The organism is Streptomyces sp. NPDC051907, assembly GCF_040681075.1.
GTDB lineage: Bacteria > Actinomycetota > Actinomycetes > Streptomycetales > Streptomycetaceae > Streptomyces.
In genome coordinates, this window is the sequence record NZ_JBFAYB010000058.1 from 1 (window position 1) to 56419 (window position 56419).

Below are 56419 nucleotides of genomic sequence, written 5' to 3' on the forward strand. Positions count from 1 at the left end.
GCGCCCGCCCCGATGTCCGGCGCGGGCCCGTGACCCGTGCGATGGTGGGGCTGGCGCCGCGGGGGCCGCCCGTCGCGGGGGGCGACGACGGGCCCCGCCGCACGCGGCGACTGGGTGGGCTACCACATGACCGGCAGCCGCTCGGGCAGGCGCTTCATGAACCGGGTCCGCCACACGAGCTGTTCGACGGGGACGGCGAGCCGAAGATCCGGCACGCGGTCGAGCAGTGTCTCCACCGCGATCTCCGCGTGCTTCTTGCCCAGCGCGGTCGCGGGGCAGTAGTGCTGGCCGCCACCGAAGGACAGATGGGCCGTGCTGTTCTCGCGGTCGAGGTCCATCCGGTGCGGATCGGCGAACACGTCGGGGTCGAAGTTCGCGCCTTCGACGAGAACCAGGACCAACTCGCCCTTCTTCACCAGGGTGTCCCCCAGGGCGACGTCTTCGAGGGCCAGCCGCGGCAGACCGTCGCCGATCGACAGGTTGATCCGCAGCAGCTCGTCGACGGCCGCCGGGATCTTGCTCCGGTCCGCGAGCAGTTCCTCCCGTGCCTCGGGGCGCTGGACGAGGGCGAGGACGGCCATGGTGAGGAAGGCCGACGTGGAGATCACCCCCGCGCCGAACATCGTCACACCGACCGTGGCGAGCATCTCGTCCGTGAGGTGGGCGTACTGCGGATCCTCGCGCAGCGCGGCCAGTTCGGCCATCAGCCCTGTGGTGGCGGGGTCGTCCAGGCGCTCCACCATGTAGGCCATGTCGCGGTCCCAGTTGAGCTTCGCCCCGGTGACCGGGCAGGCGGAGTTCATGAACGCGATGTCCAGACTCTGGGCCAGGCGGGGGGCGTCCTCGAAGGGGATGCCGAGGAGGCGGCAGTGCAGAGCCTCGGAGTACGGATTGGCGAACTGCGTCCGCAGGTCCGCCGGCGCGCCCTTGGCCGTCAGCGCGTCGACCAGCTCGGCGGCTGACGACCGCATCCACTCCACCCGGCCGTCGGTCTTCGGATTGAGGGCCTTGAGCACGGCCTTGCGCAGCCCGGCGCCGGTGATGTTGCCCATGTTGTTGACGACCTCGGGCGGGATCGTCAGCGCGTACTGCCTCGGCGCGCCGGGAGCGGAGGTCTCCTTCAGGCTGAACCTCTCGTCTTCCAGGACCTGCTTGCACAGGGCGTAGGAGGACACCAGCCATGCCTCGTCGCCGGCGATCGTGCGGACCCGCTTGACGGCCTCCGCGCGCAGCTCGTCGATCTCGTTCGGCAGTCGGTCGCCGCGCCAGGAGAACGGGAAGTCGACCAGCGGCTTGGCGGGCGAGTCGAGCAGCGTCTCAACGGACATCGGCTTCTCCTTGTGCGGGGGTGACGATGGCATGCCCCTGGTTCCGGGAGGCGCGCAGTCCCGCGCCTCGCGAGTAGAGGAGCTCGGCCATCGGCAGGAGCTGGTGGTAGCAGTTGAGCGAGGAGGGGACCCCCACGATGGCGGGGGTGTCCAGGAACAGCGGGGCCTCGGCGCGGATGTACTTCAGGCACACCTCGCGCTGCCGCGCTGTACTGGCCTTCCCGTCCAGGACCTTGGAGGAGAGGAAGGAGTCCACGAGCGCGTCGCAGGTCGCCCGGAACTCCGCGTCCGCCTCCAGGAGCGACCCGATGTGCTCATGGATCCGCTGGTACGCGGGGTTGTCCAGGAAGTGGGACATGGGGTGGGCTCGGAGCCTTCCGCCCGTGGGCCCGAACGCCTCGACGGCGTTGGTCACTTTGGCCCGTACGCCGCGCAGATTCTTCACGGCCTTGCGTCGGGCGTCGTCTTCGGCGTATCCGAACGCCTCGTACATCTCGGCCACATGGAGATCGGTGTACACGATGTCCACTCGGTCGAAGCGCTCGATTCCCCAATGGGCGAGATCGTTGATGCGCTGCGCAGAGAAGTAGCTGTTTCCGGGAGAGACCCCGATCACGGCATGGTCGCCCTCGTCGGAGATCACCTGGCAGTGCGGGGTGTAGGGCTGAACGGTGAATATCTGGGCCGCTGTGGTAAGCGGAGTGAAAGGCCGGCTTTCGAAGACGGTCTCAGTCGTCAACGTGAGTTCGTCCTTCGCGTCGCTAGTCCCAGAGGAGCCTTGTGCTCCTGGTGTGGCGACGACGCCGTGAAGTTAGCGTTCGACCACGGAGAGTGTCAACGTCGGTCCACGATGAGTCGATCATATGGAATACGAAGCTCCTGTTTCCACGCCGTCACGCCGTCACCAACCGTTCACGGACGCGATGTTCACCTTTCACGCGGCAGTCTGACGCACCACTGGCGGCCAGCGGGCAGCGAAGCAGCCGACGAGCGTCGCCGGGACCGGGCCGGAGCCGTACGGTCTCGACTGACCAGCTTCCTTCTACACATGCGTAGACGCCGGTCTGCTCACGCCCGCCTCCTGGAGACCGAGGGGATCAGGACAGCGCACGGAGTCGGCGCGGCAGTGTGGGATCGCAACGACAGATTCGCGATGCCGTCGAGGCGCCCGCCCGAATCCGGGGAGAACGACGGCGAGAGCTGCGGCGCCGCGCGGACACCCGACGGCTCGGACGCGTTCGACGCCTGATCGGGCAGCGGCCGGACAGCGGCGAGCGCCCCGCGGCGCGCCGGGGCCTTTCGTCGCGCGAATAGGGACTGCATGAGCGACACAATCAATGCGTCGCGATTCATGGGAACGCCGAGAGGAGAGGTCAGCATGGGAAGAATCGTCGTCACCGAATTCGTCTCGCTCGACGGAGTCATGGAGGCGCCGGGCGGAGGAGAGGACTTCAGACACGGCGGCTGGAGTTTCGAGATCGACAGAGGAGAGGAGGGAAATCAGTTCAAGCTCGACGAGACGACGGCCTCGGACGCGCTGCTGCTCGGGCGGAGCACGTACGACGGATTCGCCGCCGCCTGGCCCTCGCGTGAGGGCGATTTCGCCGACAGGCTCAACAGCATTCCGAAATACGTTTTCTCCTCCACGCTCGAGGATCCCGAGTGGAACAACTCCACCGTGATCAGCGGCGATGTGGAGGAGGAGGTCGCGAGCCTCAAGAGGGCGCAGGACGGGAACATCGTCGTGCACGGCAGCGCCCAGCTGGTCCAGGCGCTCCTGGAGCACGATCTGGTCGACGAGCTGCGGCTGATGGTCTTCCCCGTCGTCCTCGGGGCCGGAAAGCGCCTCTTCGGCGCCACGACCGACAAGAAGCGGCTGCGGCTGACGGAGTGCCGGACCGTCGGCGACGGTGTGACCATCCTCGTCTTCGAGCGGGCGGCCGCCGACGCCTCGAAGCCGGTCTGAGCCCGTGGACCTGGAGACCGTCGCCGATGAGCTGTACGCACTGGCCCCGGGCGACTTCACAGCGGCGAGATCCGAGCACGCGGCCGCGGCCCGCGAGGCGGGCGAGGGCGAGCTGGCCCGGCAGATCCAGGCGCTGCGCCGCCCGACGCTCGCCGCCTGGGCCAGCAATCTGCTCGTGCGTCAGAAGCCGGATCAGGTCGAGATGCTGATCGGTCTCGGCGAGGGCCTGCGCCAGGCGCACCGCGCACTCGACGGCGAGCAGCTGCGCGAGCTCAGCCGCCAGCAGCACGCCGTGATCGGCGCGCTGGCCCGGCAGACGAGGCAGCTCGCGGCGGACGCCGGCCACCCGGTCAGCGACGCCGTTCTGCACGAGGTCGAGAACACCCTGCACGCGGTGCTGGCCGACCCGGAGGCGGCGCAGGAGTGGGCGGCGGGCCGGCTGGTCAGGCCGCTCAGCCCGCCCGTCGGCTTCACCGCCGCCGCCCCGGACGCCGTCCCGCCCAAGCCTGCGAGCCCCAAGGCCGCCGCCCGTCCGGCCGGCGCCGAGGCGACGAAGAAGGCCGAGAAGACCGCGAAGGCGACGGACGAGGCGACGAGGCAGGCGCGCAAGGAACAGCGCGCACGGCTCGCCGAGGCCAGGAAGGACGCCAAGGCGGCCGAGCGGCGGGCGACGTCCCTGCACAAGGAGCTGACCCAGGCCGAGACCGAGCAGGAGCGAGCCGAGAAGCTGCTCCAGGCGGCCGAGAAGGAGACCGCCGAGCTGGCCGAGCAGCTCATGCGGGCCGAGGCGCGCCAGAGAGCCGCCCGTGACGGCGCGGCGGAGGCGCGCGAGCGCGCGAAGGAGGCCGGCGCCGCGGCCCGTGCGGCGCGCCGCCAGGCGCAGGACGCGACGGCGCGGGCAGAGCGCCTGGCAGCCGACGACGAGTGAGGCGCGCGCCTGTCGGCGCGACGGACGTCGGCCTGCGAAGCGCGCAGGCCGTTGCTCGACGCGGCCGCGCCGTGGCGCGGGCGGCTCGCGAAGGGGGCGTCCGGATCGTCCGCCCAGGTCCAACTTCCGTGCGAGTCGCGGCAGTTGCACACCCTCGTGACCAGGCACGGAGCAGTGTCGCGGCTCACACCCCGCCGGATCGCCGAAACGATTCAGCGCCTCACCTGCAGTAACTTCGAGTAGCACTCACTTTCGGGACATGTCAAGTAGCGCGACGCTCACAAATGTTTAACGAATCACTGACTTTCCGGCCTCCCTGATGCAACAGTGACTGCTGAGGCTGGACTTACTTTCCAGTCAGACGAACGACTGGGCTCTGCAAGCAGGGAGGGACCGTGACACGGCGTACCGCAGCGGCATCTCACCCGCTCGCCTCGCCGTGCACGACGTCGCTCCCGGTCTGCTCGCTTCCCGACGCGGCCCAATCCGCCGCCGGAAGAGCCGAGCCGACCGTCGCCGTATCGTCCTGGGACCACCCCCACTCCCTCGACGAGACGTCCCCTTCCCAGAGAAGAGGCGCGGCGTCCCCCTCCCGAAGAAGAAGCGAGCCGAGCAGTCCGCCGGCCGGACCGTCACACGCTGGTCCCACTGGTCGCGCCGGTCGGCCTCCCGCGGCACGGCCAGCCGTGCCACGGGCGTCCCGCCTCTGAAGGATCCGTCGACTCCGCACGGCTCCCCCACCGTCCAGCACCTGCGATCCGACACATGACGACCACCACCGCGTGCTCAGCGCACGATGGAGGAAACACACCCCCATGCACACGCTCTTGAAGAATGCCCGTGCCTTCAAGCACCGGGCCGCCGCCCGCGCCGACGAATTCGGCCGGCTCTCGGACGGACAGTCCCCTCAAGCGCTGTTCATCACCTGCTCCGACTCCCGGGTGATCCCTTCCCTGATCACCGGAGCCCGCCCCGGCGAGCTCTTCGAGCTCCGCACGGCGGGCAGCATCATCCCCGAGCACTCCCCCGACCGGCATTCCAGCGAGGCGGCCACCGTCGAGTACGCCGTCGAGGTGCTCAACGTCGCCGACATCGTCGTCTGCGGCCACTCCCACTGCGGCGCAGTCGGCGCGATGGTGCGCCGCGAGGACCTCTCCTCCGTCCCCGCGGTCCGGGGCTGGCTGGAGAGCGCGTCGCCCCCGCCGCTCGTCACCAGCCCGTCCTCGCCCGCCATCGCCGAGGCCGTACAGCACCATGTGGTGAGGCAGCTCGAACGGCTGCGGAACTACCCGTGCGTCGCACGCCGAGCCGCCGAGGGACGGCTGAGCCTGCACGGCTGGTTCTACGAGATAGACACCGGCGCCGTGCTCGCCCGTCAGCCGCACGACGACGCGTTCCTTCCGCTGTGAAGCCCGCCGACACCCGCGAGCGCGGGAATCGCGGACGACATAGGACCGGCGCGCAGCGTCCGCAACGGCCCTCGGCCGCGACGCTGAGAGCCGACCTCACCGCGTCCGTCGTCGTCTTCCTCGTCGCCGTGCCCCTGTGCGTCGGCGTGGCCGTCGCCTCGGGCGTCCCGGCGGAGCTCGGACTGGTCACCGGCATCGTCGGCGGGCTGGTCACCGGGCTGCTGCCGGGCAGCAGCCTCCAGGTCAGCGGGCCGGCCGCCGGGCTCACCGTCCTCGTCCTCGAAGCCGTCAACGAATTCGGCCTCCCCGCGCTGGGCGTCTTCGTCCTGATCGCGGGCGTGCTCCAGCTGGCCATGGGCGCGCTGCGGCTGGGCCGCTGGTTCCGGGCGATCTCGATCGCCGTGGTGGAGGGGATGCTGGCCGGCATCGGCCTCGTACTGATCGCCGGTCAGCTCTACGCCATGGCCGACGCGAAGGCGCCCGGCTCCGGCCCCGCCAACTTCGCCGGCCTGCCCGGGATGTTCAGCCGGACGTTCGGCTCCACGGATGCGCTGATCGCCTTCGCGCTCGGCGCGGTCACCGTGGCGATCATGGCGCTGTGGAGGCATCTGCCGGCGAAGGTCCGGGTGGTGCCCGCGCCGCTGGCCGCGGTGGCGCTGACGACCGCCGTCGTGGCGCTGTTCGCCCTGCCCGTCAAGCGGGTCGAGGTGCAGGGGCTGCTGGACTCGATCCGGCTGCCGTCGACGGACGGACTCGTCCAGATCGCCGAGGCCGGGCTGGTCGGGGCGGTCGGCACCGTCGTCGCCATCACTCTCATCGCGTCGGCGGAGAGTCTGTTCAGCGCCGCCGCCGTCGACCGGCTGCACACCGGGCCCGGCACCGACTACGACAAGGAGCTGATGGCCCAGGGCGCGGGCAACACCGTCTGCGGCGTCCTCGGAGCTCTGCCGATGACCGCCGTGATCGTGCGCAGCGCCGCCAACGTCCAGGCCGGCGCCCAGACCAAGGCGTCACGGGTGCTGCACGGCTTCTGGCTGCTGCTGTTCGCGGCGCTCCTGCCGGCCGCTCTCGGCCTCATTCCGGTCGCCTCGCTCGCGGGCATCCTCGTCTTCTCGGGCTGGAAGCTCATTCCGCTCAAGGCGCTCGGGCCGCTGTGGCGGGAGCACCGCGGCGAGGCGGTGATCCTGGTGGCCACGGCCGTCGCGATCGTCGCGACCAATATGTTCGAGGGCGTGGTGGCGGGGCTGCTCCTCGCCGTCGCCAAGACGGCATGGGAGACCTCCCACGTCCAGGTGGACGTCCACGAGGACGCGGACCGGAGCGACGCCCTGCGGGTGGTCGTCTCGGGCAACGCGACCTTCCTGCGGCTCCCCCGGATCCTGGACGCGCTCGAGAAACTGCCGAAGGACCGGCACATCGATCTCGACCTGGCCGGTCTGCGCCATCTCGACCACGCGTGCAGCACCGCGCTGACCAACTGGGCGGACCGGCACAACAACAAGGAGGAGGGAACCACCCGGGTGCTGATGCCCGCCGCCTGACGCGACCCGGATCGGCCCGGTCCGGCCGACGCCCCGACGGGGGGTGTCGTACGGACCGGGCCGCGACGGTCGTGCGCTCGGCGCAGTGGCAGGTGCTCAGCGCACGGACAGATGCTCAGCGCACGGGCAGGTGCTCGGCGAAGAAGGAGAGCACGCGCCTGCGCACCAGGGGCGTCGACTGCGCCGGGGCGATCGGCCCGACGAGCTGGACGCGGCCGTCGGCGGTCATCAGGCCGGCGTCCTGCAACTGGGGCGCGATGGCCGCGTAGTCGGTGAACACGTAGTGCATGGCGTCGTCGATCTGCCGCCACCGGGTGCATCCGCGCGGGTGGGCGAGCATCGCCGACCAGGAGCGGTCGAACCGCTCGTCGCGGAAGCCGTCCGTACCCAGCAGGAGCAGCGGCCGGTCCACACCGTCGCGGGCGACCGGAAACAGCTCGCCCGGCCGACCTGGCGACGGCGCCGGGTAGTCCAGATACCCCTCGAGGTTGACCGCCGCGTCGATCCGGCGGTCTTCGTACATCGCCTGGGCCACGGCCGTGCCGCCGGCCGAGTGGCCGTAGGCGCCCACCCGCCGCAAATCCAGCGCACGTTCCAGGTCCTTGGGCAGCGTGCGTCCACCGGCGTCCGGATTCCCTCCGGCGGCCAGCGTCTTCAGCTGGTCCAGCACGAAGCGCAGGTCCGCGAGCCGAGTGTCGACCATCTTGCGGAACTGCTGTGCCTCCTGGCCCGGCTCCGGGCGCAGCTCGATTGCCCGCACCCTGCCGTCGGGGAACTCGACCTCGGTGGCGTCGCCGGGGTGGTCGACGGCCACCACCGCATAGCCACGGCTCGCGAGCTCCTCGGCGAGCCCCGTGCCGAGGGTGCGCGGCTCGCCGCCGCCCGGGCTGTACAGCAGCACCGGCCGCCGGACGGGCTGCGCGGGAGCGCCGGTGTATGAATGCGTGCTCGTCGCCGCCCAGTTCACACCGCTCTTCGGCAACTCCTGGTGCACATACAGGGGTACGAACTCGCCGAACGCCTTCGCCGCGCCCGCGGTCATCTGCGTAGCCACGGGGTAGCCGCGCACCGCACGGGCCGGATAGAACACCGTGACCATCAACTCCCGTACGGGGATGGCGCTGTCCCACGGGTCGCGCCGCGAGTCGTCGACCAGATGCAGGGTGGTGTGTCCGACCGGGTGCGGGCCGGTCGGCGCGGGCAGCGTCGGTGTGAAGCCGGCCGCTTTCCGTGCAGCCGCCTTCCGTGCGGCCGTTTTCCGTGCGCCCGCGGGCCGGACGTGCGCGGGCTCGGCGTGTGCGGGCCCGGCGTGTGCGACGGCGGCCCCGCCCGCGACCAGCGTCGCGCCGGCCAGCGCTGCCGACCTGGCGAAAGTCCGCCGGCTCACTCCGGCCGCTCCGCCCTCGTGCCCGGAGGGTGTGTCCCGACCCGGCTCGGGCCCATCAGCGCGGCCCGTGCGCCCACCGTCGTCGAGCTGACTGCGATCCATGGCATTCCCCTTTGTGCTGTGTCCCGTGCTCTGCTGTGTCACGTGCTCTGCTGCGAGCTCTGTGACGTCGGCCCTTGCGCCGTCCGGCGGCCCCCTGGATGAATGGCCGGGGGCATGACCTGCATGCTCGTGTGCGGTGGGGAGTACGGGCGATGGTTTAGGCCCTGCCCTAAACGATGGCGCAGCGCCGGCGGGGAGAGCAGTGATCCGGATTCATCTCACGGCCGCCGACTTCGCGGGGGTGCGGTTCGCCGCGCGGCCGGCGCCGTTGCAGGAGCTCAACTCGGCGTTCCTGATGCTGTTCCGCCCCGACGAGGAGCTGCTCTTCGGCAATTGGCGACGGCGGCTGCTCACATCCCTGCCCGCCGCCGTCGAGCCGCTGGGCGATCTGGTCCCCGCGCTGGAGGCCCCCGCCTTCCTCGACGTGTTCAGCGACTCGCTCCACGAGGGACTGGACACCGTCCGGGCGACGCCTGCCGATGTGGTCCGCTCCGAGCTCGAGCGCGTGAACGCCCGGCGGAGGTCCCCCGCGCCGCTGTGGATCCGCGATCTGCACCGGGGCGACGCGAGCGCCTGGCAGGTGCTGCGCCGGGCGCAGCAGGCGGCCTTCGAAGCGGTCCTGCGCCCGGTGTGGCCCGTGGTGCAGGACCTGCACCGGGCCGAGTTCGCCCGCCACGCGCTGACCGTGGCCGAGCACGGCGTCGGCGCCGCGCTCACCGAGCTGGTCCCCGGCAGCCGGCTGCACGAGGGCGTCTGGGAGCTCGACGCGCCCGTGGAGCAGGACGTCAGACTGGGCGGTCGCGGCCTGGTGCTGGTGCCGACCTTCCACTGGACGGGCCATCCCGTCGTCGCGGACGTCCCCGACGGCCCGCTGTTCCTGACCTGCGCGGCCGGTCCCGGCCTGCCGCTCTCGCTCGCCGGGGCAGGGGACGCCGAGAGCGCGCTGGCCGGGGTGCTCGGGCAGACCCGGTTCGACGCCCTGCTGCTCCTCACACAGGAGCACACGACGAGCGATCTCGCCCGGCGGCTGCGCGTCAGCAACGCCACCGCGTCGACGCACGCGGCCGCGCTGCGCGGCGCGGGCCTCGTCAGCACGGTCCGCGCCGGAAAGTCGGTGCTGCACCGGCGGACCGCGCTGGGGAGCCTGCTGGTCCAGGGACGCCGGGCGGGGGTGCGAACCGGGCCCGCCGGTGGCGCCGCGCCGGTCGTGCGTCAGCCGACCGGGGACAGCGGCGGCCGCACGACCAGGGCACTGGGCTGACACACGACCGGAGTGCTCGGCCGGCGCTCGGCCACGGTCCTCGACAGCTCCGGCGGCCCTGCTGCTGGGGCTTGGGCAGTAGCGAGAACGCCGTGGCGCCGCCCGGCGGCCGCCGCCTGGTGTCTGCGTCGCTCGCGTCTGTGTCGCTCGCGTCTGCCTCGCGGAGCCCGTACACCTTGCCGCGACACCCCCCGACAAGGGGCAATCCAGCCTTCTTCGGACCCTCCCCAGGGCTGACACCCAGCCAGATGAACTGCCTTACACGCCAAGGCACTTCCCTTCGCGGGTGATCGTCTGACATCTTGCGTTCACCCCACACACCACGTGGCTCGACTGGTGCTGTCAGCGCCATCGAGCCTTCGGAGGACGCATTGATCTCCTTCATATCGAGCCGGCTCAGACGCTCGGCCGTCACAGCCGCCGCTCTCGGCGCGGCCATCGCGTTCGCAACCCCCTCAGGGATCGCCAACGCCGCCGTGACCTCAGGTTCTTCGGGCTCCGCGAGCACAGCGAGCTCGGCGTCCACGGCCGCCTGGGCCGCCGGCACCCGTTCCTATCTGGTCATCACCGCGCCGGGCGACACCTCGGCCGTACGGACCGCGGTGACGAACAACGGCGGCACGGTGTTCGCGCACTACGACGCGATCGGCGTGGTCGTGGCGCACTCGGCGTCGACGGCCTTCGCCGGCGCCATGCGGGGCGTCAGCGGCGTCCAGCAGGTCGGCGCGACCCGGACGTCGGACGTCCCGGCCGACGCGTACGACCCGGCGCTGCCGGCGAACCCCTCGCAGAGCCCGACCACGCTGACCGAGTCCAACCGCTGGGACATGACCCAGATCAAGGCGGACAAGGCGTGGGCGGTGACCACCGGCTCTGCCGCGGTCAAGGTCGGCGTGCTCGACACCGGCGTGGACGACCAGCACCAAGACCTCGCGCCCAACTTCAACGCGGCCGACTCCGTCTCCTGCGCCTACGGCAAGGCCGACACCCGAGCCGGCGCGTGGCGGGACGTGGGCACGCACGGCACGCATGTCGCGGGCACGATCGCGGCCGCCAAGAACGGCAAGGGCGTCATCGGCGTCGCCCCGAGCGTGAAGATATCGTCCGTCCGCATAGCCGAGCCGGACACCAGCATGTTCTTCGCGGAGAACACGATATGCGGCTTCATGTGGTCCGGTGACCATGGCTTCAAGGTGACCAACAACAGCTACTACACCGACCCGTGGATGTTCAACTGCCCGGACGACGCCGACCAGGCCGCCATCATCGAGGGCGTCAAGCGCGCCCAGGCGTACGCCGAGGGCAAGGGCTCCCTCCAGGTCGCCGCCGCCGGCAACTCCGACTACGACCTGGCGAACAAGACGACCGACTCCTCGAGCCCCAATGACTCGACCCCGGTCACCCGCAGGATCACCAACGCCTGCATCGACATCCCGACCGAGCTGCCGGGCGTGGTGACCGTGGCCGCCATGGGCAACGGCAACGTCAAGGCGTCGTACTCCAACCTCGGCAAGGACGTCATCGACATCGCGGCCCCGGGCGGCGACGGCGCCTTTGGGGTGTACTCGACGCTTCCGGGCGGCAAGTACGGCAACATGAACGGCACGTCGATGGCCTCGCCGCACGTCGCGGGCGTGGCCGCGCTGCTCGCCAGCGTCAACCCGTCGTACACGCCGGCGGACATCCGGGACCGGCTGGGCGTCCAGGCCGCCGACACCGCCTGCCCGTCCGACAGCCGCTGCACCGGCACGACGGCGAAGAACTCCTTCTTCGGCGAAGGCCAGGCAGACGCGCTCAAGGCGGTCGGCGGCAGCACCCCGCCGCCCGGCAAGTACTTCGAGACGCTCGCCGACACGGCCATCGTCGACAACGCCACCGTCGACAGCCCCCTCGCGGTCTCGGGCGTCAGCGGCAACGCGCCCGCCGCGCTCAAGGTCGGTGTGGACGTCAAGCACACCTACCGCGGCGACCTCGTCGTCTCGCTGGTCGCCCCCGACGGCACGGTGTACCTGCTGGAGGACTTCGCGAACGGCGACAGCGCGGACAACGTGAGCAAGACGTACACCGTCGACGCCTCCTCTGAGACCGCGGCAGGCACCTGGAAGCTGCGCGTACGCGACATCGCCACGCAGGACGTCGGCAAGATCGACGCCTGGAACCTCACCTTCTAGCGTCACGCCCTCCGGCGGGCGCCTTCCACAGATTTCCGGGAGCCTTCCGGAGACCTGCTGGGGACCTTCTGGAGGCCCGTCCTCCGGTGCAGAGGCTCGTCCTGTGGTGCGCGACCTTGCAGGCGAATCGTTCAGCCGACCCCGGGAACCACGGCCGCGCGCGGCCGCCGGCGCCCGGGGTCGGCCCGCGTCCGGGCCCGGCCCTCACCGTGCTCAGGGCGCCGCGCGGTCCGCTTCGGCGGGGTTCTCACTGGTCGGGGCGGCCGGGGAGTGGGACTCTGAAGGGGGAAGCGTCTGCCGAGGGAACTCGGGAGGGCCGATGGGACGGGACGTTCCGGCGCTGGTCTTCACCCGTGACGACCGTCGCCGGTACCGGAACAAGATGCAGAAGTGCCTGGACGCGTTCGCGCAGATGCTGCGCGAGGCGCGCTTCGAGTTCGAGCGCCCGCAGGTGGGGCTGGAGATCGAGCTGAATCTGGTCGCCCCGGACGGGTCGCCCTCGATGCGCAACACCGACGTGCTCGCGTCGATCGCGGATCCCGCCTGGGACAGCGAGCTCGGCCGGTTCAATCTGGAGATCAACATCCCGCCGAGGCGGCTGACCGCCGGCGGTCCCGACTCCTGGGAGGGGGAGATACGCGACGCGCTCAACCACGCCGAGGAGCGAGCGGCGGCGGTGGGCGCGCATCTGATCATGGTGGGGATCCTGCCGACGCTGCGGCAGGGGGACGTGGGCGAGGCGGCCCTGTCGGAGGACCCTCGGTACCGGCTGCTCAACGAGCAGGTGTTCGCGGCCCGCGGCGAGGATCTGCGGCTCGCGGTCGACGGGGTGGACCGGCTGCGCACCTACGCGGACACCATCACGCCCGAGGCGGCCTGCACCAGCACGCAGTTCCATCTCCAGGTCTCGCCGGACGAGTTCGCGGACTACTGGAACGCGGCGCAGGCCATCGCGGGCGTGCAGGTGGCCCTGGCGGCGAACTCGCCCTTCCTCTTCGGCAAGGAGCTGTGGGCCGAGACCCGCATCCCGCTGTTCGAGCAGGCGACCGACACCCGCCCCGAGGAGATCAAGGTGCAGGGGGTGCGCCCCCGGGTGTGGTTCGGCGAGCGGTGGATCAACAGCGTCTTCGACCTCTTCGAGGAGAACGTGCGCTACTTCCCCGCGCTGCTGCCGCTGTGCGACGAGGAGGACCCGAGGGAGCGGCTCGACGGCGGCGACACCCCCGAGCTGGGCGAGCTCACCCTGCACAACGGCACGATCTACCGGTGGAACCGCCCCGTCTACGCCGTCACTCACGACAAGCCGCATCTGCGCGTGGAGAACCGGGTGCTGCCAGCCGGCCCCACCGTCGCCGACACCCTCGCCAACGGCGCCTTCTACTACGGCCTGACACGCGCCCTGGTCGACGAGGAGCGGCCGGTCTGGTCGCGCATGTCGTTCTCGGCCGCGGAGGACAACCTGCACAACGGCGCACGGCACGGGATCGAGGCGCGGGTGTACTGGCCCGGGATGGGCGAGGTGCCGGTGACCGAGCTCGTACTGCGTCGCCTGCTGCCCTTGGCCCACCAGGGACTGGAGCGCTCGGGCATGGACGCCGCGTGGCGGGAGCCGCTGCTGGGGGTCATCGAGCAGCGATGCGTGACCGCCCGCAACGGCGCCGTGTGGCAGGCGGAGATGTTCCACCACATCGACGACACCACGCATGTGGACCGCCATGAGGCGCTGCGGCGGATGACGCGACAGTACATCGACTACATGCACCTCAACGCTCCCGTGCACACGTGGCCCGTCGAGTAGTCAGTGCCCCAGCGGCGTGGGGTCGGCGCGGCGGGTCCTCAGGCGTCCGTGCAGCGCTCCGAGGAGGATGGCGACGCCCACGGCGACGAGGTGCTCGCGGCCGGCCAGATTGAACTTCGCGAGGGACTGGAGCACCATCGCGCCGCCCGTGAACAGGAACAGGACGGGCGCTCGCCGGACGACGGCGATGTAGGTGAACAGTCCCACCACCGCGGCGGACGGACCGGTGTCGATCGCCTGTCCCGCCTCCGGCGGCAGGCCAAGACCGCCGGGGCCGAGGGCGATCATCGCGCGTGCGCTGAGGGTGCCGGCCAGGGTCGTGCCGTAGGCGATCAGCAGAGTCCTCGTACGGCCCATCGTCAGCTCGGCCAGCGCGAACGCGAGGAACAGCTTGGGCAGGCCGCCCCAGACGGGCAGGTCGACGGCCGGGACGAACATCGAGACGGGCGTGCGCAGCAGCGCGAGCCACAGCGGCAGGTCGCCGCTCACCTCGCCGAGCAGCCGCACCGCCACCGCGCCGCGCACGGTCAGATGGATCTCATGGAGGACGATCACCGCGAGCACGGCGAACAGGGCCAGGGACACCCCCCGAGGCCCTCGCCGGGAGAGCTCCTTCACAGGAGCGACGACGATGGCCTGCCACTCTCCCCGCAGGACGCGGCCCACTGTCCGCCGCAGCCGGGAGAGCACTCCCCCGCCGCCGGGCGGCTGCTGCGGGCCCTGGACTTCTCGAGCATCCTCACGACGACCGTCGGCAACGTGCGACACCGGCTGATCAACCCCCACGCTCACAGCGCCAGGCGGTCATCTCAATCGGCGCATCGGTATATCCATGCACCTTAATTCGTCCATCAGACCGAAAGCACCTCACACCAGGGATTGTCGTCCCAGAAATCTGCTGGTCCCGTGCGCGCTGAACCGCAGGCGGGAACGCCACGTATGAGAGGAGGGCCCCTGACACCGGGCCCTCCGGCGCGCACGGCGCCGGCTCGATGCGAACCAGGGGGCAGGGATGAAGCACGCACGACGCAGGCTGCAGCGCATCGCGCGGCTGGCGGCGGTCGGCGGACTGCTCTGCGGCGGACTGATGGTCACCAGCGCCGTGGCGAGCGAACCCCCTGGAAGAACGACGGCCGGCGGCGTCCCGGGCGACAACGATCTGGGCTCGCGACTCGTCTCGGATCTCGGCGACACGCGGACCGCCGGCACCTGGATCGCCGCGGACGGGCGGCAGGTCGTCGCCGTGACGGACGACGACGCGGCCACCGAGGTCAAGCGGTCGGGGGCGCGGGCGGCCGTCGTGCAGCACAGCATGAGCGACCTCCGCGCCGCCACCACGACGCTGAGCGAGGCCCCTCGCGTCCCCGGCACGGCCTGGTCGGTGGACTACGCGACCAACAAGGTCGTCGTACAGGCCGACAGCACCGTCTCCAAGAGCGACTGGTCGCAGATGACCGACGTCGCCGAGGGGATCGGCGGATTCGTGGAGATGCAGCGGACGCCCGGCGCGTTCACCACGCGGGTCAACGGCGCTGAGCCGATCCTCGCCGGCAACGGCCGCTGTTCCGCCGGATTCAACGTCACCAACGGCCAGAGCGACTTCATCCTGACGGCCGGGCACTGCGGTCCCGTCGGCACCCCGTGGTTCGGGGAGCAGCAGGGCAGTCAGCAGATCGGCGCGACGACGTCGAGCAGCTTCCCCGGCTCCGACTTCTCCCTCGTCCAGTACGCGGAGGGCCAGACGCCCGGCAACGCCAACGTCGTGAACATCGGCGACGGCAAGGGCGTGCAGATCACCGGGGCCGCGGACCCCTTCGTCGGCCAGCAGGTCTTCCGCAGCGGCAGCACCACCGGGCTGCGCCCGGGCCGGGTGACCGCGGTGAACGCGACCGTGAACTACCCCGAGGGCACGGTCACCGGCCTGACCGCGACCACCGTCTGCGCCGAGCCCGGGGACAGCGGGGGCCCGCTGTTCTCACAGGGTCTGGCGCTGGGCGTGACGTCCGGCGGCAACGGCGACTGCACCAGCGGAGGCGTCACCTACTTCCAGCCGGTGACCCGGGCTCTGTCGAACCTCGGGGTGGCTCTGATCGGCGCCACCGCGCCCGCGAACGGCGCCGGCGGCGCCCAGCCGCCGCTCGACCCCGCCGCGGTGCCGCCGAGCACCGGACGGAACTCGCCCCTCGACCCGGGGCAGACCGCACAGGCGGGCAGCGGCCTGGCCACGTTCAGCGAGTACCTGGGCCCCAAGGGCCTGGCGCCCGGACTGGTCGTCCTCGCAGTGAGCCTCCTCGGTCTGATCCTCACCCGCTCGATCTGGTCGGCTCAAGATCGTCGTCGCTACCGCATGCACTACTCCCAGAGCTGGAACTGACCCACGGGCACGGGGCCGCCGGCCGCGCGTAGGGCGAACGGATGAAACGCGCCGACGTCGGCCTGCGGCACGCCGGAGCAGCCGCCGGCCCTCGGCGAGGATGGCCGGCATGCCGTCAAACGGGACAGCTGGGGAGCGCGGCCCCCTCCTCGACTGCAATGTCCATCTGTGGGACCAATCCGAGAACCCCGTCTTCTGGCTCACGGACCGCACGGTGCTGCGGGACCTGATCGGGAACTACGACGCGCTGCCCGACCGGTACACGCTCGCGGACTACGAGCGCGACACGGCGGGCCGCGGCGTCGGCGGCGTCATCTGGTCGGACGCCGGCGCCGCGGACCCCTTGGCTGCCGCCGCGTGGGCGGCCGGCCAGCAGGGCGAGCACGGGCTCGTCAGAGGGATCGTCACACTCGGCGATCCCGCCTCCCCCGACTTCCCCGCGTTCGTACGCCGTTGCCGCGACGTGCCTCTCATCACCAGCGTGCGCGTACGCCTCGCCGCCTCGCTCAGGGACACGAGCACGCCCGCGACGCCCCGATCGGCGCCCGACGACGAGACGACGCACGCCAACCTGGAACTGCTCGCCGAAAGCGGCCTCGTCGCCACCGTGGAGGCCACCGGCGACCAGCTCGACGCCGTGGCCACGCTGGTCGAACGCCACCCGGAGCTGCTGTTCGTGGTGGACCACTTCGGCTGGCCGACCGACCACAGCGACGCGGGGCGGCGCGAGCACCTCGACCGTCTGAAGCACATCGCCGGCCGCCCCAACACCGCCACCCGGATCGACGCGCTGAGCACCGTCTTCGGGAACTGGACGCTCGAGCAGGCGCGTTCCTGGCTGCTCCCCGTGACCGAGACCTTCGGCCCTGACCGCTGCATGCTCGGCTCCGATCTCCCGATCGACCGGTTCGACGCGGTGTACGAGGCGTACGACGCCGCCTTCGCCGGGTACACGGACGCCGAGCTCCGGATGCTCTTCCACGACACGGCGGAACGCTGGTACACACCCGGCTGACCGGTCGCGCGCCCGGCACAGCCCGTCAGTGCGACCCGCTGCCGAGGGTGAACGCCTGCCAGCGCACCCCGTCGGCCGAGAGCCTGTAGCGCCCGTGGCCATAGCTGTCGCTCCACAGGTATCCCAGAGGCGTCCAGCCGACGGAACCGGCGAGACCCCCGTCTCCCGCCGGGCGGAACGTGCGTCCGCCGTCGGTGCTGCGGTGGACGCCGTGCTCGCCGTGGACGGTCACGCTCCCGTCCTGGGCGGCTATCAGACCGCCGAGGATCGAGCGCGGCTCCCGGCCCTTGCGGAACGTCCACACCTTGGCCCAGGTGGCCCCGTCGTCGGTGCTGCGGTAGACAGCCAGCAGTCCGTTCTTCACACGCTCCGCCGCGGGCAGGCCGCCCGGCTGGGCCGCGTACACCACGCCCTTGCCGGACGCGACCCGCAGGCTCCAGCCGCTGCGCGGGGCGCCGGGCAGGGAGGCCGTCGTCCAGCTGCGCGCCCCGTCTCGGGTGACGGCGAGAGCAGGCGCGCCGGTCTCCGGATCCAGGCCCGAGACCCACCGCGAGCCGTCCGGCAGGTCCCCGGCAGGCTCCATCGGGCCCCTCAACGGAGGCTGGGCGGCCAGCGCACGGAGCTGTCCGGTGTCCGGCATGACGGCGACGATCCGGCTCTTGGCGCAGCTGTTCTCGTCGGCTTCCTCGACGCACTGCGCGCGAAGCGCCGCACTCGGCCCTATCGCCCCGACCACGCCGCTCGGCTTCGTCGTCCCAGGCATCCAGGAACGGCCGCCGTCGCGGGTGAACCATGTGCGGTCCGGATCCCCGGCCCCTTCCGCGACCAGGGCCCGACCGGGACCCAGCACGGTCAGGGCTGCCGTGACTCCGTCGCCCCCGCGTATGTCCGGCAGCGGGGACGTGCGCAGCGTCCAGGCGTCGGCGCCTGCGTCCAGAGCCGCGAGGTGCTGCCGACAGCTGGACTGGTCGGGCTCGGCTGGCTCCCGCGTGCACTGGGCCAGCAGCGCGAAGCCGCTGCCGTCTGCCGAGAAGCCCACGCTGTGCGACCAGCCGGGAAGATCCCCGCCCGACGGGATGCGGAAGCGGGCGGGCGACGGAGGGGCCGGCGCGGCTTTCCCCGCCGCCCGGCCGGGCGCCGTCGGCGGATCGCCGCTGCAGCCGGTCAGGACGGCGGCGACGAGCATGAGTGACAAGGCGGTCGTCCGGATACGCATGCGCTCCCCCAGGTCCGGTGTGACGGCCCCCGGCGGGACCGTCGTCTCTGATACACCGGCCGACGCCTCGGGGTTCCCATCGAGAGCGCCTTTTCCGAGCGGTCTTCCGACCGGCCCCCTCGTCCGCTGGACAACCGGCCGTCTGCCCTCGGGGAGCGCGCAGGACGAGGACGTCGCAGGAGTCGCAGGACGCGCCGCGTCGGGCGACCATGGAACGAGCCCGGCGGGGAGGGAGCGCGGCAGGCCAGGAGCGTCGGAGACAGGGGGCCCTCAACGGGAGACTGCTGTGGCGCACACCGATGTACTGGTCGTGGGAGCAGGCCCGGTCGGGCTGACGGCGGCGGCTGAGCTGCGCCGCCGCGGCGTGGGCTGCCGCATCGTCGACAAGCTCCCCGCCCGCCTGCCCTATGCGAAGGCCGTGGGGATCCAGCCCAGGACCCTGGAGCTCTGGGACCGGATGGGCATGGTCCGGGCGGCGTTGGACTCCGCCGCGCCGATGCGCGGCCAGATCGCCTACGTCAACGGCGTCGAGCAGTTCCGCATCGAGATGCAGCTCCCGCCGGAAGTCCCGTACGGCTTCGCCTGTCTGCCGCAGTACGAGACCGAGCGGCTGCTCGAAGAGCACCTCGCCCGCTGGGACACCAGGATCGAGCGCGGCACCGAGCTGCTCTCGTTCGAGCAGGACGAGGGCGGAGTCTGGAGCCGGCTCGCGACGCCGAACGGCGAGGTCGAGGAGTTCCGGTCCCGGTTCCTCATCGGCTGCGACGGCGCGCACAGCGTTGTGCGCAAGACGCTCGGGCTGTCCTTCGAGGGCGGTGCGTTCCCCGAGGAGTACATGCTGGCGGACGTGGAGGTCGGCTGGAGCCTGCCGGCCGGCTACGGCGTGCGCGCGATGCATATGACCGACGGCTCGACCGACGACCTGATGGTCTGCATCCCGCTGCCCGGCACATCGCGCTACCGCGTGTCCATGCTGGTCCCGCCCGAACTCTCCGTGCAGGAGCAGCAGGCGGCGGGCGGCGAGGACGTCGCGCACGGTCTGGAAGGCGGCCGCGCCCCGGGGCTCGAACACGTCCAGGCGGTCCTCGACCGGCTCGCGCCGGAGCCGGCCACCGCGTCCGCGCTCCGCTGGTCGTCGATCTTCCGTATCAGCCACCGGCTGGTGGACCGATACGGCGACGGCCGGGTCTTCGTCGCCGGGGACGCGGCGCACATCCATCCGCCGACCGGCGCGCAGGGCATGAACACCGGCGTCCAAGACGCGTACAACCTCGCCTGGAAGCTGGCCCTGGCCGTCGCGGGCACTGCCGGACCCGAGCTGCTGAGCAGCTACGACGCCGAACGTCGGCCGATTGGCGAGGAAGTGGTGAGCCGCACCGTGCGGCACGCGAAAGCCGGCGTCACCGCGGACGCCGACGACGCCTCGACCATCCTCCTGCGCGAAGCCCAGCTCCTGCTCGACTACCGCGGCAGCCCGATCGTCGGAGCGAGCACGCCCGGCCACAGCGGGCCCGACGCGGGCGACCGGGCGCCCGACTGCGGCGGTCTCGTGCGGGACATCGCCGCGTTCCCTTTGAGGCTGTTCGACCTGCTGCGCGCCTGCGAGGGCCACCTGCTGCTGCTCTACGCGGACGGCCAGGACACGGCGGCGCAGTCGACGGCGGCGCACCTGGAGGAACTGGCGGCCGCGGCACGGCGGCTGACCCACGGCCAGGTGGACGCGTACGCGATTCTGGCCCAGGACGTGCGGGCGGACGTACGGGAGAAGGTCCTGGCCGGCGGCCTGACGCTGCCCACCGTCCACGACAGCCGCGGGGAGTTCCAGCGCGCCTACGGCGCCGAGAGCGCGACCGGGTTCCTGATCCGTCCGGACGGCTATGTGGGCCTTCGGCTGGCCTCGGGAGACGCCTCGGAGCTGGCGGAGCACCTGAGCCGCGTGTTCCGTACATGACGGAGGGCGCGGACTGCTCCTGCCACAGACCTGAGTGTGTCAGCGCGCCGCCGGCTCCGCGCGGCGGTAGCCTCGCCCCTGAACTCGCGCCCGCAGCCCGGGGGTCCGCACGTGCAGCAGTCGTTCTTCGCTCTCTTCCTCAGCCGTCTGCTGGGCGCCCGTTGGTGGCGGACGTTTCACGCGCAGGCCGCCCTGTGGGTGTCGCTGGGCGCCGTCGTCGTGGTGGTGGCGGGGTCGGCGCTGGTCGTTCCCGCCGAGGAAGGCGCTCCGGGGGCCAACATCACCTCGTTCCCCAAGGCCCTGTGGTGGTCCGTCGAGACCGCGACGACGGTCGGGTACGGAGACCTGTATCCGGTGACCCTCTGGGGCCGGGTCATCGCCTCGGTGATCATGCTGGCCGGGATCACGAGCTTCGGCATGGTCACGGCGGCCATCGCCACCTGGTTCGTCGGCAAGGCGGAGCAGGACGCGCACCGCCTGGGCACGGCGGTCCGGCAGGTCGCCCACGAGGGCGACGAGGCGTTCCACTCCGAGGTGCGGGCGCTGCACGAGCGGTTCGACCGCGTCGAGCGCCTGCTCGCCGACCGCGGGGGACGGTGAGCAGGCGCTCGACGCAGTCGGCAGTGAGAACCGGTCATGGGCGAGGCAGGCCGTCGCCGCCGGCTTACGGCGATGAGTTTCGGCGGAGGCCGCAGTCCTCACTGGTGGACGTAGCCCAATGCCGTATCCGCGCCGGAAGAGGCGCGCCGCAGGAAGGACGGGACGATGGCCGACGACGAAGGACAGATCCGCACCCTGATCGAGCAGTGGGCCGAGGCGGTGCACGCCGCCGACCTGGCAGGCGTCCTGGCGGACCACGCCGACGACATCGTGATGTTCGACGTGCCGCCGCCCCATGACGGCGTGCGCGGCATCGACGCCTACCGCGACACATGGCCGCCGTTCTTCGAGTGGCAGACGCAGGGCGCGTCGTTCGAGATCCTCTCCCTGGACGTGATCGCCGGCGACGACGTCGCCTTCGCATACGCCTTGCTGCGCTGCGGAACGCCGAAGGAGCTCGCCGAGCAGCCCGCCACCCGTCTGCGGCTGACGATCGGACTCCGCAAGGAGCAGGGCCGCTGGGTCTTCGCGCACGAGCACCACTCGTTCGCGGACGCCTCCGTCGCGCCCGCCGGGGACTCCGCGGCCACGGCGTCGGGACGGTAGGCCCGGCGATGCAGGCCGCGCGGGCGTACCTCGCGTCGGCTCATCCCCCGGAGGGGAAGGCCAGTTCCGTCCAGATGGTCTTGCCCGACTTGGTGTAGCGCGTGCCCCACCGCTGAACGAGCTGGGCGACGATGAACAGGCCGCGCCCGCCCTCGTCGTCCTCCGCGCTGTGCCGCAGGTGCGGCGAGGTGTGGCCGGTGTCCGCGACCTCGCACACCAGCGTGCGATCACGGATGAGGCGCAGATGCAGCGGGCCGCCGGCGTGCCGGACGGCGTTGGTGACCAGCTCGCTGACGACGAGCTCGGTCGCGAACGCCAGCTCGGCCAGTCCCCACTTCTCCAGCTGCCCGGTGGCGAGCTCCCGGGCGCGGCCCACCGCGACGGGCTCGGCGGGCAGCTCCCAGTCCGCGACCTGCGCGCTGCCGAGCTGGCGGGTCCGCACGAGCAGCAGCGCCGTGTCGTCGGCCGTCGTGCCGTCCGGCAGGAGCTCGGCCAGCGCCCGGTCGCAGGTCTCCTCCAGACAGTCGCCGCCCTCGCTGAGCACCCGCCCCAGGATCTCCATCCCCAGGTCGATGTCCCGGTCGCGGGCCTCGACGAGGCCGTCGGTGAACAGGGCCATCGACGTGCCCACCGGCAGCTCGATCTCCAGGGACTCGAACGGCAGGCCGCCCAGGCCCAGCGGCGGCCCGGCCGGGAGGTTCGGGAACGCCAGACGGCCTCCCGGGTACACGATGGCCGGCGGCAGATGGCCTGCCCGTGCCATCGTGCACCGCCGCGAGACCGGGTCGTAGACCGCGTAGAGGCAGGTCGCGCCCGTCGCGTCGTCCTCGGGAGGGGCGGCGGACGCGCCGACGGCGTCCCACTGCTCCTCCGCCGCCTGCCCCACCAGCCGGTCGAGCCGGGCCAGCAGCTCGTCGGGGGACAGGTCCAGCTGGGCCAGCGCGCGCACGGTCGTGCGCAGCCGCCCCATGGTGGCCGCGGCCTGCAGGCCGTGGCCGACGACGTCCCCGACGACGAGCCCGACGCGGGTGCCGGAGAGCGGGACGACGTCGAACCAGTCGCCGCCCACTCCGGTCTCGTCGTCCGTGGGCAGGAAGCGGTAGGCCACGTCGACCGCCGACTGCTGCGGCAGGTGCTGGGGCAGCAGCTGGCGCTGGAGGGCGAGCGAGGCGGTGCGCTCACGGGCGAAGCGCCGGGCGTTGTCGATGCACACCGCCGTACGGTTCGCGAGCTCGTCGGCGAGTGCGACCTCGCCGCCGTCGAAGGTCGCCGACGGAGCGCGCCGGAAGGTGATGAGCCCCAGCGCGCCGCCCCCTGCCCGCAGCGGCACGACCAGCGTGTCCTCCGCCCGGACGAGCCCGCCCGAGGAGAGGCTGCGCCGCTGGGGGGAGCCGGGCGGATAGTCGACGGGGAACGGCTGCCGGCTCTGGGGCGGTCCGCCCGGCCCGTGCGCCCCGGCGGAGCGGGAGGCGATGCGCAGGAGCGTCGCGGCGGCGAGACCGCCGGCCCCCAGCGTCTCTCCTTCCAGGACCTCCTGTGCGAGGTCGACCGTGACCGTGTCGGCGAAGTCCCCGACCGCCACCGTGGCGACCTCCTCCGCGGTGACGGTCACGTCCAGGACGGCGCCGATGCGCCGGCCCGCCTCGACGAGCAGTGCGAGCCGCCGCTGCGCCTCGTAGCGGTCGGTGATGTCGAAGGCGTCCTCGCACACCCCGAGCACCTGGCCGTCGGCGTCCTGGAGCCGGTAGTACGAGCACGACCAGAGGTGCTCGGACCCGGGCTCGCTGGGCGGCTGGCCGCGGAAGTGCAGGTCGACGATGGGCTGGCCGGTGTCCAGTACGTGATGGAGCACGGCGTCGAGGGTGTCGGGGAACCCCTCGGTGATGAATCGTCCGCTGGAGTAGAGCTCGTCGGCCCGCATGCCTCGGAAGTCGTCGAAGGGCCGGCCGATCTCGCGCTCGTACGCGGAGTTACACCAGGTCAGACGCAGGTCGTTGCCGTAGATGGCCAGGCCGACGGGCGACTGGGTGGCCAGCCCCTGCATGAGGGCCAGCCGGGACTCCCACAGCCGCAGGCCTTCCAGCTCGGTCGCGACGAGGACGCGGGCGGCCCCGCCGTCGCCGGGCAGCTCGCAGATCACGGTCGCGACCGGCAGCTCGTGGCCGTCGCGGCGGCGCGCGAGGCGGATCTCACGGCCGCTGGGCGTCGGGCCGCCGTCCCAGACCGCTCCCGACGCGGGCGCGGCTGGCGCGGCGGGCGCGGCCTCCTCGGCGGCCGTCGGCGCGGAGTGCTCAGCCGCGGCGGCCCCCTCCCGCACTGGCAGGAAGTCCTCCAGGGGCTTGCCGACGAGCTCGTCCTGCGGGTAGCCCAGAAGGGTCTCCGCCGAGCGGCTCACCCCGATGATCCTGTCCTGGGCGTCGAGGACCACCGTGGCCGCCCGGGTGACGTCGAGGGGACCACGGAAATCGGCCTCGCTGACCGCGTTCCCTGCGCCCATGGCGCCACCGGCCCGATTCATTGCCTCCAGAATCTGCCGGGACCGGTGCGGGCACAACCGCAGCGCGCCTGCGCCGGGCGCGGGCAGAGCCCGGCCCCGAGCGTGGGGCCGGGCTCTGCCGGGACGACGGCCGTCGGGGCGCGTCCCCTATGGCGCTCAGGCGCCTATAGCGGTCAGGCGCCGGGCGGACGGAACTCGACGGTCTTCTTGGCGGCCGCGTCGATGTCGCTGGGGCTGATGAGCGGGATCGCCCTGGACTGCACCGTTCCGGTGGCGCGGACCGCCATGGAGGTGGCGACCATGCAGATGTCGTCGGGCATGTCCACGACGCAGTACAGGTCGTCGTCGCCGAAGGCGAAGTACATCCATTCGAGCCTGCCCCCACAGGACCTGAGCACCTGCTCGACGGCGTCCCTGCGGCCCGTACCGCCTTCGGAAAGCAGGCCATTGGTTCCCTCAGCGGTGTAGCTGGCCTGGACCAGGTACTTGGGCACGCGCCTCTCCCTTCTCCGGATGCACCGCGACTGCGGCCACTCTCACCTTTGGACACCGGGGGCGGTCCGGCCATCCAGAGGCCGCCGAGCGGGGCGCCCGCCCGCCCCCGGACCTCTGGGCGACCGGGTGCGAACGGGCAGTGGATCATGGAGGAACAGGCAGGCTCGTCCGCCCGCGCCGGAGCGCTCGCGCACCATGGCGTCAGGCCGATTGCTCCCCCAGCCATTCGGCCCGCAGCGGTCTCGGAGCCGGCGCGCGGAGGGATCCCGCCGACGGCTCCGAGGCCCTCGCGCGTCCCGCCTCCCCGCGCGCTCCCCATGGTGTGGTCCACACCACTAACCGACTGCTAACCGTCACCGCGATGAACTCCTCCGCGTACCGCAGAACAGGGCCACCGCCCAGGAGGAAACGCCATGACGCTGACCAACCGCCGCTTCCGCGCCACCGCCACGATCGTCGGTCTGGGGCTGGCCGGAACGCTGACGACCGTCGCCGCCGCCTCGTCGCCCGAGGACGGCGAGAGCGGCGGCGCGGCACGCGGCCCCGCCGCCTCCAGCACGCGGATCCACGCGCTGCCCGGCGACCAGGTGTTCCCCGAGAGCGTCGCCGTCGACCCCGCGAGCGGCCGGTTCTTCGTCGGCTCGGTGAAGGACGGCACGATCTTCACCGGCAAGGTGGGCAGCACGAAGCTCTCGGTGTTCTCCCCGGCCGGGGCCGACGGCCGGACCATCGCCACCGGCCTGGCCTTCGCCGGCGACCGGCTCGTCGTCGCCGGCCGGCAGACCGGCCAGATCTTCGTGTACGACACCAGGACGGGCCGTCTGGTGAGCAGGCTCGACACCGGACTGCGCGCCAGCCAGACGTTCCTCAACGACGTCACGATCGCACCGGACGGCAGCGCGTACATCACCGACTCGGTCGCGCCGGTGCTGTGGCGCGCCAAGCCGACGGGCAAGGGCTACCGGCTGGAGCGGTTCATGGACTTCACCGGCACCGCCGTGAAGTACGTGTCCGCCGCGGGCGCGCCGGGCATCAATGTCAACGGCATCGTCGCGAGCCCCGACGGCCGCTACCTGATCATCGGCAAGCGCAACGAGAACGCCCTGTTCCGGGTCGAGCTCGGCGCCAAGACGGTCAGCCGCGTCGCCCTGCCCGAGGGAACCCTCAGCACCCCGGACGGCCTCGTGCTCGACGGCCGCACCCTGCACGTGGTGCAGAACCTGCCGGGCTCGGTGGAGTCGCTGACGCTGGCCAAGGACTTCGGCTCGGCCCGTTCGGCGTCGGAGATCTTCGACGAGTCGTTCGCCTTCCCGACCGGCGCCGCGCTGCACCGCGGACGGCTGCTGGTGGTCAGCTCCCAGTTCAACACCCTGGGCAGCCCGGCCGCCGTCAGCGGCACCACCCCGCCGAAGCTCCCGTTCTGGGTCTCCCAGCTGCGCGTCCCGGCCCCGTCCCACGGCTGAGCCCCGGGCGCGGAGTTGTAAGACGCGGAGCCGCCCCGCCTCCCGGGCTCGCCTCGGCGGGCCCGGGAGGCGAGCGGCCAGGGCCGCCGTCCGAGCGCTGGGCGGCGAGGGAGCACGGAACGAGAGGCGGGCGATACTGCACCATGCGGATCCTCGTAGTGGAAGACGAACGCGACCTCGCGGACGGCATAGCCGACGGCCTGCGGGGCGAGGGCTACGCCGTCGACGTGGCCGACGACGGCCCGGCCGCGCTCGATCTGCTGGCCGTCACCCCGTACGACCTCGTCTGCCTGGACCTCCTGCTGCCCGGCATGTCCGGGGTGGAGGTCTGCACCCGCGTCCGCCGCTTCGGCGGCGCTCCGCCGGACGCCGAGGCGCCGCGGATTCTGATGCTCACCGCGCTGGACGCCGTCTCGGACCGCATCCGGGGGCTCGACGCGGGGGCCGACGACTACCTGGTCAAGCCGTTCGACTTCGACGAGCTCATGGCGCGGGTGCGAGCGCTCCTGCGCCGCGACGCCGGCCGATCGGGGGCGGTGCTGCTCTGCGGCGACCTCGCCCTGGACACCGCCCGCGGCGAGGCGCGCCGAGGGGAGCGGCTGCTGCGGCTCAGCCCCAAGGAGTTCGCGCTGCTGCGCTACTTCATGGCCAACCCCGACCGCGCCATCTCCGCCGAAGAGCTGATCGACCACGTCTGGGACGAGAACCTGGACCCCTTCAGCCAGGTGGTCAAAGTGGCGGTCCTCGGCCTGCGCCGGAAACTCGACCCGCAGGGTCTGCACCAGCCGCTGATCACCGTCCGCGGCCTCGGCTACCGCCTCAGGAGCAGCGCATCATGATCGCGACATGGGTGGACCGGCTGCCCGTCCGGCTGCGCTCGGCCCGCACCCGACTGGCCTTCGTGTACTCGTCCCTGGTCTTCGCGCTCGCCGCGGCCATGGTGACGGTGCTCTACTTCGTCTGCGGCGCCGCGCTCACCAGGCGGTCGCTGGCCGACGAGGTGACGCGCACCGGAGGCGTCGTGACGGACGGCCGGTTCACCGCGGTGGACGCCGACCCGGCCTCGCTGATCCCCTTCGAGGCGGCGGCGAACCGGGCGACCCTCGCCACGCTGCGCGAGCTGCTGGCGTGGAGCCTGCTCGGACTGTTCGTCATCAGCGTCTTCATCGGCCGGCTCGTCGCCGGGCGCGTCCTGGCGCCCGTGGACCGGCTGATCTCCACCGCCCGTCAGATCCAGGCGACGGACCTGACCCGGCGCATTCGCCACCAGGGACCTGACGACGAGCTCAAACGGCTCTCCGACACCTTCGACGACATGCTCGCGCGGCTGGACACGGCGTTCCGCTCCCAGCAGCGCTTCGTCGCGGACGCCAGCCATGAGCTGCGCAACCCGCTCGCGGTCATACGTACCAATCTCGACCTCGCCTTGCGGGGAATCCCGGCCGAGGCGTCCGTGCAGCCGGCTCTCCAGCGGGTCAGCCGCGCCGCCCACCGGATGACGGCCATCGTCAACGACCTGCTCGCGCTGGCTCGCTGGGAGACCCCTCGGCAGTCCTACGACCTCGTCGACGTCGCCGCCCTCAACGCACAGATACGCGACGACTCCCGCACCCTGGCCGCGCTCGCCGACGTCCGCGTGGCGGGGCGGGACGCGGACGATCTCGTCGTCCTCGGCGACGCCGAGGCGCTGCGGCGGGCGATCGGCAACCTCGTGGACAACGCCGTCCGCCATGCCGCACGCGGCTCGACGGTCCAGGTGAGCGGAGCGAGGACCGTCGGCGGGGTGCACATCACCGTGCACAACGACGGCCCGCCCATCGAACCGGCCGACCAGGCACGCCTGTTCGACCGCTTCTGGCGGGGCGGCAGCCGGGCCGACTACCCGGGCACGGGCCTGGGCCTGTCGATCGTGCAGCGCGTGGTCGCCGGCCACAGCGGCGCCGTCGCCGTCCGCTCCGACGCCGCCTCGGGCACCGCGTTCACCATCTCCCTCCCGCCGGCCCGGCTGCCGCGCGCGGGCGCCCCGGCCCCCGCCCCGGGGCCGAGGAAGAGCGGCGCCCCGGGCGCCTCCCCCGCGTGACTGCGGCGGCAGTCACACCGCGCTCAGTCATGTGACGGGTCTCTCGCCCCCGAACGAAGGTGCACACTGCAACAACCGCCCCGCTCAGAGGCCTCGACGACGCGCCTCGGGCGCCCCGCCGGAGGCGCCGCCGGGCGGACCGACCATCCCCCGCACGCCCCCATGTGGAGACCAAGTGGATCCCCTCCGCGTCCCCCTGCTCGACTCCGACGCCCTCCGCGTCGCCGTGCTCGCCGCCGACCCGCTCGTCGCCGCGGGCATCGCCGCCTACCTCGAGGCGAGCGGTCAGGTCACGCTCCTGGCCGCCGACGCACGCGATCAGGCCGACGTCTGCGTCGTGCTTGATAACGATGTCAACGAAGGGACGCTCGCCCGGATGGAGCGCGTCTGCAAGGAGGCGGCCAACCCCCGGCTGCGTATCGTCCTCGTCGCGGACTCGATCCGCGAGCACCATCTGATACGGGCGGTCAACTACGGCCTGTCCAGCGTGGTCCTGCGCCGGGAGGCTGTGCGCGAACGCGTCGTCAGCGCCGTCGTGGGAACCCGCCGGGGCCGGTCGGAGATGCCCTCCGTCGTCCTGGGCTGGCTGATCGAGCACGTCCGGTCGATCCAGCGCGACGTGCTGGCGCCGCACGATCTGACGGTCGCAGGACTGCACACGCGCGAGACCGAGGTGCTCAAGCTCCTCGCGGACGGGATGGACACCGCCGAGATCGCGGAGCGGCTGAACTTCTCCGAACGGACCATCAAGAACATCATCCACGGCATGATGCACCGTCTGAAGCTCCGCAACCGCGCGCACGCCGTCGCCTACGCGCTGCGCAACGGGGTGCTCTGACCCGTCGCCGGCTGCCCGGGCGGCAGGCGGCAGGCGGCAGGCGGCAGGCGGCAGGCGGCAGGCGGCAGGCGGCAGGCGGCAGGCGGCACAGGCTGCCCCGAAGCACGCGGCGAGCGAGGTCCACCCCCACAGCAGACCTTCCTCGCCGGCGGAGACCGCATGCGTGCTCCGGGACCGCCCGGCGGCCGCGCGGGGGGTGCGGCCAGTTCCGAGTATCCGCCGGTCGCAGCGGCGCCGGGCGTCGAGCTGCCCTTTCGTACCGGGCGGCTGCCCCTCCGCCCTCAGCAGGCGTACCGGGCGGCTGCCCCTCCGCCCTCAGCCGGCCGCCTGTCCTGACGCCGCGCGGGCCGACGGCGCCGGGCCCGGCCGGTTCAGGCGATCGGCGGGCGAGCGGAGTCCGCGCCCGACGATGCCGCCGCCAGCGCGTCCCGCAGGGCCGCTCTCGACGTGATCCCGAGCTTGGGGAAGATCTTGTAGAGGTGGCTGCCCACCGTACGGTGAGAGAGGTTCAGACGCTCGCCGATCTGCTTGTTCGTCAGACCCGCGCCGGCCAGCGTGGCGATCTGCGCCTCCTGGGGCGTCAGCAGCGCGCCCTTCTCCCCCGCGTGCGTCACCTGCAGGCCGGTCGCCCGCAGTTCGTTGCGGGCGCGCTCGGCCCACGGCGCCGCGCCGAGCGCTTCCAGCGCGCGCAGGGCGGGCCAGAGCTGATCGCGGGCGCGCATCACGTCACGGGCGCGGCGCAGCCACTCGCCGTACAGCAGCTGAACCCGCGCGTACGCGAACGGCCACCGTGCCGCCCCGTCGGTCGAGAGCGCCTCCTCGAAGCGCGTTGCGCGCTCCTCGTCCGGCGCGCACAGGGCCTCGGCGCCCGCGACGAGGAGGGCGATCCGGCTGGAGACGCGCCACAGCTCCGCGCGCCGGGCCGCGTCGAGATGCGCCTGCACCTGGTCGGCGCGGCCGCAGCGCACGGCCGCCTCGACGACGTCCATCACCATCGCCGGGCCGTGGTGGCTGCGGTACGGCAGCGTTCCGAGCGGGCTCACGCGCCCCGCCCACGCCAACGCCTCCTCGTAGCCGCCGCGGCCGAGGGCGTCCACCACCTGGGCGTGGCGCACCGCCGCGATCGCCATGCCGGCGCTCCGCGGCCCCGCCCACGCCACGACCTCGTCGGCCAGCGCGTGCACCGCGTCGCCGCGCCCGCGCGCCGCGGCGAGCTGGGCGGCCTGGCAGCGGAGCAGGCAGCCGAGGTACTGGTAGCCGCCTGACCGTGCGGCCTCCAGCGCCTCGGCGACCACCTCGTCGGCGCGGTCCCATCGCCCGGCGAGGAAGTCGTCCGCGAAGGCCAGAAGCGCACCGGTGAGCCGGCCCACGTGCGCGCCGCCCTGAGCCCCTTGCGCCCCGCTCAGGGCCGCGCCGCGGACGGACTCCCTGTGCTCGGCGAGCCCGTCGACCAACAGGGCCGCGAGGCCGAGCCGGTTGGCCCGCCGGTGGTCCGGGGCCGTGGACAGCGCGGCGAACTGCGCCGTGAGCCGCGTTCGTACGCTCTCGGCCCGCGCGGCGGTGTCGGTGAGCGCGACGCGGTACAGCCCGGTCAGCCCGGACGGCTGACGGCACGTCTTATCGAGGGCCGCGTCCAGGGCGGCCCACAGATCGGCGCGCGCGGCGGACTGGCAGACGAACAGCAGGAGGTACTCGGCGTCTTCGCCATCGGGGCCTCCCTCATGGTCCCCGCCGTGGTCCCCGTCATGGCCCCCGTCGTGGTCCCCGTCCTGTTCGTCGGCGCAGGCGAGGCGGTCCTCTGGTCGGCGCCTCGCGTCGGCGAGAGCGCGCAGGAGCAGCCGGTGGGCGGCTTCGAGGTCGCCGTCCTGGTGGACGAGGAGATAGGCGCGGGCGACGGCGACGCTCTGAGCGGGAGCGGCGCCGCTCGGCCCGTCGGCGTAGCCGATCCCCTCGGCGTCCTGGAGCAGGCCGGCGGCGTGGCCGAGCTGCCCGGACCTGCTTGCCGCGTATGCGGCGGCGGCCAGCCGTCGCACCTGGTCCGCGGGCCCGGGGCTCAGCTCGGCGGCCCGCGAGAACGCGGTTGCGGCCGTCGACGTCCCGTCGCGCCGGGCGGATCGCCCGGCCGCGGCTTCGAGGGCCCGGGCGATCAGCTCGTCGGGCTCGATGACCGACTCGGCCAGGTGCCAGACGCGGCGGTCGGGGTCGTCGCTCAGCGCGTCGGCCAGGGCGCGGTGAGCGGAGCGGCGTTCGTGGGGCGGGGACGTCTGGCAGACGGCCGAACGGATCAACGGGTGACGGAACTCCAGGCGCCGCCGGTCGACGCGGATCAGCCCCGCGAGTTCGGCGGCCGCCACCGCGTCGGCGTCCCAGCCGTCGCCGGCCGCGGCGCGAATCGTCTGCAGACTGCCCGACCGCTCAAGGGCGACCAGCAGCAACAGGCGGTGCGCGGCGGACGGGAGGAAGCGCACCCGGTCGACGTACAGGCGCTCGAGGCGACCGCTGAGCGGCAGGCTCTCGGGCAGCGCCCCGCGCCCGGCCAGCTGACGCGCGCTCAGCGCGGCGGGCAGCTCGACCAGCGCCAGCGGATTGCCCGCGGCCTCCGCCACGGACGGCCGGCGGCAGAGCGGGGTGCGCCGCGTCCAGCAGCTGCCCGGCCGCCTCGGCGTCCAGCGCGGCGACCACGGCCTCGGGCAGGCCCGCCTGGTCGAGCGGGCTGTCGGTCCCTGGCCGCGCCGCGCCCAGGAAGGCGACTCCCGCTCCGGTCCGCCGGACGACGAAGGCCAGCACCTCGGCGCTGCTGGGGTCGATCCACTGGGCGTCGTCGACGACGATCCGCAGCGCCCCGGCCTGCTCCGCCGCGCACTCCACCAGCGCCAGGGCCGCGACGGAGACGGCGAGCCGGTCCGGCGCGTCTCCCCCGACCACGCCGAACGTGCGGTCGAGCGCGTACCGCTGGCGCTGGGGCAGCGTCCCCGCCCACTCGCGCAAGGGGTGCAGCACCTGGTGGAGTCCCGAGAACGCCAGGCCCGCCTCGCATTCGAGCGCCCCCGCGTGGACGGTACGACCGCCGTGCGCGCGAACGGCCGCGACCGCGGTGTCCAGCAGCGCGCTCTTGCCCGCTCCCGGCTGACCGCGCAGCAGCAGCGCGGGCCCGAGTGCCGCCCGGCCGGCCAGCACGGCGGCGATCTGTCCCAGCAGCGCGTCGCGCCCCACCAGGCCGTGGGCGCCGGTCATCGCCGAGGAGTCCTGCCTCGGCCGGTGCCCGGGCCGGGCCGCACCCGTCCCGAACAGGTCAGCCATAGGTGCGCAGGCCCTTCTGGGTTGTTCGCGTCGCCCTCGAAGCCAAGCGCATCCGCGCGGGCGCGAGCCATAGCCGTTTCTGCGGGCTTGCATCCGAAATCTTCGGCAGTCGGGCGTCGTGCATCGCGGTCGGGGCGGAGGGGGCTTCGGCCGGGTGCCTTCGGGCGAATTCCCCGCCGCCCGCGTGGCATCGCCAGCACCCGGTGGTACGAGCTTGTGGATGTCCTCTCCTTCGGATCCGCAGCCCGCTCCTGACGCCCTCGGCGCGCCGTCCGCCGGGCGGCGGGAACGGATCCGTACGGCGTCGCGGCGGGCGTTGCGCGGCTTCGGCCGCCCCTCGGCCGGCGCGGCGGGCGGCGAGCCGGTCGGTCCGGTGCTTCCCCCGGAGCCGCGGGTGCCCCCCGCGCTGCAGACGGCCGCCGCGTACTCCTGGCGCATCCTCGCGGTGGGCATCCTCGTGTACGCCGTGTTCGCGCTGCTGGGGCGCTTCCACGAGATCGGGGTGGCCGTCTTCCTCGGGCTGGTCATCACCGCGATGCTCCGCCCGGTGGCCGACCTCCTCGGCAGGTTCCTGCCCCGTCCGCTCGCCGTCGCCGTGTCCCTGATCGGCAGCATCCTCGTCGTGCTCGGTGTGCTGGCCCTGATCGGCGAGGTGGTGGCGGATCAGCGCGCCGAGCTCGTGCAGGAGTTCCGCGACGGCGTCGGCAGGATCGAGAGCTGGCTCGAGGAGCCGCCGCTGCGGCTCAACCCCGACGCGCTCAACGACGTCCAGTCCCGGATCGGGTCGTTCCTGTCCAGTCACCGGTCGACGCTCATCAGCACGGCGATCAGCGGCGCCCACCGGCTGGTCGAGGTGCTGACGGTGCTCGCCCTGGCCCTGTTCTGCTCGGTGTTCTTCATCCACTCCGGCGACCGGCAGTGGGGCTGGTTCTGTCACCAGCTGCCGGCCGGCACCCGGGAGCGGGTGTCGGTGGCGGGCCGCGCGGCCTGGCGCACGTTCACCGGCTACACGCACGGCATCGTGCTGGTGGCGGCGACCAACGCGATCCTCGTCGGCATCGCCCTCTACGCGCTGGGCGTGCCCCTCGCCGTACCGCTGGCGCTGCTGGAGTTCTTCGCCGCCTTCATTCCGCTGATCGGCTCGCCCATCGCGCTGGCGGTCGCCGCGGTGGTGGCGCTGGCGACGAAGGGCCCGCTGATCGCGGCGATCGTCGTGGCCCTCATCGTCATCATCGGCCAGATCGAGGGCCATCTGCTGCACCCGATCGTGATGAGCTGGGCCGTCCGGCTGCACCCGGTGGTCGTGGCGCTCTCGGTCATCGGCGGGGCGATCGCGGCGGGGGTGCTGGGCGCGGTGGTGGCCGTCCCGCTGGTGTCCGTCGTGTGGGCCGCGCATCAGGCGCTGCGCCGGGCGAGGGAGGGCGCGGCCGGTGCACGACCCTGACAAGCGGGCGAGGGATCGTGCGAAGAAGGAGCGCGCGGAAGAGCGCGCCGAGGCCCGCATGGAGGCGCGCGCCGAGGGAGCGGGGCCGTTCACCACGCGTCTGACGTGGCGGGTCGAGGGCGACGTCGCGGTGTGGGAGTCGCGTCTGGCCCGCAAACGCGGGCAGCTCACCGTCCGGCCCGCGGGCGCGGAGGCCATCGTCCGGTACGCGGACGAGGTGGCCCTGCGGCGGCTGCGGACCCTCAACGCGGTGGCCGCGGGGTCGTTCACCATCGGCGGAGCCCTGTTCGTGCTCGGCGCGGTGCTCGCCCAGTTCGGCTCCGGCGATCCGCTCCAGAGCGCCACGGTCTACTTCGTGGGCGGACTGTTCTTCACCGGCGGCGCGTACGCCTCTCTGCTCCAGACGATCAACGCGCCTCGGCGCGGCGACGGCGCCGGGACGCTGGTCACCCACCGCTGGCGGTGGTGGAGCTACGAGCCGTTGCAGATCGACTGGGCCAGTACGTTCGTGCTGTTCACCGGGACGCTGGTGTTCGGCGTCAATCTGCTGGACTCCTTCCTCCAGGGCCTGACGGTCCAGCAGGTGAACCGGCTCGTCTGGACGCCGGACGTCATCGGGTGCCTGCTGTTCCTCGTCTCCGGCCATCTCGCCCTGGTCGAGGTGAGCCACGGCCCTCCCCGGATCCGCGTCCGCAGCCTGGGCTGGTGGATCGTCGTGGTCAACCAGCTGGGCTCGGTGCTGTTCATGGTCTCGGCGTTGGCGGACTTCACCGACCCCCGCACCGGCGACCTGGTCAACGTCGCGGTCGCCAACTGGGGAACCATCACGGGGGCGGCGTGCTTCTCGGTCGCCGGGGTGCTCCAGCTGTTCGAGCGCCCCTAGCCGCGGGCGCCCGCTCGTCTCAGTCTCAGTCTCAGTCTCAGTCTCAGTCTCAGTCTCAGTCTCAGTCTCCGAAGGATCCGTGCCGGCCGGCCCCGCCCGCGAATCTGTCCGCGCCGGCCTGGGTCTCCCCGGCGGCCAGCGGGACCGCGCCGTGCCGGTACTCGGCGGCGAGCGCGTCCGGCTCGCTCAGGCCGTGCTGCTCGAGCACGGAGAGGCGGTCGTGGCGCAGGCACAGCTGGGGGAACGCGGCGATCTCCCGGGCGAGTCGCTCCGCCTCGCTGCGGGAGGCGCCGGGCGGCACGAGCCGGTTGGCGAGCCCGATGTCGTACGCCTCCGACGCCTGCACGGGCCGGCCGGTGAGGATCATGTCCATGGCCCGGCTCTCGCCGATCAGTCGTGGCAGCCGCACGGTTCCGCCGTCCACGAGCGGCACGCCCCAGCGTCGGCAGAACACGCCGAAGACGGCGTCCTCTTCGACGACCCGCAGATCGCACCAGAGGGCCAGCTCCAGTCCCCCGGCCACGGCGTGTCCGGAGACCGCGGCGATCACGGGCTTGGTCAGCCGCATCCGGGTGGGTCCCATGGGCCCGTCGCCCTCGGCCCGCACCTGGTTGCCGCGATCCCCGCCGACGGCCTTGAGGTCGGCGCCCGCGCAGAAGGTCCCGCCCTCGCCCCACAGCACGGCGACCGAGGCGTCCGGCTCGGACTCGAAGCGGCGGAAGGCGTCGGCGAGTCGGGCGGCCGTCGGTCCGTCGACGGCGTTGCGGACCTCGGGGCGGCTGAGGACCACCGTGAAGACGGGGCCGTCGCGCTCGATCCGTACCGCCGACTGTTCCTTCCCCACCCCCTGCTTGACCGCGTCCTCGTTCACCACGTCCTCGTTCACCACGTCTCCCTCAAGGCCGTCAGCGGCACAGCGCCACAATCGTGCGCTCGAAGTCCGGGAACTCGCGCGCGGCCTCGGCCATCACGTCCTTCGCCGACCGGCGCTCGCCGCTCGTGAAGCGCTCGGCGACGGCTGCCAGCCGCGGGTTGGGATTCGGGCTCCCGTCGGGGTACTCGACTGCTTCGAGCGGGCCGAACCCGTCGGCCAGCAGCCAGAGAAAGCCTGGCAGATCGCCCGCGACCACGCCGAGCTCGCCTTCCGAGCCGAAGAACACGACGGGCTGACACTCCAGCGGAGCGCCCGTCCGGACCAGCCAGAACGCCGCATAGCCGCCGGTGCCGTCCTGGCCGAACACGCGGAGGTCGCCGCCGTCGAGCTCGTCGTTGCCGGTCCAGGCCCGGAGCCAGTCGGCGGTCTCCTCGGCGGTGAGGAAGCGGTCGTACGGCTCGAAGTCCACCCCGTCGTCGTCGTAGTGGAAGCCGATGCCGGCCACGGCTGCGAGGGCGGGCGGAAACACGCGGTCGTCGCTCAGGGTCACGCGCGTAGGCTAGCCGCCGACGTACGGACATTCGACACCGGCCGCCGCCTCGCAGCGCACCCAGGCCGGTAACCCGAAGCGCGCTCTCCGCCTCGCGAGAGACCCGGGCAGACCATACGATCACAGCGTGGGGCCGCCTCCGAGACGGAACGAGGAGCCGAGCCGATGCCGCTTGACGTCGAGGCCATCGTGCAAGAGGAGCTGCTGGCAGGCCGTATGACGGTCGCGGAAGGCGCGGACGTCATCGGCCAGCACGTCCTCTTCGAGATGAACAGGGCCGGCCTGGAGGCCGAGCACCCGGGCAAGTGGGTGGGCTTCGTGGCGGGCATGCTGCTCGTCTCCGACTCCAACGGCGACCTCTTCGACCAGGCGCAGACCCTCGCTCCGGAGTCGATGCTGTACTTCGAGCAACTCCCGTCCTTCGAGGGGGAATGATGGCCGGCGATCTGACCGGGCACTCGTCCGCGGGGCTCAAGCCCGCGCAGCGGGGCGCCGTGACGGGCACGGCCGCGTCAGGCGGGCAGCCCCACCGGGTCTCGGTGGAGTGGCTCGTCGACACGGGGTCCGACGTGAGCACGGTCTCCGACGCCGTGGCCGCTCAGTTCGCCCTCCGCCCGGCGGGCATCGGCACCACCGCGCAGGGCGTCGGCGGCGGGCTGCGACTGCTGCCCCGCAGAGGGCTGACGGTCGAGTTCGAGGTGGAGGACGCGAACGGCCAGCCCCAGCAGCAGGCGCAGCCGACGATCGTCTTCGTCGGAGGGACGGGCGCGATCCTCGGCATGCACGAGCTGGTCGTCGTCAACGCCGCGATCAGCTGGCGGCCCAAGAGCTCCTTCGGGCACCTCAGAACCCCCTAGCGGACCCGCCGGCTCCAGCCGCTATGGCCTGGTCGGCGGCTTCTCCTCGGGCGGACCGGCGCCCCGCCGGGCTGCGCAGGGCCGCCCTCGCACCGACAATTGAGACCACGGGCGCACGCCCGGCCCGCTCACGGCGCCTCGACGGCGTCGGCTGAGAGGAACGTGCCCATGCTGCCCAAGCGCGCAGAGTCGCCCTCGGCCGCGCGGACGGGGGCCTTCGTCGCGGTCGCGGTCGCGCTGTTCTGCATCCAGATCGACTTCTTCGCGCTGAACCTGGCCATCCCCGGGATCGCGGACGAGCTGGACGTGTCGGTGGCGGCCGCCCAGTGGACCCTCTCCGCGTACATGCTCGCCGTCGGCTGCTTCTTCATCGTCGGCGGCAGGCTGGGGGACGTCTTCGGGCGCCGGGGCGTCCTGCTCGTCGGTCTCGCGCTGTTCGCGGCCGGCTCCGTGGGGTGCGCGCTCTCCCCCGGCCTGGCGTGGCTGGTGGCGGCCCGGATCGTCCAAGGCGTCGGCGCCGGCTTCGTCTTCCCGGTGTCCGTCGCCGTGGTCAGCAACGCCTTCCCCGACGAGACGCGGGCCCGCGCGCTCGGGTCGGTCTTCGGCATCGCGAGCATCGGGACGGCGCTGGGGCCTTTCGTGGGCGGCGGCTTCACCGAGGGGCCCGGCTGGCGCTGGATCTTCTGGATGCTCGCGCCGCTCACCGCGCTGTCGCTGCTCATAGCGCTCGCGTACGTACCGGACTCACGCGACCCCTCGGCGCCGCGGCAGCTCGATCTGACCGGCTGTCTGGCCGTCGTGGTCGCGCTGGCCGCCCTGACCCTGGCCGTGGAGCGCGGCAGCGCCTGGGGCTGGGACCACGCCCGCACGCTCGGCCTGTTCGCGGTGACCCTGGTGAGCGGCGGGCTCTTCCTGCTGCGGGAGAGGACGGCCCGGCACCCGCTGATCGATCTGAGGCTGTTCCGCAACATCCCCTATGTCCTCGTCACCGGCATGGGCACGATCTCCAACATGGGCTATGGAGTGACCGTGTTCGTGGCGACGCTCTACCTCCAGGGCGTACGCGGCCTGTCCCCGCTCACCGCGGGCATCGTGTTCCTGGCCCCCGCCCTTCTGGTGGCCGTCTCCGGGCCCCTCGGCGGCCTCTTGTCGCCGCGGGTGCGCCCCACGGCGGTGATGGCGATGGCCGGGGCCGTCGCGGGGACCGGGATGATCGCGCTCACCTTCGTCACCGCCTGGTGGCTGTACGTCCCCGTCTTCGCCTGGTGCGGCCTGGGCCTGGGCCTCGGCTGGACGTTCGCCAGCGTCGCCACCCAGCAGGTCGTCTCGCCGGCCCGCGCGGGCGAGGCGTCCGGCGTGCTGCTGACGTTCCTCGTGACGATGGGCGCCATCGCGCTCGCGGGCGCGGCGGCCGCGATCACCGCGATGACGCCGGAGCGGCCGCCCGAGGACGCGTACGACGCGATCCTGCGCTTCGGCGGGGCGGTCATCCTGGCGGCGTCGGTCGTCGTCATGGGCGTACGGCACCGTCTGGTCGTCCGCGGCCGTGTGCCGCCGCTGTCCATGCACGCGCCCTGGCCCCCCGTCGACGACGGCGCCCGTGAGGGCCGGCCGTGACCGACAAGGCCGAGCGCACGGAGATCGTCCACCGGGCGGTCCGGGTGACCGCGGCCGCCTGCCTCGGGTTCTACCCCTTCGTGTACGCCGTGGACGAGACGGTGATCGCGCTGTACGCGCTGTTCGCCCCGGTGGCCCTCGGAGTGATGTCGCCGATCCCCGGATCCGGGCGGCAGCGGGCGGCCGTGATGCTGCGCGCGCTTCCCGTCGGCCTGCTGCTGGTCGCCCTGGGAACGGTGCTGGCCGTACGGACCTGGTCCGCGGTGCTCGGCATGCTCGTCGTCGGATTCCTCCTCACCTTCGCCGCGGTGGCGGGCCCCCGTGCGGCGGGGACGGCCCCAGGGCTCCAGCTCTTCTACATCCTGGCCTGCTTCCCGCCGTACGCCCCCGACGACCTCGGCGCACGCCTGGCCGGGCTCACCCTGGGCGTGCTGCTGCTCGCCGCCTTCGAGGTCGTCCTGCTGCCGGCCCGCCCGGCCCCGTCCTACCGGGAGCGGCTCGCGCACGCCGTCGCGGTCGCGGGCCGGGCGGCGGCCGGGGAGGATTGCTCGGCGGAACGGCTGCGGGCGACCGGCAGGCGGCTGCGGCTCTCCAGGACTCCGCCCGCCGAACGCCCCGCCGGCGCGCGGCGCTCCACACGCGCCCTGGCGCAGGCCGGCGGCGCGGCCCGCAGACTGCTGGACCAGCTGGCGCGGTTGAGCGAGAACGAGGGCGAGGGCGGGACCGCGCGAGACGACCCGGTCTCGGCTGCTCTCCTCAGCCGTATCGCAGCGGCCTGCGAGACGACCGCCGCGGCCCTGCGCACCGGCCGGCCGCCGCCTCCGCAGCCGCAGGCCGCCACGCTGACCACGGCGATCAACGAGTTCCAGGCGCTGCGCCGCGCGCAGGCGACCGGACCGCCCGAGGACGTGCCGCCGCGCTCGGTGCTGCGCCGCCGGGCCGCGGTCCTGGCGATCGCCGGGTCGGCCCGGACGCTGGAGACGTCGGCGGGCATCGGTCTGGACGGCCGGCGCACGCCGCCGATCGAGCCGCGGGAGCTCTTCTGGTACGCCGAGTCCAGTACGCCCGTGCTGTGGTGGCGGCGGTTCGCGGGCCATGCGACGCCGGGCTCGGTCCTGTTCCAGAACGCGGTCCGCATCGCACTCGGGCTGGGCGCGGCCCGGCTGGTGGCGGGCTCCCTGGATCTGGCCCACGGCTTCTGGGTGCTGCTCGCGGTGCTCACGCTGGGTCGCACGACGGCCGTGGGGACGTGGACGGCCGTGCGCTCCGCGCTGGTCGGCACGCTCGTCGGCGCGGTCACGGCGGGGCTGCTGCTCTTCGCCGTCGGAGGGAACACGGATGTGTACGCGGTGCTGCTCGCGCCCGGTCTGCTGGCCGCGTTCTCGCTCGGGCCGCTGCTGGGGATCGCCTGGTCGCAGGCCCTGTTCACCCTGGCGGTGGCGACGGCGTTCGCCCAGATCGCGCCCGCCACCTGGCAGTTGGCCGAGCAGAGGATCGTGGACGTGGTGACGGGCAGCGTGATCGGTCTGCTGTGCGGGCTGATCGCCTGGCCGGCGGGGGCGCGCAAGGAGGTGCGACGGACGATGGCCGCGCTGCTGCGCTCCTGCGTCCCGCTGGTCGACGGGACGGTCGAGGCGCTCGTGGCCGCGCCGGGCGGGGCGGCGCGGCCGCCCTCCACGATGACCGCCCTGCACCGGCTGCGCCTCGCCGAGGCCGCGTACTTCCAGCTCAGCAGCGAGCCCGGCAGACCCTTCGAGGCGCCGAAGGACTGGCATGGGGTGCTGATCACGGCGAACCATGTGCTGGTCGGGGCCCTGTGGCTGGCCCGCTTCGACCGCCCGGCGTCCATCGAAGTGGGGCCCGAGGCCGCCGCCTGGGCCCGCGACACGGCAGAGGCGCTGGACGTGCGCCTCGACCGGGTCGCCGCTCTGTGCGCCGGGGACGCACCGGCGCGGCCGGCCGCTCAGGACGAGGGGCCGGCCGCGTTCCCCGCCGGGCCGCCGGCGCCGGTGCTGGTCGACCTCGAACTATGGCTGACGAGCCTGACCTCTCAACTCGCCCGCCTCGAGCACTCCACGCGCCGGCGCACATGAGGCGCGTCGTGGGTGGCGCGGTGTGAGCCCGCCGGCCGGCCGGCCCCTGCCCGTACGCCGTCGGCCGCTCCCGCCCTGATGGGCCCTCAGCCGCGCAGCGTCACTCCGTACCGGGTGCGCAGGCGGACGATCTCCCACCAGGCCACGGCGCTCACCGAGGCGGGTCCGCCCAGCACGGCGAGGAACTGGACCAGCGGCGGGCCGGGAGGCAGCCCGCCCATCGCCAGGCTCACGACGGCGAACTCCCACACGAGGACGCCGGTGAGCAGAGCCGGCAGCGCGGGGTGCACGTCTGTGGTGTTGAACGCGGTGCGGACCGCCGCCCTGGTGGAGAACACCACGAACAGCGCCACCCACAGCATCGGCACGAGCAGACCCACCGTGAGCAAGACGCCGACGGCGTTCTCCTCGACTCCCCCGCCGAGGAGGAGCGTCATCGCGATGTAGGCCGGTGCGACGGCGAGGGCGCCGAAGTACCAGAGAACCGACCGCACCGCCGGGCGCAGCCGGCTGCGCATGTCCGCTCTCGACGAGGGCCGCGCGTACCAGAAGAGGACCGCGACCACCATGGGCGCGCTGATCAGCAGCAGCAGCGGCGTCATCGCCCATCGGACCATGAACTGGTCCTGTGCCTGCTGCCAGTCCTCCGCCGTGCCGTACGCGAGCAGGATCAGAACGGACGCGGCGAGGGCGATCCAGGCCCTGGTCTTCTGAAGGCGCGCCACCTCGTCGTCGTGGGCGCGCCGTTGGCTGTTGACGGGGAAGACGACACGGGACTTGATGCGGGCGGAGCGGGCCAGCGGGTAGGTCACCAGGACCGTCAGGAGCAGGGACCCGAAGCAGGGGAACAGCAGCGCCCACACGCATCCGTGGATCCGGCGCGCGTGCCCGAGCATCTCCCGTGTGGTCGGCCACTCGTCCTCGCGCAGTCGCCGCCACAGCGAAGCGGGCGGCTGGGGCGGGTACGGGCGCTGGTTCGGCACGTACGGCGCGTACGGGCCGGGGTGGGGCGGGTACGGCCCCGGGTTGGGCGGATAGTGGCCCTGGTGGGGCGGGTACGGCTGGTGGCCGCCGTTCGGCTGCCGTGTCGGACGGTATGGATCCTGTCCCCCGATGGTCACGCTGACTCTCCTTCTGGTGCATGTGATGCGAGCGGTGTAGTCCGCCCGTCAACTACCAACGCCTGAAGCCCACATGGGGATACGGCCTGGCCGCCGGCAACCGCCCGGGACACTTCCCAGACCGCGCTCGGGCGCGGCATTATCGCCGTATACGCACCGTGTACGCCCTGTTCGTACCGCTGAGGTTCGTCTCTCGTGCGGCAGGCCGCCGCGCACCTGAGTCCGTCACCGCCGCGCGGGAGACACGCGCCGAACGCCCTGGCCAGGTCAGGGCGCCGCCACCGTGTTGCGGACGCCCGCGCGAAGGCGTCTCCTGGAGATGTGGGCCGGGCGCGACGCGCTCCGTGGGGCGGGCTCGTCTGTCGAGCAGCCGAGGACGGCCAGACCATGACGACTACGGTCACGCAGGAGAACCCGGTCTCGCTGACGCTGCCCCACGCGGTCTCCCACCCCGTCGTCAAGCCCGCGGTCGTGAGCGGGGCGCACGGCGACCGGCTGGAGGAGATGCCGCTCACGACCACCATCCACGAATTCCTGTTCAAGGTCGTCAAGAACGGCGTCGTCTTCTGGGTCGGCGTGGCGGTCCCGCTGGGGACGACGGACTTCACGAGGATTCAGGTCTTCTTCCATCCGACAGTCGTCCAGATCCCCGTCGTCCACGCCCGCGACGAGGACTATCCGACGTTCGCCGGCGGCTGGTCCAGCACGCTGAAGCGGTATATCGCCCTTCAGGGCGGGCAGTTGGCGGCCTCCCGGCGGCTGCCCCTGCTGGTCCCCTTCACCACCATGGCCGCCCTCGGCGGCGGCGCCCAGAACATGTTCACAACCGATCCGGTCGGGACGCTCAGAGCCGTCACCGCCGCCGTGCAGAACGCCTTCGTCCCCTTCGTCCTTCCGCCGCCGGAGCTGAGAGCGGTCGGCGTGACCAGCTTCAGCTCCGGGATCTCGGCGATGCGGATGTTCATCGCCGCGATGAAGTCTTCCGGGCTGGTCCGCGAAGTCATCGACCTCGACAGCCCGTTCATCGTCGGCGAGCCGGCCGATCTGACGCCGTCCCCCGGAGCGGTGTCGAGCTGCTACACCCAGGTGCCGCGCGCCCACCCGCCGCCTGGGTACGCGTTCATGCCCGCGAGCATGTTCGCGGGCCTGTCGAGCCATCGCGATGTGCACGCCCGTATCGGCCACATGATGTACCACACGGCGATGATCACCAGCGTCGTCGTATGACGGTCGCTCGCGACGGCAGGAGGAGCGAGAAGGGGGAGGAACCGGGGGCCCTTTGGAGGCACGGATGCAGAGCATCAGGTTCACCGGGATCACCGAACTGGAGGAGTGCCGCGCCGGATTCCGCGTGCTGCTGCACCAGACGCCCAACCAGGCCGGCTACTTCGTCAGCTCGGTGCAGCAGGCGCTCAAGGACCTGGGCGTGGCCGTCTCCGTCGACGGCTTCTTCGGCCCGGGCACCGAGGCGGCGGTGATGCGGTTCCAGTCGGACTCTCCGGGGCTCGGCGTCGACGGAAAGGTCGGCGCGCACACGATGGGCGCGCTGGACGACGCGTTCGCCGCGGAGCCCGGACTCGTGCAGGGCTGCGTGGAGCCCGAGGGACCGACGATCCCCCTGGACGGCGTCGCCGGCGAGGAGGTGAACCTGCTGCTCTCCGCGATCGGGGTGAGCTCGCTGGTCGAGGTCAGCGAGCTGGGCACCGTCAGCGCCCGGACCCCGGCCCGCCTGCTCGGCGTCGACGCGCCCGCGATGGCCGAAGCCGCTCGCGACGCGAACGCCGACCCGCATTCGGCGTTCGCCGGCTTCGGCGCCCCCGCCGTGCGTCTGGGCGACCACCTCGCCGCGCTGCTGGCCGAGCCGGCGCTGGCCGACTGGCTGGACGCGGGAGCGTCGGTCGACGCGGGAGCGCAGTGGCTGTCGCAGCAGGCGGCCGCCTTCGCGGCCGGGCAGCCGTTGACCCTGCCGTCGGTCGTGGTCTTCGGCCCGCCTCCGCCTCCCGTGCGCGCGCTGACCCCGGACATGGCCTTCCGCGAACTGGCGGGCCGCCACCTGGCGGGCGTCGCGGTGATGTCTCCCCCGCCGGCTCTGGACTCCTCCGGCGGGGTGATCGTGCCGGCGCCCATTCCCCGGGTGACGCTGAAGCCCTCCATCGCGGGCGTGACCTTCCGCAACACGCCCCGTGCGGCGGCACGAGATGCGTTCATCGGCTCCGCCGTGGTCGATCTGATCCTGCTGGACGTCCGCCACGCCGTGGGAATGGTCAGGCTCGCGCAGTTCCTGTCCTCGCAGTGGAGCGTCGACGAGATCCGCCATGTCGGGATCGGCGGCAGCGTCCCGGCGACGGAGTGCCACACGGGCGGACGCGCCATCGACTTCGTGGGCGTCCACCTCACGTCCGGCGGGGTCGGCCGGGACGTCCATGTCTTCGACCACTGGGCGGCGAAGCCCGTGCCCGCGCCGGACAGGCCCGGCCACGTCCTCCCGCAGTGGCCGCCCGGAAGCGTCCCGCGGCTGAACTACCGGCTCGCCGCGGTCGACGACCTGGGAACCTTCCCGGCGGACACCGTCGCCACGCGCTTCTTCTTCGATCTCTACATCTGGTTCGCCGAGCAGTACCAGGACCGGACGCCGACGCCCCTCGACCCGGGGCCGCCGACGACGCCGGGAGAGACGAGCTTCGTCATGTCGCCCGACCACCCGACGTCGGACCCCCTGCCGGGCAAACACGGCCGCGAGGCACACGCGACGCATCTGCACGCACAGATCGGCACGACGTAGCGCGCCTGGTCGCAGTGGAGCGCCTCGCGCGGCCCGACGGGTCGTTCAGCCGGACGAGTCCTGGTCCGTGCCTGGTCGACCCGACGCCAGCCGGGGACCGTACGAGCCGAGTCCCCACCCTTGATGCGCGCGCCTCGGCACCAACTCACGTCACCGTGCCGAGCCCCCGGCGGTGAGCTGCGGGAAGCCGGACGCCGCCGCCCATGCGCCGAGTTCGCGCTGTGCCTGCGTCAGCAGCTCAGCCGAGGGCCGTGCCGTGCCGTCCGCGATCAGCGCGTAGTGCAGCGTGCCGGGGGCCTCGCCCGGCGGGGCGGTGAGCAGCAGCCGACGGGACGCGGCGCCGCCCGACTCCTGGGCGATCGCGATCGCTTGGGCGGGAGAGTCGTACCCGGGCGGTCCGGTGACCGTGCCCAGGTCGGATACGACGACGGTGGCGGCGGGGTCGAAGCCGGCCGGCAGATGCAGCTCGGTCGGGACGCGAGCGCCTCCTCGGCCGTCGCCGCGCCAGACCAGCAGGCCGTACTGTCCGTCGGCCACCAGCCGCGCGGTGGACGGCAGGGAGGCCGGCATCTTGGCCCAGGTCAGCGTGGTGTTCCGGTCGCGGGAGCGGTCTTCGTAGAGGAAGGCCGCCGTACGGCCGGCGACCGCGCTGGGGTAGAGCCGGTCGAGGAGGCGGGCGTCCTGACGCAGCCGCGCCACGCCGGAGCCTGAGCTTGAGCTTGAGCCTGAGCCAGAGTCGGAATCGGCCAGCTCGACCGAGGAGAGGTCCTCGTCGTTCCAGGCGTCGCCGCGAGTGAGGATCTTGCCCGGGTTGCCGTTCATCGGCTCGTGGTGGCGGCCGCTGTAGAGGTCCCACTGCCACTGGGCGGAGGAGAGCACCGGCCCGGACTGCGCGGCCCTCGTCCACCAACTGGAGCCGGGCAGACGGGAGTCGAGCGCCTGATACATGGCCTTGAGCACCGTGGGCGCCTTGTCGGCGACCATTCCGCTCAGCGGGTGACCGAACTCGCTGACGAAGGCGGGGGCGGATGCGGCAGCGGAACGTCCGCGTATCTCCTCGAAGTTCGCCGCGTACTGGCCGTCGCCCGCCTTGCCCGGCATGAAGATGCCGGAGATCGCCTTCTGGTCGTAGAAGTGGGTGTTGAAGACATAGCGCGGGCCGAGCGTCCCGGCGTCCTTCAGCCCGCCCTCCTGGCGGGAGAAGGCAAGGTTGGAGTTCCAGAAGAGATTCGGCTCGACGAAGGCGGGCTTGGCCTGCCAGCCGGCGGCGTCCATACGGGCGCGGAACCGTTCGTAGAACGGCCACAGCACGTCCCGCTCCCACTCCCTGCTGTCCTGCCCGGCCGCGTAGATCCCGGCGTGCGGCTCGTTGTACGGGTCGAATCCGGCGACGCGCGCGAACTGGTCGGCGGAGAACTGCTCGCGCAGATACGTCATCGTCTGCTGCGCTGTGTCCAAGAAGGCGTCCTGGACGCCGACGGGCCCCATGGAGGTCTGGACGCGGCGGTTGGCCCAGAAGTCGCGGGAGGCTTCCTGAACCGCCTTGTTCTGGGTGATGTTCTGGCCCCAGTGGACGCAGATACCGCAGAACTCGCGGGCGTAGCCGCCTGCTTCCACGACCCACTTCGGCGCGCCGTCGCCGCTGTACCAGCTGTTCGCGTCGAAGAGATGGCGGGAGTAGAGGTCCTGGTGGAAGTCGGGGATCACCCGCAGCCCCGCGTCGACGAACGCCTTCATCTGCGCGGCGGCCGCGGCGAGGTAGCCGGTGTCGACGCGGCCGGGCTCGGGCTGGGCGTGCGCCCAGGACAGCAGGAAGCGGACGGTGTTCGCGCCGGCGAGGGCTCGTAGCGCCTCCGCGGACGTACGGGCGTCGGCCTGGAGGCGAAGGGGAGGCCGCCGTTCTCCTCCAGCTTCACCTCGCCGGAGACGTTGAACCCGCGCAGCACGACTTCGCGGCCGTATCCGTCGACGAACCGGGTTCCCTGCACGGACACCTCGGACGCCTGCCGGGTGTCGAACCACAGCGCCGGCTCGTCGTCGGCTCCCGCCTCGCCGCCGTACGCTCCGAGCGCCGCCAGCAGTCCCAGTACGACCCCGAGGGGCCCAGCGCCGGCGTCCGCTGCCCACATGTGTCCCACGGCTCCCCATGGGCGCACCATCGTGTGTATCTGACGAACCGTCAAGGGTGTGGGCACGACGGGCCGGGACCCGTCGGGGCAGCGCGCGGCAGCCTCGATCACGCGTCTAGGCAGCCCGCGTCCAGGTCCCGCGCCTGCACGGCGCGCCTGCAGCGCGCGCCTGAGTCACGCGACTCGGCCGGCCGTCTTTCGAGGCGGCAGGTCCGGTCGTCTGCGAGGAGGCAGGTCCGCCTCGTCTTGGCGGAGTCAGGTCACGTGTCCGACCAGCCGAAGGGCGGCGCCGCCGGCTCGACGACCCGTCCCGCACCCATCGCCTCCAGTTCTCGGTCGGCCTCTCTCATCAGCTGGTCGGCGATGTTCTTCACCGCGCGGCCCGCCGCGAGATCGTCTCCGATCGCGGCGACGTCCAGGTCCTCGGGGTTGCAGCGCGCGACCCCCTGACCCGTCAGCGTCACCGTTCCGGTGTCCAGCACCGCCTGGGCCCTCGTCGTACCGTCCTCCTCCTCCAGGTGGACGGTCACGTTCCAATCCAGCGTCCGACTCATCGCGCACCCCTTCACCCGCTTCGCCCGCATCCGGCCACCGCGTGCCCGAGCGGCACAGTCCTGGCTTCCAGGATCCATCGGCCGGGTCCGCGCCGCACCCCTTGCCCGCGCCCGGTCCCGCCCTGCCCACCGCGACGCCTCCCGCGGCTCCCGCGCCGGCTGATCGCGGATCAGATCCGGGGCTCGGTCCGGCCGCGGGCCGCCCCGTGCGAGCGGGCGGGCGCGCGGGCCGGAGCCCCCGGAGTTACATTGAGCGTAGGCGTGTCACCCGGTGTTTCCGCCGCTCCCTTTCCTTCATTCCTCTCCTCATTCCTTGAGTCTGGAAGGGACGGATTTCCATGCGTGTCATCGCCTACTGCATGTCCGAGGAAGACTTCGACGAAGCGGCGCGCCGGCTGAGAAACGCCTCCGTGACCGACAGTTTCGTCGTCGGCGACGTCGACGAGGCGGACATTCCCGCCCTGGAGGCCGCCGGACTGACGATCGACCGGCTCGATGCGAATCCGCGCGCCGAGACCGCCGCGATGGGGCGGGATCGCATCACAGGGGTGGGTGTTCGCGAGCAGGAGACCCCCGAAGCCGAGGCCGCGCCCTTGGAGCCCGGCGTCGCGGCGATGTGGATTCTTCAACTGGGCGGACCGCTGCTGGGGGAGTACCGGGGCGAGATCGAGGCGCTGGGCGTCACGTTGGAGCGGGCCGTGCCCACCAACGCGTACCTGGTCAACGCCACCCGCGAGCAGGCGGACGGCCTGCTCGCCCTGCCGTTCGCCGTCTCGGTGGAGCGCTACGGTCCGCAACTGGCCGAGCCCGTACGGGTGCGGCCGGAACGCCCCGGCGGCTCTGCCGAGTTGGGTGAAGAGGAAACGGTTGAATCGAGCACGGGCGGCCGCGTCTGGGATCTGCGGCTGACCGGCGCCGAGGTGCGCCCGCAGGTCGTGGCCTGGCTGGAGGAGCACACGGACTCCCAGGGGCTGCGCGTCGTCGCCGACGCAGGGCACCGGGTCCGGATCGAGCTCGCCGAGGGCTCCGCACTGGAGAACCAGATCCCGCAGGTGCCCGGCGTGCTGGAGATGGTGGAGTACGTGCCGCCCAAGTTCTTCAACGACGTGGCTCTCGAGCTGCTGGGCGTCACCTCCCCCGCCGGCGACGGCGCCTTCCCCTTCACCGGCAGGGGCCAGATCGTCGGCGTCGCCGACACCGGTGTGGACATCGGTCACCCGGACTTCGACGGCCGGATCGTGGACGCCGTCGCTCTGGGGCGGCCCGGCGACTCCAGCGACACCAACGGTCACGGCACGCATGTGGCCGGCTCCATCCTCGGCGACGGCGCGGCTTCGGACGGCGCGTTCCACGGCGCGGCGCCGGAGGCGCAGCTGTACTTCCAGTCGGTCATGGACGAGAGCGGCGGGCTCGGCGGGCTGCCGCTGCTGCTCGCCGACCTCTTCGAGCCCGCCTACCAGGCAGGCGTCCGGATCCACAACAACAGCTGGGGCGCGGCGACCGCGTCCGCGTACACCGTGAACTCCGACGACGTCGACTCCTACGTCCAGAAGCGGCGCGACATGCTCGTCGTGATCGCCGCGGGCAACGAGGGCGACGCGGCCCAGCGGCTGCACTCCGCGCCCGGCTTCGTCGACTGGGCGTCGATCGGGTCGCCGGCGTCCTGCAAGAACGCGTTGACCGTCGGGGCCCGCCGCAGCAGCAGGACCGAGGGCGGGCTCTCCCGCAAGAGCTGGCGAGCCTTCGGCTTCCCGGACGACCCGATCGCCGGGCAGAAGATCTCCGGCGACCCGGAGGCGCTCGCCGCGTTCAGCAGCCGGGGGCCGTGCGACGACTGGCGGGTCAAGCCCGAGGTCGTCGCGCCCGGGACCGACATCCTGTCGACGAGATCGGCCGACGCGCCCGCCGACCACTTCTGGGGCCTGCACGGCAACGACAAGTACGCCTACATGGGCGGCACCAGCATGGCGACTCCGCTGGTCGCGGGCTGCGCGGCGCTCGTACGGCAGTACTACGTCACCGAGCGGCAGACCGAGCCCAGCGCCGCGCTGCTCAAGGCGACGATCATCAACGGCGCCCGGAGGCTCACAGCCGAGGACTCGACCGCCGAGCATCCGCACTTCCACCAGGGCTTCGGCGCGGTCGACATGCCGGCGACCGTTCCGAACCCGGGCAGCGCGGACCTGCGGCTGGAGTTCGTGGACTGCTGGCAGACGCCGGACCGGCAGCTGGGCAGCACCGGGGAGCGGATCAGATTCGTGGTCGAGGTCGAGGAGGGCCTCCCGCTGAACGTGTGCATGGCGTACACGGACCTGCCGGGCCGCGCGCTGCAGAACGACCTCAGCGTGATCCTCCAGGCCCCCGGAGGCGCCAAGCACCCGGGGAACGGCGGACTGCCCAACCAGCTGTTCAGAACCGACAGCACGAACAACGTGGAGGTCGTCCGCCTGGACTCGCCGCCGGCCGGCCGGTACCTGATCCAGATCTTCGCCAGGAACCTGCTCAAGGGGCCGCAGGACTACGCCCTGGTGGTGACCGGCAAGCTCGCCGGGTCCCTGCGCGAGCCGGGCTGAGCGGCGCCCGCGCGCACGCCGCCCGCGCTGCGGCCCACGGCGGCGTGCGCCCGGTGTACCTGAATCTGCCGCCTGACCAGGGATTCCTCCCCGCCGACCGGCACTGCCCTAGGTGCCCCGGACGGCCTCGCGGCCGGAAAGCGACCGAAGCGCCTGGCGTATAGGAGGCCGAAGGGCCTGGCGCATAAGAGTGCGATAAGCGAACATTGCTCAGGTACGGGACCGCCCGCCCGAATCCGGCGGTTCTCCCGTCGAGGCGGACGCCGGTCTACGCGCTGTGACCCCCTCGACACTCCCCGGCCCTCGACCCGGATTGCCATGTTCATATCCCCAGCTGTTCCAGCCGCGCTCGCCGGCCTGCTCATGGCCGTGCTCGTCGGCTGCTCGACCACCGCCGACGACGGCGCGGCCGACAGCGTCGGCACGTCCGACAACCGCGCCGCCGTCTCGGTGACGCCCACCCCGGAGGATCCCGCGCCCCCGAAGGCGTCGCTGATCATCGGGGCGGCCCCCGCCACGACCTCCGCCGCGTCCGATCCGGAGCCGCGCGCGAGCGACCAGCGGACCGAGACCGCGACGCTGGCGATCCCGGCGATCGGCCTCCAGAGCCTGCGCGTCGTCCCGTACGAGGGGACGACCGATGACTGGCCCGGCACCCTGATCCAGAACCGCGGCCTGGGCGCGAGCCCCTACGGAAAGGACGGGGGCGTCGGCCCCGGCGAGGTCGGGAACTATCTGGTCACCGCCCACCGCCTGTCCGCCGGCGGGCCGCTGCGCGATCTGCCGGCCCTCGACGAGGGCGACACGGTCCGCGTCACGGTGGGCGGCGAGGTCTACGTGTACGAGATCACCGAGACCAGGCAGACCTCCTTCCGCTCCGAGCGCTCGCTCGCCGAGCAGCGCGCGGCGGTCCCCGGCCACCCGGGCGAGCAGCCGACCAAGGCGATGATCACGATCTCCACCTGCGCGACGCCGGAGGACAACGCGGCCGGAAACTACTGGCGCGACGACCGGGGCAACCCGGAGCACCGCATCGACAAGATCGGCGTTCTGCGCTCGTAGGTCTTCCGGGCACCGGCGAGCGGCTCACGTCGGGCGTCGCGCATCGCGTGCACGTAGGCGAGTCACCGCCCTCGGCGCGGCGCACGGCTCAGGAGCCGCCGTTGACGCTCGCCTTGGTGATCGCGCCGCTCTCGGCGCCCCACTTGTCGAGGACCTTCTTGTACGAGCCGTCGGCCATGATCGCCTCCATGGCGGCCAGCAGCGCGTCGCGCAGCTGCGCGTTGTCCTTGTCGACGGCGATGCCGAACGGTCCCGCGTCGACCTGCTCCCCCACGATCTCGAAGGTGTTGCCGCCCTCCGCCTTGCGGGCGAGGTCTACGGCGACCGGGTAGTCGTTGACGCCGGCGACGGCGCCGCCGGACTTCACCCGGGTCTGGGCCTCGGAGTCGTTGTCGAAGGACTCGATCTTGACGGGCTGCTGTCCGCCCTGCTCGCACTGCTTGGACTGCTTCTTGAGCGCCTCTTCGAAGGTCGTGCCGCGCTGTACGGCGGTCTGCTTGCCGCACAGGTCGGCGATGGTCTTGATGCCCTGCGGATTGCCCTTCTTGACGTACACGACGGTTCCGGCGACGAAGTAGTCGACGAAGTCGACGCCTTTCCCGGTCTTCTTGCCCTTGTCGTCCAGGCCCTCCTGGCGGGCCTTGGTGTCGCTCATCGAGGACATGACGGCGTCGTGGCGGCCCGAGTTCAACGAGGAGATCAGACCGTCGAAGGTGCCGGACGTGAACTCGACGCGCACGCCGAGCTTCTTGCCGAGCTCGGCCGCGATGTCGGGGTCGACGCCGACGATCTTGCCGCCCTCGATGAACTCCATCGGGGCGTAGGCGGCGTTCGTGCCCATCTTGATCACACCGGAGTCCTGGTACTTCTTCGGCAGCTTGGAGTGGAGCGGAGCGCCGCTCGACTTGGCCCCCGTGCCGTCCCCCTTGCCCCCCGAGCCGCTGGAGCCGGTCTGGTCGCCGCAGGCGCTCAGCACGAGCGCGGCGGCGCTCGCGGCGGCGACGGCGACGAGCGTGCGACGGCTCGATATGCGTGCAGTCATGATCGGGGTCTCCTTCGGTCAAGGTGTCGGCATTGGAGGGTACGGATCACCACGTCGGCTGGAACAGATGGGCGGCGCGCATCAGACGACGTCAGGCGGAAAATCGATCACGCGGTTGACGTCACGTCAGGCGGCATGCCTGGCAGGCCTGTTGCCCGCGCGGAGCGGCCTGGAGCGGAGCGGCCAGGACCGGACCGACCTTGAGCGGACCCCGGAGCGCTCGGCGGTCACGGCGACCCCGGTGTGGGTGTGCGGGTCGTCGAGTGAGGCGAGCGCGGCGGCGAGGTCGACCCCCGGCGGCCGTGCGCTCGAAGTGCCTACTGTCAGACTGCGGGCGCCGCATCGGGGTCGACGACGCGCAGCCGGGTGACCCCCGGGTCGAGCGCGCCGCGGACATGGCCGTTCGGCGCGGCGGCCGTGCGCTGCAGGAAGCGAACCGTTTCCGCGGTGACGACCTCGCCGGGCAGCACATTGGGGATGCCGGGCGGGTACGCGGCGAGCGTGTCCGCGGAGATCAGCCCCACGGCCTCGGCCGCGGGGACCACACGGGCGGGGCTCATGAAGGCCTCGCGCGCAGTGAGCCGGGAGGGGCCGGGCTGCGGCAGCGACAGGCGCAGCAGCTCGCCGCCGTCCGCGAGCGGCGCCGGCAGGGTGTGCAGGGCCTCGACGAACCGGTCCATGTCGGGGGCCGCGCCCGCTCCGACGACCGCGACGATCGCCGAGTCGGTGGAGACCTCGACCATGATCTGGTGCTCGCGGGAGAGCCGGCGACGGGCCTCATGTCCGGAGATCCCGCCGGCGCGGGTGTCGATGGGGATCCGCAGCGGATCCGCGGCCACGATGTCCGGGAACTGCCCGAAGCCGTCGCTGACCACGGCGTACCGCCCGAGGGCGCGGATCACTCCGCGCGCCTTGTCGGCCGCCTCGACCGAGGCGCCGAGGGCGTCGCGGCCGCGGGACAGGGTCATCCGCGCCAGATCGAGCGAGCCCATCAGCAGCGAGCTGGCGCTGGTGGACTGCACCAGCCGGAACGCACGGTCCACGAGGGGCTCGAGGGCGTCGGCGAACGGCCCGTGCCCCAGGTGGAGCATCGCGGACTGGGTGAGGCTGCCCGCGAGCTTGTGCGTGCTGGAGGTCACGAGGTCCGCGCCGTGGGCGAGCGCGCCGCGGGGGAAGCGCTCGTGGAAGCCGAAGTGGGCGCCCCACGCCTCGTCCACGATCAGCGGTATGCCCGCGCGGTGGGCGACGTCGGCGAGGGCGCGGATGTCGGCGACCGCGCCGAAGTAGCTCGGGGAGACGACGTAGGCGGCCGCGGCGTCGGGGGTGCGGGCGATGGCGGCGGCGAGGTCGCCGGCGGTGACTCCATGGGCGATGCCCTGCTCCGCGTCGACGGACGGCTGTACGAAGGCGGTCGCCAGCCCGGACAGCACGAGTCCGTCGATCACGCTGGAGTGGACGCTGCGCTGTACGACGAGCGTGCGGCCGAGGGCGGGGGCCACGAGGGAGGCGATGTGGTTGCCCTGCGAGGCGCCGTTCGTCAGGAACCAGGTGCGCCGGGCGCCCCAGGCCTCCGCGGCCAGGGCCAGCGCCTGATCCATTGGCGTGTTCACGCCGAGGTCCACGCCTTCGAGGAGCGGCGGGAAGTCCAGGCGCAGCGGCTCGGGTCCGAACGTCTCGGCGAGCGGGCCGAAGCTGTCGGGCTCGGCGGCGTGGCCGGGGACGTTCAGCCGGAGCCAGCCTCGTGCGGCATGGGATCGGAGCGCCTCGGCGTACGGGGCGCGGTGCTGTGCGGACGCCTGCGGAGTCAGGCCCGGGGACGTGGCGGATCGGGTGTTCACGCCGGTCAGCGTGCCAGCGACAGACCCATAGAGGAATACTGCAGTTATCTGGGGATCTCCATACGACATCTATATGGTGTCCATATGCTCGAGCTACGCCATCTCCAGGTTCTGCGGGCCATCGCGCAGGCCGGCTCGCTCGCGGGCGCCGCCCGCGCACTGCACTACGCGCAGCCCACCGTGACCCACCACCTGGGCGCCCTCGAATCGCACTTCGACGCCCCGCTCGTACAGCGCGGGCCGCGCGGCGCGAACCTCACCGAGCTCGGCGAGACGCTGCTGCCCCATGCGGAGGCGATCTTGGAGCGGGTCCAGCTCGCGGAGCGGGTGGTGCGCGGCCAGGCCGAGCGCGGCGCGCGCACCCTGCACATCGGCACGTTCCCGACCGCGGGCGCCCTGCTGCTGCCGCCCGCCGTGAAGGCCCTGCGGCAGAAGGGGGTGCACATAGCGCTCACCGAGGGAGAGCTGCCCACGCTGCTGCGGGGCCTGCTCGCACGGGAGTTGCAGGCCGCGCTGGTCTTCTCCCAGCCGGGCGACCGGCTCGACCTGGACGAGGACTTCGAGCTGCACCCGCTGCTCACCGACCCCCTGCTGCTGGTCATGCCGCACGACCACCGGTGCGCGGCGCTCGAGGAGGTGCCGCTGTCGCAACTGCGCGACGACGACTGGGTGGGCGCGGCGGATCCCCGCGATCCGTGTGACCGCGTCCTGTCCTGGGCGTGCGCGCGGCACGGCTTCGAACCGGTCCATGTGATGCGGACCGACGACTACGCCATGGTGCAGGGCTTCGTCGCCGCGGGCACCGGCGTGGCCCTGGTCCCCCGGCTCGCGCTCGGCGCCCCGCGCGACGACATCGCCGTCCGCCCGCTCCAAGGCCCGCCGCTGGCCCGCGAGATCAGCGTCGCGGTGCTCCGCTCGACCGTCGCGGCCAGCGCCCAGGACCTGGTGACCGCGCTGACCCTGCGGGCCCGGCAGATCACCCGTCAGTGGGGTGACTCACTCCCCGCAGCGCGCGGCCCGGCGAATCATTGATGGATCTTTCCTCGTTGCGGGGGCAACCGTTCGCCGTCCCAAGTAGTCGCAGTTCACGACTAGTTAACTCTGCTGGTTAACTCTCTAAGGAGCAGTCATGAACAGAAGCCGAAACGGGCGGGGCTTCGCAACGGCCGTCGCCATCGCTGTCGCGGCGGCGGCGACGGCGACCGCGGCGCCGTCGGCTCATGCGGCCCCGTCGGCGCCGACGGCGGGCACAGCCGCCGTGGACGCGCAGCGGATCGACTTCAACGGCGACGGCCGCCAGGACCTGGCGGTAGGCGCGCCGGACGGAACGATCGCGGGCGCCGCCAAGTCCGGGTACGTCTCGGTGGTCTACGGCCGTGGCGCTCAGGGCCTCGACCCCGCCGTGCACGCCACGTTCAGTCAGAACACCGCGGGCGTCCCCGGCGCCGCCGAGAAGGAGGACAGGTTCGGAGCCGCCGTGCACCCGGCTGACCTCAACGCCGACGGGTACACCGACTTGGTGGTGGGCGCACCGGGCGAGGACGTCGGCAACGCGACCGACGCCGGCATGCTCACCATCCTCTGGGGCAGCGCCGCCGGCCTGTCCACCGCCACCGCCGTGGACACCGGCGCCGATCCCGGGTGGGGCGTCGGCGGGTACGTCACGGCGGGCGACTACGACGACGACGGCGTCGTCGAGCTGGTGGCGCGCGCGGGCGGCGAGAAGCTGCGCTTCCTGTCCGGCATAGGCAAAGACGGCAAGCCCGCCAAGGCGACGTTGATGTACCTGTGGCCCGTGGAAGGCGTCGTCGCCACCCACAACCTCACGACCGGCGACGTCACCGGCGACGGGGTCAGCGATCTGGTCATGATCCACACCGACGCGGAGGAGGAGGACTCCTGGCGCGGAGTCCTGTACAAGGGCGGGAAGGGCGGTCTGACCCGGGTCGGCATCCTCGAGGACACGGCCGGATACCGTCTCGGCGGCCAGAGCGCCGCCATCGGCGACCTGAACAAGGACGGCTACGGCGACATCGTGATGGGCCACGGCCGGGACTACTACGACAGCGACTGGGGGAAGCCCACCAAGGGCGGCGCGCTGGGCGTCGCCTACGGCGGTCCGGACGGCCTGAGCACCACGCTCAAGCCCGTCTGGATCCACCAGGACACCGAGGGCGTCCCCGGCGTCTCCGAGAGCGGCGACGGCATGGGCACCAGCGTGTCCGTGGCCGACGTCGACGCGGACGGCTACGCCGACGTCGTGACCGGCGTCCCCTTCGAGGACTTCGCCGGTCTCACCGACCCCGGTGCCTTCCTCATCCTCAAGGGCAGCGCCAAGGGGCTGACAGGCGCGGGCTCGCAGGTCTACAGCCAGGAAACGGCCGACGTCCCCGGCGTCGCCGAGAAGGGCGACCGATTCGGCGAGACGGTGGCCGTGCTCAGGGCCGCGGCGGGCGAGGGCGCCCAGGTCGTCGTCGGCGCCCCCGCGGAGAACGCGGGCAACGGCGCGGTCTGGGCGCTGCGTTCGTCCGCCGCCGGCCCCACGACCGCCGGCAGCGTCTCGTTCGGGCCGGGCACCATGGGCGCCCCGGCGACGGGCGCGGCCTTCGGCGGCGCGCTCGGCAAGCGCTGACCCTCGCCGAGCACTCGACGCGTCGACCGGCCGGCCGCCCGT

At 72.5% G+C, this 56419-nt stretch carries 44 protein-coding genes and 1 pseudogene; 28 read left to right on the forward strand and 17 right to left on the reverse strand.

The features are described 5' to 3' along the window. Positions 1–119: 119 nt before the first annotated feature. The 3 genes from AB0M39_RS26455 to AB0M39_RS26465 all read right to left on the reverse strand — a co-directional run bounded on the left by AB0M39_RS26455 (position 120) and on the right by AB0M39_RS26465 (position 2708). The gene (locus AB0M39_RS26455) at positions 120–1328 is read right to left on the reverse strand and encodes a cytochrome P450 (protein WP_365368389.1); all 1209 of its coding nucleotides are present in this window, start codon (positions 1326–1328) and stop codon (positions 120–122) included. After that, on the reverse strand, positions 1318–2067 hold the full coding sequence (locus tag AB0M39_RS26460; protein WP_365368390.1) for a tRNA-dependent cyclodipeptide synthase: 750 nt from the start codon (positions 2065–2067) through the stop codon (positions 1318–1320). The genes AB0M39_RS26455 and AB0M39_RS26460 overlap by 11 nt, the downstream gene beginning before the upstream one ends. 329 nt (positions 2068–2396) lie before the next feature. Further along, complete coding sequence (locus tag AB0M39_RS26465) at positions 2397–2708, reverse strand: hypothetical protein (protein WP_365368391.1); 312 nt, start codon at positions 2706–2708, stop codon at positions 2397–2399. Here AB0M39_RS26465 and AB0M39_RS26470 point away from each other — a divergent pair. From AB0M39_RS26470 to AB0M39_RS26485, 4 genes are all read left to right on the forward strand, one after another. Then, positions 2707–3294, forward strand: a complete 588-nt coding sequence (locus AB0M39_RS26470) for a dihydrofolate reductase family protein (RefSeq protein ID WP_365368392.1) — start codon at positions 2707–2709, stop codon at positions 3292–3294. The two genes, AB0M39_RS26465 and AB0M39_RS26470, sit on opposite strands and share 2 nt — an antisense overlap. A gap of 4 nt (positions 3295–3298) precedes the next feature. Then, positions 3299–4222 (forward strand): hypothetical protein, encoded by a 924-nt coding sequence (locus tag AB0M39_RS26475; RefSeq protein ID WP_365368393.1) that lies wholly within the window; start codon positions 3299–3301, stop codon positions 4220–4222. Between the two features lie 815 nt (positions 4223–5037). Next, positions 5038–5631: a carbonic anhydrase gene (locus AB0M39_RS26480; RefSeq protein WP_365368394.1), complete on the forward strand. Its 594-nt coding sequence runs from the start codon at positions 5038–5040 to the stop codon at positions 5629–5631. A gap of 83 nt (positions 5632–5714) precedes the next feature. Next, positions 5715–7172 carry a SulP family inorganic anion transporter gene (locus AB0M39_RS26485; protein ID WP_365368430.1) on the forward strand — a complete coding sequence of 486 codons (1458 nt, stop codon included), beginning with the start codon at positions 5715–5717 and terminating at the stop codon, positions 7170–7172. Positions 7173–7287: 115 nt separating this feature from the next. On the opposite strand, the gene AB0M39_RS26490 is transcribed toward AB0M39_RS26485, so the two are convergent. After that, complete coding sequence (locus AB0M39_RS26490; RefSeq protein WP_365368395.1) at positions 7288–8559, reverse strand: alpha/beta hydrolase; 1272 nt, start codon at positions 8557–8559, stop codon at positions 7288–7290. 304 nt (positions 8560–8863) lie between these two features. Between AB0M39_RS26490 and AB0M39_RS26495 the strand changes: the two genes are divergently transcribed. The 3 genes from AB0M39_RS26495 (at position 8864) to AB0M39_RS26505 (ending at position 13891) form a co-directional block, all read left to right on the forward strand. Further along, positions 8864–9922 (forward strand): helix-turn-helix domain-containing protein, encoded by a 1059-nt coding sequence (locus AB0M39_RS26495; RefSeq protein WP_365368396.1) that lies wholly within the window; start codon positions 8864–8866, stop codon positions 9920–9922. Between the two features lie 371 nt (positions 9923–10293). Further along, positions 10294–12093: a S8 family serine peptidase gene (locus tag AB0M39_RS26500; RefSeq protein WP_365368397.1), complete on the forward strand. Its 1800-nt coding sequence runs from the start codon at positions 10294–10296 to the stop codon at positions 12091–12093. Positions 12094–12412: 319 nt separating this feature from the next. Beyond that, positions 12413–13891 carry a glutamate-cysteine ligase family protein gene (locus AB0M39_RS26505; protein ID WP_365368398.1) on the forward strand — a complete coding sequence of 493 codons (1479 nt, stop codon included), beginning with the start codon at positions 12413–12415 and terminating at the stop codon, positions 13889–13891. On the opposite strand, the gene AB0M39_RS26510 is transcribed toward AB0M39_RS26505, so the two are convergent. Beyond that, positions 13892–14659, reverse strand: coding sequence for a hypothetical protein (locus tag AB0M39_RS26510; RefSeq protein ID WP_365368399.1), 768 nt, complete (start codon positions 14657–14659; stop codon positions 13892–13894). It lies immediately after the preceding gene. A gap of 244 nt (positions 14660–14903) precedes the next feature. On the opposite strand from AB0M39_RS26510, the gene AB0M39_RS26515 reads away from it, so the two are divergent. Together AB0M39_RS26515 and AB0M39_RS26520 are read left to right on the forward strand one after the other, a co-directional pair. Further along, the gene (locus AB0M39_RS26515) at positions 14904–16265 is read left to right on the forward strand and encodes a S1 family peptidase (protein WP_365368400.1); all 1362 of its coding nucleotides are present in this window, start codon (positions 14904–14906) and stop codon (positions 16263–16265) included. A 109-nt stretch (positions 16266–16374) separates the two neighbouring features. Further along, positions 16375–17280: an amidohydrolase family protein gene (locus tag AB0M39_RS26520; protein WP_365368401.1), complete on the forward strand. Its 906-nt coding sequence runs from the start codon at positions 16375–16377 to the stop codon at positions 17278–17280. A 25-nt stretch (positions 17281–17305) separates the two neighbouring features. Here AB0M39_RS26520 and AB0M39_RS26525 read toward each other — a convergent pair whose 3' ends face one another. Then, entirely contained in the window at positions 17306–18496 is a 1191-nt protein-coding gene (locus tag AB0M39_RS26525) for an exo-alpha-sialidase (protein ID WP_365368402.1), read from the reverse strand. A 286-nt stretch (positions 18497–18782) separates the two neighbouring features. On the opposite strand from AB0M39_RS26525, the gene AB0M39_RS26530 reads away from it, so the two are divergent. The 3 genes from AB0M39_RS26530 (at position 18783) to AB0M39_RS26540 (ending at position 21653) form a co-directional block, all read left to right on the forward strand. Further along, positions 18783–20447 (forward strand): FAD-dependent monooxygenase, encoded by a 1665-nt coding sequence (locus tag AB0M39_RS26530; protein ID WP_365368403.1) that lies wholly within the window; start codon positions 18783–18785, stop codon positions 20445–20447. A gap of 111 nt (positions 20448–20558) precedes the next feature. Then, positions 20559–21047: a potassium channel family protein gene (locus tag AB0M39_RS26535; RefSeq protein ID WP_365368405.1), complete on the forward strand. Its 489-nt coding sequence runs from the start codon at positions 20559–20561 to the stop codon at positions 21045–21047. A gap of 165 nt (positions 21048–21212) precedes the next feature. Next, positions 21213–21653: an SgcJ/EcaC family oxidoreductase gene (locus AB0M39_RS26540; protein ID WP_365368406.1), complete on the forward strand. Its 441-nt coding sequence runs from the start codon at positions 21213–21215 to the stop codon at positions 21651–21653. Positions 21654–21693: 40 nt separating this feature from the next. Here AB0M39_RS26540 and AB0M39_RS26545 read toward each other — a convergent pair whose 3' ends face one another. Beyond that, positions 21694–24150, reverse strand: a complete 2457-nt coding sequence (locus AB0M39_RS26545) for a SpoIIE family protein phosphatase (protein ID WP_365368431.1) — start codon at positions 24148–24150, stop codon at positions 21694–21696. Positions 24151–24323: 173 nt separating this feature from the next. Beyond that, entirely contained in the window at positions 24324–24644 is a 321-nt protein-coding gene (locus AB0M39_RS26550; protein ID WP_365368407.1) for a GYD domain-containing protein, read from the reverse strand. A 414-nt stretch (positions 24645–25058) separates the two neighbouring features. On the opposite strand from AB0M39_RS26550, the gene AB0M39_RS26555 reads away from it, so the two are divergent. From AB0M39_RS26555 to AB0M39_RS26570, 4 genes are all read left to right on the forward strand, one after another. Then, positions 25059–26108 (forward strand): hypothetical protein, encoded by a 1050-nt coding sequence (locus AB0M39_RS26555; RefSeq protein WP_365368408.1) that lies wholly within the window; start codon positions 25059–25061, stop codon positions 26106–26108. Between the two features lie 143 nt (positions 26109–26251). Next, complete coding sequence (locus AB0M39_RS26560) at positions 26252–26947, forward strand: response regulator transcription factor (protein WP_365368410.1); 696 nt, start codon at positions 26252–26254, stop codon at positions 26945–26947. Beyond that, on the forward strand, positions 26944–28188 hold the full coding sequence (locus tag AB0M39_RS26565) for a HAMP domain-containing sensor histidine kinase (RefSeq protein WP_365368411.1): 1245 nt from the start codon (positions 26944–26946) through the stop codon (positions 28186–28188). Before AB0M39_RS26560 ends, AB0M39_RS26565 begins: the two co-directional genes overlap by 4 nt. 175 nt (positions 28189–28363) lie before the next feature. Continuing rightward, positions 28364–29026 (forward strand): response regulator transcription factor, encoded by a 663-nt coding sequence (locus tag AB0M39_RS26570; RefSeq protein WP_365368412.1) that lies wholly within the window; start codon positions 28364–28366, stop codon positions 29024–29026. Between the two features lie 371 nt (positions 29027–29397). Here AB0M39_RS26570 and AB0M39_RS26575 read toward each other — a convergent pair whose 3' ends face one another. Together AB0M39_RS26575 and AB0M39_RS26580 are read right to left on the reverse strand one after the other, a co-directional pair. Next, a complete protein-coding gene (locus tag AB0M39_RS26575; protein WP_365368432.1) occupies positions 29398–30156 on the reverse strand; it encodes a LuxR C-terminal-related transcriptional regulator in 759 nt (252 codons plus the stop codon). Between the two features lie 1285 nt (positions 30157–31441). Further along, complete coding sequence (locus tag AB0M39_RS26580; RefSeq protein WP_365368413.1) at positions 31442–32326, reverse strand: ATP-binding protein; 885 nt, start codon at positions 32324–32326, stop codon at positions 31442–31444. 220 nt (positions 32327–32546) lie between these two features. On the opposite strand from AB0M39_RS26580, the gene AB0M39_RS26585 reads away from it, so the two are divergent. Both AB0M39_RS26585 and AB0M39_RS26590 read left to right on the forward strand, forming a co-directional pair. Next, a complete protein-coding gene (locus AB0M39_RS26585) occupies positions 32547–33770 on the forward strand; it encodes an AI-2E family transporter (RefSeq protein ID WP_365368414.1) in 1224 nt (407 codons plus the stop codon). Between the two features lie 58 nt (positions 33771–33828). Beyond that, positions 33829–34653 (forward strand): hypothetical protein, encoded by an 825-nt coding sequence (locus AB0M39_RS26590; protein WP_365368433.1) that lies wholly within the window; start codon positions 33829–33831, stop codon positions 34651–34653. 61 nt (positions 34654–34714) lie between these two features. Here AB0M39_RS26590 and AB0M39_RS26595 read toward each other — a convergent pair whose 3' ends face one another. After that, positions 34715–35497 carry a crotonase/enoyl-CoA hydratase family protein gene (locus AB0M39_RS26595; RefSeq protein ID WP_365368434.1) on the reverse strand — a complete coding sequence of 261 codons (783 nt, stop codon included), beginning with the start codon at positions 35495–35497 and terminating at the stop codon, positions 34715–34717. A gap of 61 nt (positions 35498–35558) precedes the next feature. After that, positions 35559–36077 (reverse strand): SMI1/KNR4 family protein, encoded by a 519-nt coding sequence (locus tag AB0M39_RS26600; RefSeq protein WP_365368415.1) that lies wholly within the window; start codon positions 36075–36077, stop codon positions 35559–35561. A gap of 165 nt (positions 36078–36242) precedes the next feature. Here AB0M39_RS26600 and AB0M39_RS26605 point away from each other — a divergent pair, with 165 nt between their 5' ends. From AB0M39_RS26605 to AB0M39_RS26620, 4 genes are all read left to right on the forward strand, one after another. Next, complete coding sequence (locus tag AB0M39_RS26605) at positions 36243–36512, forward strand: hypothetical protein (RefSeq protein ID WP_365368416.1); 270 nt, start codon at positions 36243–36245, stop codon at positions 36510–36512. Continuing rightward, a complete protein-coding gene (locus AB0M39_RS26610; protein ID WP_365368417.1) occupies positions 36512–36934 on the forward strand; it encodes a hypothetical protein in 423 nt (140 codons plus the stop codon). The genes AB0M39_RS26605 and AB0M39_RS26610 overlap by 1 nt, the downstream gene beginning before the upstream one ends. A 168-nt stretch (positions 36935–37102) precedes the next feature. Continuing rightward, entirely contained in the window at positions 37103–38551 is a 1449-nt protein-coding gene (locus tag AB0M39_RS26615; RefSeq protein ID WP_365368418.1) for an MFS transporter, read from the forward strand. After that, the gene (locus AB0M39_RS26620) at positions 38548–40644 is read left to right on the forward strand and encodes an FUSC family protein (protein ID WP_365368419.1); all 2097 of its coding nucleotides are present in this window, start codon (positions 38548–38550) and stop codon (positions 40642–40644) included. Before AB0M39_RS26615 ends, AB0M39_RS26620 begins: the two co-directional genes overlap by 4 nt. A gap of 86 nt (positions 40645–40730) precedes the next feature. Here the strand turns inward: AB0M39_RS26620 and AB0M39_RS26625 are convergent, their stop codons facing one another. Further along, the gene (locus tag AB0M39_RS26625) at positions 40731–41765 is read right to left on the reverse strand and encodes a hypothetical protein (protein WP_365368420.1); all 1035 of its coding nucleotides are present in this window, start codon (positions 41763–41765) and stop codon (positions 40731–40733) included. A 387-nt stretch (positions 41766–42152) separates the two neighbouring features. On the opposite strand from AB0M39_RS26625, the gene AB0M39_RS26630 reads away from it, so the two are divergent. Further along, a complete protein-coding gene (locus AB0M39_RS26630; protein WP_365368421.1) occupies positions 42153–42992 on the forward strand; it encodes a hypothetical protein in 840 nt (279 codons plus the stop codon). Positions 42993–43056: 64 nt separating this feature from the next. Continuing rightward, positions 43057–44547: a peptidoglycan-binding domain-containing protein gene (locus AB0M39_RS26635; protein WP_365368422.1), complete on the forward strand. Its 1491-nt coding sequence runs from the start codon at positions 43057–43059 to the stop codon at positions 44545–44547. A gap of 150 nt (positions 44548–44697) precedes the next feature. Here the strand turns inward: AB0M39_RS26635 and AB0M39_RS26640 are convergent. Continuing rightward, positions 44698–46676: pseudogene (locus AB0M39_RS26640) on the reverse strand (cellulase family glycosylhydrolase). Between the two features lie 260 nt (positions 46677–46936). Beyond that, positions 46937–47230 carry a dsRBD fold-containing protein gene (locus AB0M39_RS26645; RefSeq protein WP_365368423.1) on the reverse strand — a complete coding sequence of 98 codons (294 nt, stop codon included), beginning with the start codon at positions 47228–47230 and terminating at the stop codon, positions 46937–46939. Between the two features lie 338 nt (positions 47231–47568). Here AB0M39_RS26645 and AB0M39_RS26650 point away from each other — a divergent pair, with 338 nt between their 5' ends. Together AB0M39_RS26650 and AB0M39_RS26655 are read left to right on the forward strand one after the other, a co-directional pair. Continuing rightward, positions 47569–49803: a S8 family serine peptidase gene (locus tag AB0M39_RS26650; RefSeq protein WP_365368424.1), complete on the forward strand. Its 2235-nt coding sequence runs from the start codon at positions 47569–47571 to the stop codon at positions 49801–49803. A gap of 318 nt (positions 49804–50121) precedes the next feature. Next, positions 50122–50865 carry a class E sortase gene (locus AB0M39_RS26655; RefSeq protein WP_365368425.1) on the forward strand — a complete coding sequence of 248 codons (744 nt, stop codon included), beginning with the start codon at positions 50122–50124 and terminating at the stop codon, positions 50863–50865. An 88-nt stretch (positions 50866–50953) separates the two neighbouring features. Here the strand turns inward: AB0M39_RS26655 and AB0M39_RS26660 are convergent, their stop codons facing one another. After that, on the reverse strand, positions 50954–51907 hold the full coding sequence (locus AB0M39_RS26660; protein WP_365368426.1) for an ABC transporter substrate-binding protein: 954 nt from the start codon (positions 51905–51907) through the stop codon (positions 50954–50956). 323 nt (positions 51908–52230) lie between these two features. Then, positions 52231–53745 carry an amino acid decarboxylase gene (locus tag AB0M39_RS26665; RefSeq protein WP_365368427.1) on the reverse strand — a complete coding sequence of 505 codons (1515 nt, stop codon included), beginning with the start codon at positions 53743–53745 and terminating at the stop codon, positions 52231–52233. An 84-nt stretch (positions 53746–53829) separates the two neighbouring features. Between AB0M39_RS26665 and AB0M39_RS26670 the strand changes: the two genes are divergently transcribed. Next, a complete protein-coding gene (locus AB0M39_RS26670; RefSeq protein WP_365368428.1) occupies positions 53830–54777 on the forward strand; it encodes a LysR family transcriptional regulator in 948 nt (315 codons plus the stop codon). 97 nt (positions 54778–54874) lie between these two features. After that, a complete protein-coding gene (locus AB0M39_RS26675) occupies positions 54875–56377 on the forward strand; it encodes an FG-GAP repeat protein (RefSeq protein WP_365368429.1) in 1503 nt (500 codons plus the stop codon). Positions 56378–56419 lie beyond the last annotated feature (42 nt).

What these genes read in the sequence shown, in the direction of transcription:
- AB0M39_RS26455 (WP_365368389.1), bottom strand. Translation starts at nt 1,328, where the DNA reads ATGTCCGTTGAGACGCTGCTCGACTCGCCCGCCAAGCCGCTGGTCGAC.
- AB0M39_RS26470 (WP_365368392.1), top strand. Translation starts at nt 2,707, where the DNA reads ATGGGAAGAATCGTCGTCACCGAATTCGTCTCGCTCGACGGAGTCATG.
- AB0M39_RS26465 (WP_365368391.1), bottom strand. Translation starts at nt 2,708, where the DNA reads ATGCTGACCTCTCCTCTCGGCGTTCCCATGAATCGCGACGCATTGATT.
- AB0M39_RS26480 (WP_365368394.1), top strand. Translation starts at nt 5,038, where the DNA reads ATGCACACGCTCTTGAAGAATGCCCGTGCCTTCAAGCACCGGGCCGCC.
- AB0M39_RS26505 (WP_365368398.1), top strand. Translation starts at nt 12,413, where the DNA reads ATGGGACGGGACGTTCCGGCGCTGGTCTTCACCCGTGACGACCGTCGC.
- AB0M39_RS26515 (WP_365368400.1), top strand. Translation starts at nt 14,904, where the DNA reads ATGAAGCACGCACGACGCAGGCTGCAGCGCATCGCGCGGCTGGCGGCG.
- AB0M39_RS26520 (WP_365368401.1), top strand. Translation starts at nt 16,375, where the DNA reads ATGCCGTCAAACGGGACAGCTGGGGAGCGCGGCCCCCTCCTCGACTGC.
- AB0M39_RS26525 (WP_365368402.1), bottom strand. Translation starts at nt 18,496, where the DNA reads ATGCGTATCCGGACGACCGCCTTGTCACTCATGCTCGTCGCCGCCGTC.
- AB0M39_RS26540 (WP_365368406.1), top strand. Translation starts at nt 21,213, where the DNA reads ATGGCCGACGACGAAGGACAGATCCGCACCCTGATCGAGCAGTGGGCC.
- AB0M39_RS26545 (WP_365368431.1), bottom strand. Translation starts at nt 24,150, where the DNA reads ATGGGCGCAGGGAACGCGGTCAGCGAGGCCGATTTCCGTGGTCCCCTC.
- AB0M39_RS26555 (WP_365368408.1), top strand. Translation starts at nt 25,059, where the DNA reads ATGACGCTGACCAACCGCCGCTTCCGCGCCACCGCCACGATCGTCGGT.
- AB0M39_RS26560 (WP_365368410.1), top strand. Translation starts at nt 26,252, where the DNA reads ATGCGGATCCTCGTAGTGGAAGACGAACGCGACCTCGCGGACGGCATA.
- AB0M39_RS26565 (WP_365368411.1), top strand. Translation starts at nt 26,944, where the DNA reads ATGATCGCGACATGGGTGGACCGGCTGCCCGTCCGGCTGCGCTCGGCC.
- AB0M39_RS26575 (WP_365368432.1), bottom strand. Translation starts at nt 30,156, where the DNA reads ATGGCGATCGCGGCGGTGCGCCACGCCCAGGTGGTGGACGCCCTCGGC.
- AB0M39_RS26580 (WP_365368413.1), bottom strand. Translation starts at nt 32,326, where the DNA reads ATGGCTGACCTGTTCGGGACGGGTGCGGCCCGGCCCGGGCACCGGCCG.
- AB0M39_RS26585 (WP_365368414.1), top strand. Translation starts at nt 32,547, where the DNA reads ATGTCCTCTCCTTCGGATCCGCAGCCCGCTCCTGACGCCCTCGGCGCG.
- AB0M39_RS26590 (WP_365368433.1), top strand. Translation starts at nt 33,829, where the DNA reads ATGGAGGCGCGCGCCGAGGGAGCGGGGCCGTTCACCACGCGTCTGACG.
- AB0M39_RS26605 (WP_365368416.1), top strand. Translation starts at nt 36,243, where the DNA reads ATGCCGCTTGACGTCGAGGCCATCGTGCAAGAGGAGCTGCTGGCAGGC.
- AB0M39_RS26610 (WP_365368417.1), top strand. Translation starts at nt 36,512, where the DNA reads ATGGCCGGCGATCTGACCGGGCACTCGTCCGCGGGGCTCAAGCCCGCG.
- AB0M39_RS26615 (WP_365368418.1), top strand. Translation starts at nt 37,103, where the DNA reads ATGCTGCCCAAGCGCGCAGAGTCGCCCTCGGCCGCGCGGACGGGGGCC.
- AB0M39_RS26630 (WP_365368421.1), top strand. Translation starts at nt 42,153, where the DNA reads ATGACGACTACGGTCACGCAGGAGAACCCGGTCTCGCTGACGCTGCCC.
- AB0M39_RS26635 (WP_365368422.1), top strand. Translation starts at nt 43,057, where the DNA reads ATGCAGAGCATCAGGTTCACCGGGATCACCGAACTGGAGGAGTGCCGC.
- AB0M39_RS26645 (WP_365368423.1), bottom strand. Translation starts at nt 47,230, where the DNA reads ATGAGTCGGACGCTGGATTGGAACGTGACCGTCCACCTGGAGGAGGAG.
- AB0M39_RS26650 (WP_365368424.1), top strand. Translation starts at nt 47,569, where the DNA reads ATGCGTGTCATCGCCTACTGCATGTCCGAGGAAGACTTCGACGAAGCG.
- AB0M39_RS26655 (WP_365368425.1), top strand. Translation starts at nt 50,122, where the DNA reads ATGTTCATATCCCCAGCTGTTCCAGCCGCGCTCGCCGGCCTGCTCATG.
- AB0M39_RS26660 (WP_365368426.1), bottom strand. Translation starts at nt 51,907, where the DNA reads ATGACTGCACGCATATCGAGCCGTCGCACGCTCGTCGCCGTCGCCGCC.
- AB0M39_RS26670 (WP_365368428.1), top strand. Translation starts at nt 53,830, where the DNA reads ATGCTCGAGCTACGCCATCTCCAGGTTCTGCGGGCCATCGCGCAGGCC.
- AB0M39_RS26675 (WP_365368429.1), top strand. Translation starts at nt 54,875, where the DNA reads ATGAACAGAAGCCGAAACGGGCGGGGCTTCGCAACGGCCGTCGCCATC.